Here is a 56,193-nt window from a genome sequence, read left to right as displayed (position 1 = left end):
GGTAGAGGTCCGCCACGGCCACGCCGATGCGCGCCGTCGCGGCATGCAGCTGCGCTTCCGCCGCGGCAATGTCAGGGCGCCGGCGCGCCACGTCGGAAGGCAGGCCCAGCGCAAGGTCGGGCAGCGGCGGCCCCTGAAGTGCTTCGAACGTGTCGGCTGCGCCGTCGGAGGGCTGAGCGAGGTCGGCATTCAGCGTGCCGGGCGACGCACCGGTCAGCAGCGTGATCTGGTTCATGGCCTGGGCCTCCTGCTGCAGCAGCATCGGAATGCGTGCGCGCAGCTCGGCCAATTGCGTGCGCTGGCGCGTCGGGTCCAGGTCGGTGACCAGGCCGCCGTCGGCCCGCGCTTGCACCAGCTCGAGCGATTCGGCCGCGGCCGCAATGTCGGCGCGCGCCAGCCGCAGTTCGCGCTGCGCACCGCGCAGTTCGAAGTAGCTGCGCGCCACCTCGGCCTGAACGCTCTGCTGCGCCTGCCGCAACAGGGCGGCCGATGCGCCGGCGTCCGCATCGGCGGCCTCGATGCTGCGCCGAACGCGGCCCCACAGGTCGATTTCCCACGACGCATCGAAGCCGGCCTGGTAGAGGTTGTAGGGCTCGCTCAAGGTGCGGATCAACTGGTCGCGGTTGGACACCGACGAACCCAGCGCATCGATCATCCGGGTGGCGGCGCCGGTCTCGCTCTGGCGCTGCCGGTTGACGCTGCCGCTGGCATTGAGCTGCGGTGCCTGCTGCGCCGCCGCCGCGGTGCGCTGGACGCGGCTTTGCGCAAAGCGAAGGGCAGCAGTCTGAAGATCGTGGTTGGCCGCGAGCGCGCGTGCCTGCAGCCGGTCGAGCAGCGGATCGTTGAAGGCCCTCCAATCGCCGGATGCAACGGCCGTTGACGCCGCTGTCCTCTCGGTGCCGAGCAGCGCCGGCGAGCCGCCGTGCCATGCAGACCAGTCGGCCGGCGCCTGCACCTCCGCGGGCCGGTGGTCGGGCCCCACGGCGCAACCGGCAAGAAGAAGCGCGAGCGCGGAACAGCAGAAGAGGGTGCGTGATGCAGACATGCGGTGCTCCCGGGTTCAGACCAGGCGGTGGCGAAACAGCCAGGCCGCCAGCGGCAGCGTGACGATGGCAATGATCGATAGCGGAATGAGGTTGTGCCACACGGTGCCCAGGCCCACGCCCTCGAGGTACACGCGCTGCACCAGGTCGATCGCAAAGCGCAGCGGATTGGCCATGGTGATCACCTGCAGCGCGTGCGGCATGTTGCGCACTGGCGTGGTCAGGCCCGACAACAGCATCATCGGCATCAGCAGCACGAAGGTGTAGAGCATGGCCTGCTGCATGTTGGCCGACACCGCCGAGATCGAGAGGCCGATGCCCACGCTCGCCACGGTGAAGAAAACCAGCCCGGTGTAGAGCGTGGCCAGCGAGCCCGCCATCGGAATGCGAAACCAGAACAGCGCCACCAGCAGGATCAGCGTCGACTGCGCAAGGCCGACCGATATTGGCGGCAGCGCCTTGCCGATCATGATTTCGAGCGGCGACATCGGCGTGACCAACAGCTGGTCGAAGGTGCCTTGCTCGCGCTCCCTTGCCACGGAGAGTGCGGTGAGCAGCAGCGTCTGCAGCATGCTGAGCGCGGCGATCAGACCGGGCAGCAGGTTCCAGCGTGTCTGGAGGTTCGGGTTGAACCACGCGCGGGACTCGATGGTGAGTGGGCTTGGCGGCGCGCCCGCGCGCGTGCGCAGTTCGGCGTTGTAGCGCTCGACCACCGCGCTCACGTAGCCGGCCGCGGAGCCCGCCGTATTGGAGTTGCGCGCATCCAGGATCAGCTGGATGGCCGCGGGTTGACCCGCACTGAGCTGCTGCTCGAAGTTGGGTGCGATCTGGATCACCAGGAGCGCCTTCTCGGTATCGATCACCTCGCGGATGTCGGCCTGCGTGCGCAGCGTGGCCACGCGGTGGAAGACGCCGGTGCTGTCGAGATGCGCAATCAGCTCGGTCGATGCGCCCGTGCGGCTCTGGTCGAGCAACGCGTAAGGCACGTTCGAGAGATCGTAGGTAGCGGCGTAGCCGAAGATCAGGCTTTGCATGATCGCCGGAACGAACAGGATCACGCGGCTCGCCGGGTCCTTGAAGATGGCGAGCAGCTCTTTCCTGCAGAGGTTGGCGATGCGCAGCAGAAAGTCGGTCATGAGTGCCGTCCTTCAGTCGAGGCTCTTGCGCGTGACGGCGCGTGCGAGCAGCAGCAGGCCCACGGCATAGGCGAGCAGGACCGCGCAGTTGCGCCAGATCAGCGGCCAGACGTCGCCCGCGAGGAACAGCGTCTTGATCAGGTCCATGAAGTAGGTGGCGGGCAGCACATGGCCGATCACGCGCACGGCAACGGGCACGTTGCGCAGGTCGAACAAAAAGCCCGACAGCATCATCGACGGCATGAACGTGGCGATGAGCGCCACCTGGCTCGCAAGAAACTGGTTCCGCGTGACCGACGAAATCACGAGGCCGAGGCTCACTGCGACGATGAGGTAGAGCATGGAGCTGAGCACCACCGCGAACAGCGAGCCGACCATTGGCACCGCGAACAGGAAGCGCGCGGCCAGGAGGCACAGCGTCAAACCCAGCATGCCGACCGCGAAATACGGAATGATCTTGGCCAGCAGAATTTCCACCGGCCGCACCGGTGTGACGAACAGCGCCTCGAGCGTGCCGCGCTCCCATTCGCGGGCCATCACCAGTGCAGTGAGAAAGGCGCCGACCAGGGTCATGATCAGCACGATGAGCCCGGGCACCAGGTACCAGGTGCTGGTGTTCGCGGCGTTGAACCACATGCGCTGCTCCACCGTCACGCGGCCCGTGGCGGGCGCGTCGGCTCCGGTGGCGCCGCCGCCGCGGTCCGCCTGGCGCAGGGCCGTTTGCGCGAGTGCGCCGCTCACGTAGGCCTGGATGATGGTCGCGCGCCCCGCGTCGGCCCCATGCACGATGAGCTGCACGCGCGCATTGCCCGCGGCCAGTGCGCGCGAAAAGTCGGATGGCACGCGGACGATGCCGTCGATCTTGCGTTCGCGCATCAGCGCCTCGGCGTCGTGCATGGAGCCCAGCAGCACGGGCGCGATGGTGGGCGAAAGCTGCAGGCCGGCAATGGCTTCGTGCGCCGTGGGCGACGGGTCTTCGAGCACCACGCCGACCGGTGCGTTCTTCACGTCGAGCGACATGCCGTAGCCGAAGATCAGGATCAGCACCATCGGCAGCAGGATGCCGATGGCCAGGTTGCTGCGGTCGCGCAGCAGCTGGCGAAATTCCTTGCGCGTGAGGGAGATGAGGCGGGTCCAAAAGCCACTCATGCCGCCACCTTCTCGTTCTTCTTTTCGCGCTCTTCCCGCCGCGCCTTCTCGACAATGCCGATAAAGGCCTGCTCCATGTCGATGCGCGTTTCATGATCCTCGCCATCGAGCGCCTGGGTGCGCACCTCCCGCGGCGTGCCGATGGCCAGCACCTTGCCGGCGTCCTGGATCACGATGCGGTCGCAGTACTCGGCTTCTTCCATGAAGTGGGTCGTGATGACGATGGTGGTGCCGCCTTCGGCCAGGGCCGTGATGCGGCGCCAGAACTCGCGGCGCGCCAACGGGTCGGCGCCGCTGGTGGGCTCGTCGAGAAACAGGATCTCGGGCTCGTGCAGCAGGCCGGTGGCCATGGCCAGGCGCTGGCGGTAGCCGCCGGGCAGTTGCCCGCTGGGCGCATCGAGTTCGCGTTCGAGATCGAATTGCCGCAGCACCGTGTCCATGCGTTCGCGCAGCTTCTCGCCGCGCAGGCCGTAGGCGCCGCCGAAGAACGAGAGGTTCTCGCGCACCGTGAGGTTGCCGTAGAGCGCGAACTTCTGCGACACATAGCCGATGCGCTGCCGGGCCTGTGCGCGCGCATGGCGCAGGTCGACGCCGGCCACGCGCAGCTGACCGCCGCTCGCGGGCAAGAGGCCGCAGAGCATGCGGAAGGTGGTGGTCTTGCCCGCGCCGTTGGGTCCGAGCAGGCCGAAGATCTCGCCGCGCCGCACCGAGAAGCTGGTGCTCGCCACGGCCACGAAATCGCCGAATCGGCGCACCAGGTCTTTCACCTCGATGACCACTTCGCCGGGCTCACCTTCGGCTGGCGCAAGGCCCTCGGCAGCGGGTGGCGCGACGTTCGCCGCAGCGGGGTGCGCACGCAGCAGCATCATGAAGCCGTCTTCGAGCCGCGGCGGCACGGGCTCGGCACGCGCGCCGTCCAGCAGCTTCTCGAGCGCCGCGTCGTCCGCGCCCTGGCGGCGGATGAAGTGCACCTCGCCGCCTTGCGGCACGGCGTCGACGATGTCCTGCCGCGCATCGAGCAGGCGGGCCTGCATCAGGCGCGGCGGCTCGCCCTCGGGCGGCGCGGCGACGAAGCACATGCCTTGCGCATGGCCGCGAATCTCGGCGGGCGTGCCCTCTGCGATCAGCTGGCCCTCGCGCAGCACGAACACGTGGCTGCAGCGCTCGGCTTCGTCGAGATACGCGGTGCTCACGATGACCGAAAGCTTTTCGTCATCGACCAGCTGCTGCACGATCTGCCAGAGCTCGCGCCGCGAGAGGGGATCGACGCCGACAGTGGGCTCGTCGAGCAGCAGCAGCTCGGGCGAACGCACCAGCGTGCAGGCCAGGCCGAGCTTCTGCTTCATGCCGCCCGAGAGCTTGCCCGCGGGGCGGCCGGTGAATTGGCCGAGGTCGGTCATTTCCATCAGCCGCGCATAGCGTTCGCGGCGTTGGCTGGCGGACACGCCGTGCAGGTCGGCGTAGAGGTCGAGGTTCTCCTGCACGCTCAGGTCGTCGTAGAGGCCGAAGCGCTGCGGCATGTAGCTGATGAGGTCCTGCACCGCCTGCGGGTTGGTCGATACATCGATGCCCAGCACGCGCAGTTCTCCTTCGTCGGCGCGCATCAGGCCAGCCATGAGCCGCAGCAGCGTGGTCTTGCCCGCGCCATCGGGCCCGACCAGCGCAGTGAGCGTGCCGGCCGGCACATCGAGTGACACGTTGTCGAGTGCGCGCACCGTCTGCTTCGAGGCCTTGACCACGAAGCGCTTGTGCAGGGAGCGTCCGCTGACGGCGGGCTCAGTGCGCAGCATTCAACATCCCTCCGAGCATGCGGTCTTGCTCCTGAGGGAGCAATGCGCAACGACGGTCGATGAGATCCGTCATCACGGCTTGCCGTTCGGAGACAGCTGCAGCCGCACGGTGGCCGGCATGCCGAGCCGCAACCGGTCTTCCTTGTCGTCGACCATCACGCGGATTTCGTAGACCAGGCTGCTGCGCAGTTCCTCGGTCTGCACCGTCTTGGGCGTGAACTCGGCCACCGACGAGATGTAGCCCACCTTGCCCGCGATCGGCTGGCCGGGGTGGCTATCGGTGGTCACGCGGGCCTCCTGGCCGGGCCGCACGCGGCCGAGGTCGGGCTCGGCCACGTAGGCGCGCACCCACTTGGGATCGGTGATGGCCAGCGTGAAAGCCGGGCGCTGCGGGGAGGCCATGTCGCCGGGCTCGAGCAGGCGGGCGCGCACCACGGCATCGATGGGCGACTTGAGTTCGGCCTCCTGCAGCTGGTGGTTCATGAGCGCGAGATCGGCGCGGGCGGATTCGAGCTGGGCCTGCGCCTGCGCGATGTCTTCCTTGCGTGGACCGGCAACGGCGAGCTGCTGAGCCTTGCGCGCGTTTTGCAGTTGCGCCATCGCCACCTTGCGGCGGGCCTGGGCGCTGTCGAGGTCTTGCTGACTCACGGCGCGGCCGGCAGTGGTCTGACCAATGGCCTGCAGGCGCGCGAGCTGCTGCTGTGCAAGGTCGGCATCGGCCTGCGCTGCGGCCACTTGAGCGCCGGCCTGCGCCAGTTCTTCGGGTCGGCTGCCGGTCTTCAGGCGCAGCAGGGCTTGCTCCTGCACGCCGATGCGCGCCTGCGACTGGGCCACGCGCAGCACGAGCGAGCGGGTGTCGAGCCTGCCCAGCAACTGCCCCGCGCGCACGTGGTCGCCTTCCCGCACTGCGAGTTCGGCCACGCGGTCATTGGCGTTGAACGCCAGAGAGACCTGGCGCACGTCGACGTTGCCGTACAGCACGAGTTGGTTGGACGGCGTGGCCGAACGATGCAAGTACCACCAGCCGCCCGCTGTGGCGGCCAACACCACGACGGCAGCGGCAATGAGGGGTTTCTTGTTCATGGGGCGGGCTCCTGCCGATTTTCGAATCAGGTCGGATATTATCAAATTGAAATTTGAATTTGAAGTATTTTTTCATTTCGATTAACCTTGGGCCATGGCTTCCCGCTCTCCCAGCATCCGATCTTCCGACGCTCGCATGCCCGTCCCACGCCCGGCTGCGGCACGCATTCCGCGCACCTCTCGCACCGACGGCAGCGCCACGCGCCTGCACATCCTCGAAACCGCGGGCCAGCTGTTTGCGGAACGTGGCTTTGCCGAGAGCACCAGCAAGGAGATCTGCACGCGCGCCGGCACCAACATGGCCGCCGTCAACTACCACTTCGGCAGCAGGGACGGCCTTTACGAGGCCGTGCTGATCGAGGCGCACCGACAGCTCGTGAGCATCGACGAGCTGGTCAGCCTGGCCAGCGTGCCGACCGATCCACGGCTCAAGCTGCGGACCTTTCTCACGCACCTGATCGAGATGGGGAGCCAGCCCAAGGCGCCCTGGGGTTTTCGCGTGGTGCTGCGCGAGGCGCTTTCGCCTTCGCCGGCTCTGCCGGTGCTGATCCGGCAGGCGGTGCTACCCAAGGCCAAGCTGATCCGCGGCCTGATCGGCGGCATCATGGGTTTGCCCGACGATCATCCCTCGGTGCAGCGCGCCATGCTGTTCGTGGTGCTGCCCTGCATCGTGATGACGGTGGCGCCCAGAAACCTGCGCAACGAGGTGCTGCCGGCTCTCAAGGACGCCGAAGGCTTGGCGGACGACATGATGCGCTACGTGTTCGCAGGGCTCGATGCGCTGGCGAAGGACGCCAAGGCGCAGGCGCCTGCTACAACTGGAAAGCGACGGTGAGCAGCAGCCCCTCGGCCACGTCGCGCACGAGGCCCGGCCGCCGCGCGCGGTAGGGTTCTCCGGCGGAAGCCGTGGTGTCGATCCACTCGGCCAGCCAGTCGATCTCGCGCGGGCCGTAGAACACCACGGCTGCCTCGTGATTGAGCAGCAGGCTGCGCAGGTCCAGGTTGATGGAGCCGCACATGGCCAGCTCGTTGTCGACCACCACGGCCTTGGCATGCGCCATGAAGGGCAGCATGCGAAAACTTACGCCCGCACGGGCCAGGTCGCGCATGGCGCGTGCGCGCACGAAATCGGCCAGGCGGTGGTTCGATCGCGCGGGCATCGCGATGGTCACCTGCACGCCACGCCGCGCAGCCAACCGAAGTGCATCGCGCAGGCCGTCGCCGGGCACGAAGTAGGGCGTGATCGCGAGCACGCGGTGCTCGGCCCGAAAGCAGGCGTCGATGAGCAGCGCATGGGCCGTGTCCTCGGTCTGGTCAGGGCCGCTCGGCAGGAACTGCGCCATGGCGCCGCCCGCGTTTTCATCGACGTCGTCTGCGGTGATTGCGCGCGCCTTGCGCCCGCGCACCGAACTCCAGTCGTGGTCGAACTGGCGGGCCGCGGCGGCGGCGACGCTGCCGCGCAGGTCGAATGAAAGATCGCGCCAGCCTTCGGGATGCTTATCGTTGCCGGTGAAGTATTCGCCGGCGAGGTTGCGACCGCCCGACCACAGCCAGCCGTCGTCGGCGATGGTGAACTTGCGGTGGTTGCGCAGGTTGCGCGGCCCGATGCGGCGCAGGCTGAAAAACGGGCGGAACACCGTGACCTCGCCGCCCGCAGCGCGCAGCACTTCGAAGTGGCGGCGCGGCAGCGTCAGCGCGCCGAAGCCGTCGAGCAGCACGCGCACCTTGATGCCTTCGCGGGCACGCTGCGCCAGCCGCTCGATGACGGCGCGGCCCAGCGCGTCGTCGCCGATGATGAAGGTGCACACGTCGATGCGCTCGCGTGCGCCGTCGATCACCTGCCACAGCGCCTCGCGCGCGGCTTCACCGTCGGCATGCATGCGGATCGCGCAGCATCCCGGCGGCGCGAGGCCGAAGCTCTCGATCAGGTCCGCCGCCCAATGCCCCGGCGGCACCGAGCGCGGCGGCCGCGGCGAGCCCGCCGGACGCAGCTTGCGCTGGCCGAACAAGAGATAGATCGGCAGGATGAAGTAGGGCATGAGCACCAGCCCCATGACCCAGGCAATGGCCGTGGTGGGTGCCCGCTGTTCGCGGCGCGCGCGCGTGGTCAGCACATAGACCAGCAGCGCGAAGGTGACGACGAGGAAATGCTGTGACGGTGAAGGAAGCCAGTCGAAACTCGAGTTCGGCATGCGGCAATGATGCCTGAGGACCCGGGGTGCGGCCAGCGATCAGCGCGGCATCAGGAACGAGGCCACGTCGCGCCCTTCGGAAGCCAGGAAATGCATCATCGGATCGACCACCGTTCGCACCGCGGGCCGCTCGCCCATGCGGCTGCGCCAGGCCAGGAGCCGCGGCGTAGCCTGCGTCATGCGCGCACCCTTACGGTCGGCAAAGATGCAGGCCATGTAGAAGGCGATGTCGGCGAAGGAGTACGGGCCGGCGAGGTATTCGCGCGTGGCCAGCAGGTCTTCCATCTCGTCGTAGTAGCGGGCGCAGGCGGCGCAGGCGGCCATCGCGGGCGCGCTTTGCATGTCGTGCTGCAGGCCGAAGAGCCTGATCACATTGGGAAAAAGGACCTCGTCCGACTTCTGCTCCAGCTGCCGCGCGCGCGCCCGTTCGGCAATGCCTTGGGGCCACAGCGCGGGGGTGGGGTAGCGGTCTTCGAGGTATTCGAAGATCTGCGTCGAGTCGAAGAGCTCGACGTCGCCGTCGATCAGCACCGGCACCTGCTGCTTGACGGGGTTGATGCGCAGCACATCCGGGTGCTTGGGCTCGTAGGCGTCGCCTTTGGTGAACGGCACCATGATCAGCTCGAAGTCGATGCCTTTTTCGAGCGCGGCGATCTGCACCTTCGCGCCGAACATGCTGAGGGGGCCTGAGTAGATTTTTGTGGTCGTCGTCGTCATGCCCCGACTACATCAGAAATGACGGTTCAGGTCGAGCCCCAGACCTCTTGTGCGGTCTCCACGACGAGGCGCAGCTTGTTGCGCTGCGCTTCCACCGCAATGTTGTTGCCGTGCACCGTGCTCGAGAAGCCGCACTGCGGCGAGAGCGCGAGTTGTTCGAGCGGGGCGTACTTCGCGGCGTCCTCGATGCGGCGCTTGAGTTCGTCCTTGTCTTCCATCTCGCCGAACTTGGTGGTCACGAGGCCCAGCACCACGGTCTTGCCCTTGGGCAGGTAGCGCAGTGGCTTGAAGTCGCCCGAGCGGGCGTCGTCGTATTCCATGAAGTAGGCGTCCAGGTCCATCTCCTTCAGGAGCGCCTCGGCCACCGGCTCGTAGTTGCCGGCCGCGGCGTGCGTGCTCTTGAAGTTGCCGCGGCACAGGTGCATGGCCAGCAGCATTCCCGGCGGCTTTTGCGCCACCACCTTGTTGATGAACGCGGCATAGCGGTGCGGCAGTTCGTTCGGGTCGTCGCCGCGCTTGCGGGCGGCTTCGCGCATGTGCTCGTCGCACAGGTAGGCCAGGTTGGTGTCGTCCATCTGAACGTAGGTGCAGCCCGCTGCGGCCAGCGAGCGCAGCTCGTCGCCATAGGCCTTGGCCACGTCGTCGTAGAACACCGGATCGAGCTCGGGATACGCGTCCTTGCTGATGCCGGCGCGGCCGCCACGGAAGTGCAGCATGGTGGGCGAAGGAATCGTCACCTTCGGTGTCCGGCCGGCCGAGACTTGGCTCTTCAGGTATTGGAAGTCAGCCAGCTGGATGTCCTTCACGTGGCGCACTTTGTCGATCACGCGCATGGCCGGCGGCGCGAGTTCCTCGGTGCCGTCGGGCCTGCGGATGGTGACCGGGATGTCGGTCTTCACGCCGCCGAGCTGGTCGAGAAAGTCGATGTGGAAATACGTGCGGCGGAACTCGCCGTCGGTGATGCTCTTCAGGCCGATGTCTTCCTGGAAGCGGACGATCTCGGTGATGGCCTTGTCTTCGACCTTGCGGAGCTGCTCGGGCGTGATCTCGCCCTTGGCCTTCTGCTCGCGCGCTTCGAGCAGGTATTTAGGGCGCAGGAAGCTGCCAACGTGGTCGTAACGGGCGGGCAGGGCGGCGTGCTGTGACATGTTGATCTCCGTCGTGGCTGAAAACGAATCGAACATCGTATCGCCTCGGAAACACGTCTATATGTATACATTGAAGTCAGTATTTACCCTGATTTTAAGGAATTTCACTGGATATTTCTGAGTTTATGTATACATTGAGTATTCATGAAAACGCCCACGACCGCCTTTCCATTGAACGCCTGGTATGCCGCCGCCTATGACGTCGAAGTGCGTCATGCGCTGCTGCCGCGCACGATCTGCAACGAAAAACTGGTGCTGTACCGCCGTACCGACGGGCAGGTTGCCGCGCTCGAAGACGCCTGCTGGCACCGGCTGATGCCGCTCTCGCTGGGCAAACTCGAAGGCGACGAACTGGTGTGCGGCTACCACGGTCTGGTCTACAACAGCCAGGGCCGCTGCACCCACATGCCGAGCCAGGAAACGCTGAACCCTTCGGCTTGCGTGCGCAGCTTCCCGGTGGTCGAGAAGCACCGCTTCGTCTGGATCTGGCCCGGCGATCCGGCCAAGGCCGACCCGGCACTGGTGCCCGACATGCACTGGAACGACGACCCGGCATGGGCCGGCGACGGCAAGATGATTCGCGTGAACTGCGACTACCGCCTGGTGGTCGACAACCTCATGGACCTGACGCACGAGACCTTCGTGCACGGTTCTTCCATCGGCAATCGCGAAGTGGCCGAGGCGCCATTCGTTGCCACGCACGGCGACCGCTCGGCCACCGTCACGCGGTGGATGGAGAACATCGATCCACCGCCGTTCTGGGGCGGCCAGATCCGCCATGCGCGCGGCTACGCCGGCAAGGTCGATCGCTGGCAGATCATCCGCTTCGAAGGGCCGTGCACCGTGAACATCGACGTCGGCGTGGCCGAGGCGGGCAGCGGCGCGGTGCCGAAGGGCGGCGACCCCGGCGACCGCAGCAAGGGCGTGAACGGCTACGTGCTCAACACCATCACGCCCGAGACCGACAAAACCTGCCTCTATTTCTGGGCCTTTGCGCGCAACTACTGCCTGGGCGAACAGCGCCTCACGCACGAGCTGCGTGAAGGCGTGGCGGGCATCTTCCGCGAGGACGAGCTCGTGCTCGAGGCGCAGCAAAAGGCCATGGACGAGCGGCCCGACCATCAGTTCTACAACCTCAACATCGACGCGGGCTCGATGTGGGCGCGTCGGCTGATCGACCGAATGGTCGAGAAGGAAACGCCCGCGCGCGCTTCGATCCCGATCCGTCCCGTCGAGAAGAGCGCCGCATGAAGGTCGCGGCCGTATCACCCGTCGAATCCGGCGATGGCGGCAGCTCGCAGGCGGTGAAGGCACAGCTGCGATTGCGCGAAATGATCCTGGCCGGCGAACTGCCGGGCGGCGCACGCATTGCCGAGGTGGCCATCTCCGAGCAGCTCGGCGTTTCACGCACGCCAGTGCGCAGCGCGCTCATGCGGCTGGAACAAGAAGGCCTGCTCGAGGCGCTGCCCAACGGTGGCTACGCAGTGCGTACTTTTTCCGAACGCGACGTGGCCGATGCCATCGAGCTGCGCGGCACGCTCGAAGGCCTGGTGGCGCGGCTTGCGGCCGAGCGCGGCGCGGCGCCGGTGGTGCTGCGCGAAGCGCGCGCCTGTCTGGCACGCATCGATGAACTGCTGCGCGAACCCGCGCTCGACGATGCGGCGTTTTCGCGCTACGTCACGCACAACGAGAAGTTCCATTCGCTTCTGTGCGAAATGGCGGCAAGCCCGGTCATCGCGCAGCAGCTCGAGCGCGTGATCAACCTGCCGTTCGCGTCGCCGTCCGGCTTCGTCATCGTGCAGGCCAACTCGCCTGCCGCGCGCGACATGCTCGTGATTGCCCAAGACCAGCACCTGCAGGTGCTCGACGCCATCGAGGCCGGCGAAGGCTCGCGTGCCGAGGCGCTGATGCGCGAGCACAGCCGCATTGCGCGGCGCAACCTGCGCGAGGCGCTGCACGGCACGCCTACCGCCGAGCAGCGCCCCTTGCCCGGCGTGCAGCTGATCCGCCGCCGCGGCTGAGCGGCCGATTTCCTTTTTCCGCTGGTTTTCTCCCGATGAAAAACGACCTTCAATGGATGCAGGCGCAAATCGTTGCGCTGCGCGACGTGACGCCCACCGTGCGTGAATTCGAACTGCGGCCCGAGATGGGCTTTGCCGCCACCTACGAGCCCGGATCGCATCTGCAGGTGCAGGTGATGGCCGCCCATGGCAAGCTGCAGACACGCTCGTACTCGCTGGTGGGCGAGGGCGACGGCCAGTGCTGGCGCATTGCCGTCAAGCGGCTCGACGACGGCCGCGGCGGCTCGCTCGCCATGTGGCGCCTGGCCGTCGGCGACCGGCTGCAGGTGAGTGCGCCGCAGAACCACTTTGCACTCGACCTCTCGGCGCCTGGTTACCTGCTGGTGGCCGGCGGCATTGGCATTACGCCGCTCGTGATGATGGCGCAGCGCCTGGGCGATCACGCGCGGCGCAGCGGCGTGCCGGTGAAGATGCTCTACGGCGCGCGCCATGCGGGCGAATTGGCCTACCTCGACCGGCTCCGCGAAGCACTGGGCGGTGATGTCGTCGCGCATGAGGGCGCGGCGCCCATCGATTTCGCGGCGGCCATCTCGGCCCTGCCCGCGGGCGGCCAGCTCTACACCTGCGGCCCAGTGCCGATGCTCGAAGCCGTCAAGCGCGCCTGGCAGGCGGCGGGCCGGGCCCCGGCGGACTTGCGCTTCGAAACCTTCGGCAGCAGCGGCCGGCTTCCGACGCAGGCTTTCACCGTGCGCATTCCCCGGCACGACCTGGCGATCACCGTGCCGGCAGATTGCACCTTGCTCGAGGCGCTCGACGCCGCCGGCGTGGAAACGCTCTGGGACTGCAAGCGCGGCGAGTGCGGTTTGTGCGCCATGGACGTGCTTGCGGTCGAGGGTGAAATCGACCACCGCGACGTGTTCCTGAGCGAGCACGAGAAGCAAGCGGCCACCCGCATCTGCGCCTGCGTATCGCGTGCCGTGGGCACCCTCACGCTGGACTCCGCGTACCGGCCCGACAGTTGAAAACGTGCTGCGCGATCATCGCGCAGTTCATTTGTTCACCGCGCAACAAAGGTCCGACCCGGGGGCGGAGTAGGTGATTGCCTGCTCCGCCGGATGTTGCAAAGTGTTGAAAAATAGCCCGATATCCGCTTTCGTCGTTCAAGGAAAACTTCATGCAAAGACGCCAACTCATCCAGACCGCAGGCCTCACGGCGCTTGCGCTCTCCATGTCGCTTGCCAGTGCGCAGGACAGCAACAAGTTCAAGATCGGCCTCATCTTGCCCATGACCGGCCAGCAGGCGTCCACCGGCCGGCAGATCGAAGCGGCGGCGCGGTTGTACATGGCGCAGAACGGCGACACCGTGGCGGGCAAGAAGATCGAGCTCATCATCAAGGACGACGTGGCCACGCCCGACGTGACCAAGCGCTTGGCGCAGGAACTCATCGTCAACGACAAAGTGAACGTGATCGCGGGCTTCGGCGTCACGCCGGCCGCGCTGGCCGCTGCCCCGCTGGCCACCCAATCGAAGACGCCGCAGGTGGTGATGGCCGCCGCCACGTCGAGCATCACCGAGGCCTCGCCCTACATCGTGCGCTCGAGCTTCACGCTGCCGCAGGTGTCGGTGGCCATGGGGGACTGGGCGCCGAAGAACGGCGTGAAAACGGTGGTCACGCTGGTGGCCGACTACGGCCCAGGTAACGACGCCGAGAAGTTTTTCAGCGAGCGCTTCCAGCTCAACGGCGGCAAGGTGATCGAGAAGCTGCGCGTGCCGCTGCGCAACCCCGACTTCGCACCGTTCCTGCAGAAGGTGCGCGACGCCAAGCCCGACGCGCTGTTCGTCTTCGTGCCCTCGGGTGCCGGCGCCGCGGTGATGAAGCAGTTTCTCGAGCGCGGCATGGACAAGGCGGGTATCCGCATGATCGCCACCGGCGACGTGACCGATGACGACCAGCTCAACGACATGGGCGATGGCGCGCTGGGCGTGGTCACCTCGCACCACTACTCGGCCGCGCATCCGTCGCCCGCGAACAAGAAGTTCGTCGAGGCCTTCCAGAAGGCCAACCCGAAGATGCGCCCCAACTTCATGGCCGTGGGCGGCTATGACGGCATGCGCGTGATCTACGAAGCGCTCAAGGCCACCAAGGGTCAGGGCGGCGGCGACGCGCTGCTGGCGGCCATGAAGGGTCAGATATTCGAGAGCCCGCGCGGCCCGGTGTACATCGATGCGCAGACGCGCGACATCGTGCAGGACGTGTATCTGCGTAAGGTCGAGAAGAAAGACGGCCAGTTGTACAACGTCGAGTTCGACGTGATCAAGGGTGTGAAGGATCCGGGCAAGGCAAAGTGAATTTCGGGGGCCGGGTGGCATGAGATTCGTCGCTGTTCAGGGCGCGCTCCCGCCGACGGGGTACCTTGCTCCGCGAATGTCCCTCGGCCTGCGGCCTCCTCCTTTATTTCGCTGCGCAAGGCACCCCATCGACGGAAGCGTTGCACGGAGCGGTGGTTGATCGGCCACGCACCAGCGGCTTGCCCTGGTGCACAGGGCATCGGGTGCTCCCCGCAGCGAAATAAAGGAGGAGCCGAAGGCGGGGGACATTCGCGGAGGGGAGTACCCGGTGGCCTTTGCACGCGCCCTGAAACAGCAGCGCCCCGAACAAGAACCGAAAAACAAGCGAGCCAAAGCAAACGCCGTAGCGGAACAATGACATGTTGACCATTCTTTTCGACGGCATCGCCTACGGCATGCTGCTCTTTGTGCTTGCCGTGGGGCTGGCCGTGACGCTCGGGCTGATGAACTTCATCAACCTCGCGCACGGTGCCTTTGCCATGGCGGGCGGGTATCTGACCGTATTTGCGATGCAGAAACTGGGCATGCCGTTTTTGGCTTGCCTGCCGCTCGCTTTCATCGTGGTGGCGCTGGCCGGGGCGCTGCTCGAACGCACGCTCTACCGGCCGATGTATGGCAAGCCGCATCTCGATCAGGTGCTGTTCTCCATCGGACTCGCCTTTATGGCCGTGGCTGCCGTCGACTACTTTGTCGGTTCTTCGCAGCAGAACATCCAGTTGCCCGAATGGCTGCGTGGCCGCACCGAGATCGGTGATGGCGTGCTCTTGCTCGGCATGGGGCACTACCGACTCTTCATCATTGCCGTGTGTGCAGTACTCACCGTGGTGCTCCAACTCATTTTGTCGAAGACGCGCTTCGGCAGCCGGCTGCGCGCCGCGGTCGATGACCCGCGTGTGGCGGCGGGGCTGGGCATCAACGTCAACATCGTTTTTTTGCTGACTTTCGCGGTGGGCTCCGGGCTTGCGGGCCTGGGTGGTGCATTGGGCGCCGAGATTCTCGGACTCGATCCCATTTTTCCGCTCAAGTACATGATCTATTTCTTGATCGTGGTGTCGGTCGGCGGCACCTCGTCGATCACCGGGCCGCTCGCGGCCGCGCTGCTGCTCGGCATTGCCGACGTGGCGGGCAAGTACTTCATTCCCAAGATGGGTGCATTCACCGTCTACCTGCTCATGATCCTGATACTGATGTGGCGGCCCCAAGGCCTGTTCACGCGCAAGGGAGGCCGCTGAATGAGCGCACCTTCATCGTACGAGTCGGCCTTGTTGCGCAAGGCGCGCTGGCGCCCGCTCGAGTTCGTGGTGTGGGCCGCGGCCTTCGCATTGCCTTTCGTCATGCCTTCGCATTCGCTGCTGGTCAACGAGATCGCCATCGTCGCGCTGTTCGCAATGTCGCTCGACTTGATTCTTGGCTACACAGGCATCGTGTCGCTCGGCCATGCCGCGTTCTTCGGCTTTGGCGCCTACACCGCGGCGCTGTTTGCCAAGCTCGTGATGCCAGACCCGACCGTGGGGCTGGTGCTCGCCACCGTGCTGTCGGCGCTGCTGGGCCTCGTGGCCAGTGTCACGATCCTGCGCGGCAGCGACCTGACGCGGCTGATGGTCACACTCGGCACCGCGCTGCTGTTGCTCGAACTCGCCAACAAGCTCGACTGGCTCACCGGCGGCGCCGACGGACTGCAGGGCGTGGTGATGGGACCCGTGCTCGGCCTGTTCGAGTTCGATCTCTTCGGCCGCACGGCCGCCTGGTATTCGCTCAGCGTCATGCTCGTGCTGTTCCTCGTGATGCGCCGGCTCGTTCATTCGCCCTTCGGCGCCACGCTGAAGGCCATTCGCGACAACCGGCTTCGCGCCATGGCGATCGGCATTCCGGTGGTGTCGCGGGTCGTCGTCATCTACACCGTGGCCGCGGGCATTGCCGGTGCCGCGGGTGCGCTGCTGGCGCAGACCACCGGCTTCGCCTCGCTCGACGTGCTGGCCTTCGACCGCTCAGCCGATGTGCTGCTGATGCTGGTGATCGGCGGCGTGGGTTGGCTCTATGGCGGTGTGGCAGGCGCCATCGTTTTCAAGCTGCTGCAGAACTGGCTCTCGGCCGTGACGCCGCAATACTGGATGTTCTGGATCGGCCTCTTGCTGGTGCTGCTGGTGCTCGTGGGGCGCGACCGCGTGCTCAAGCCGTGGACGTGGCTGGGCAAGAAGAAGGGGGGCGCGGTATGACTGAAACCGTGCTTTCCACGCAGGGACTGGTGATGCGCTTCGGCGGTATCACGGCCACCAACAACGTCACCATGGAACTCAAGCGCGGCGCGCGCCATGCGCTGATCGGCCCCAACGGCGCCGGCAAGACCACGCTCATCAACCTCTTGACCGGCGTGCTCACGCCGACCGAAGGCCGCATTTCGCTGCTGGGCAAAGACATCACCACGCTGGCGCCGCACAAGCGCGTGGCGCGCGGGCTGGTGCGCACCTTCCAGATCAACCAGCTGTTCGACTCGATGACGCCGCTCGAGACGCTGGCGCTCGTCGTGTCGCAGCATCAAGGCATCGCATCGCAATGGTGGCGCCCGCTGGGGGCCACCAAGGCCGTGACGGAGCGCGCGGCGCAACTGCTGGAGCAGTTTCATCTGGGCGACGTGGCGCAGCAGCAGACCAAGTTCATGGCGTACGGCAAGCGCCGCTTGCTGGAGATTGCAATCGCACTGGCCTGCGAGCCGCGCGTGCTGCTGCTCGACGAGCCCGTGGCGGGCGTTCCCGCAGGGGAGCGCGAGGAATTGCTGCAGACCGTGGCCGCATTGCCGGCCGATGTGTCGGTGCTGCTGATCGAGCACGACATGGATCTGGTGTTCAGCTTTGCCGACCGCATGACGGTGCTGGTCAACGGCACGCTGCTGACCGAGGGCGATCCTGAGACGATCGCCAACGATCCGAAGGTGAAAGAGGTCTACCTCGGCCACGGGGAGCATGCCCATGTCTGAACTGCTTCGCATCGAGAACCTGAGCGCGGGCTACGGCGAGGCCGTGGTGCTGCACGACGTGGCGTTCGCGCTCGGCGAGGGCCAGACGATGGCGCTCCTGGGCCGCAACGGCACGGGCAAGACCACGCTGATCAACACGCTGGCGGGGGCCACACGGCAGCACGGCGGCAGCATCTCGCTCAGTGGGCAGGCCCTGCACAAGCTGGCGCCGCACCAGCGCGCCGCGGCCGGCATCGGCTGGGTGCCACAGGAGCGCAACATCTTCAAGTCGCTCACGGTGCATGAGAACCTCACCGCGGTGGAGCGGCCGGGCAAGTGGAATCCGCAGCGCGTCTACGAGATGTTCCCCCGCCTGGCCGAGCGCAAGACGAATCTCGGCACGCAGCTCTCGGGCGGCGAGCAGCAGATGCTCGCGGTGGCCCGTGCGCTGGTGCTGAACCCGAAGCTGCTGCTGCTCGACGAGCCGCTCGAAGGGCTGGCGCCGATCATCGTGGAGGAGCTGCTCCGCGCCATCCGCCGCATCACGCAGGACGAGGGGCTGGCCGCGATCATCGTGGAGCAGCACCCGCAGGCGATCCTCGCGATCTCTGACCACGCGGTGGTGCTCGATCACGGCACCATCGTCCACACCGACAGCGCAGCGGCATTGCGCAGCCAGCCGCAGGTGCTCGAACGGTTGCTGGGCGTGGCCCGGTAGCAATTCCGACGACGAAGAAGAAGGAGACGGACACATGGCGATCCCGAAAACACTGTTTCGCGGGGGCGCCATGTTGGCCTCCGCCGTGCTGCTTGCAGCCTGCAGCACCACCGGGTCGCAGAGCCTCCCGCTCGGCGCCAATCCTGCAGCGGCCTGCGCGGCGCTCGCGGCCCCGGTTGCATCCGCGGCCATCGGCCTGCCGAGCGGCGCGGCGACCATCGATTCCGCAACGCTGGTGCCTGCGTCCGCACTGGCTGTCGCAGAACGCGGCCCCAGCCCCGCATCGCGCATCACACCGCCCACGCCTGCGCACTGCAAGGTGTTGGGCCGCATCGCGCCGCTCGATCCCAGCGCGCCGCCGATCCTGTTTCAGGTCAACCTGCCGCTCGCGTGGAACGGCCGCAGCGTGCAGTACGGCGGCGGCGGGTTCAACGGCGTGCTGATCACCGGCCTCTCGCTGGTACCGGCCGGCCGCTTCGACCGGCCCACGCCGTTGGCACAGGGCTACGTAACCTACGGCACCGACTCCGGCCACCAGAACGTGGCCGGCCAGCCGCCGCAGGCCTTTGCGCTCAACGACGAAGCGCTGGTGAACTTTGCGCACGCCTCGTACAAGAAGGTGCGCGACGTGGCGGTGGCGCTGATGCAGCGCGCCTACGGCCAAGCGCCGCAAAAGCTGTACTTCGTGGGAAGTTCCGAAGGCGGCCGCGAGGCGCTCACTATGGCGCAGCGCTATCCGCAGGACTTCGACGGCATCTTCAGCCGCGTACCGGTCATCAACTGGACGGGGCTGCAGCACGCCGGCACGCGCAACGGCATTGCCACCTTCGGCGAAGGGTGGCTCCGGCCGGCGCAGGTGCAGCTGGTGCATAACGCAGTGCTGGCGTCGTGTGATGCCGCGGACGGCGCGGCGGACCGCATCGTGTCGAACCCCGTGGCCTGCCTGCAGCGCTTCGATCCTGCGAGCCTGCGCTGCGCCGCCGGCACCAGCGGCGACAACTGCCTCAACGATGCGCAGGTGCAGGCGGTGCGCACACTGCGTTCGCCGTGGCGCTCACCCGTGCCACTGGCCAACGGTGTGGCGGTGTATCCGGGCTGGGGCATTGGCGGCGAGGGCACGCCGGCTTTTGCGTCGATGGGCGGGTGGAACGCGTGGTGGACGGGCACCTCGGCGCCGACTGTGCCGCCGCAACCGAGCAATGGCATTGCATGGTTCTACGGCAGCGGCGCGCTGCAGTATTTCTATGCGCGCAATCCGACCCTCGACGTGCGCAACTACCGCGCGGAAGACTTTGCCGCGCGCATCGCCACCGTGTCGCAGCTGATGGATTCGACCGACCCCGACCTCAGCGCCTTTGCTGCGCGCGGCGGCAAGCTGCTGATGCTCGAACACATGGCCGACTACGCGCAGAGCCCGTTCGCCGGCGTCCTCTATTACGAATCTGTGGTGGCGCGAATGGGGCGCGACAACACGGACCGCTTCATGCGCCTGTACACCGCGCCGGGCGTTGACCACGTGGGCAGCGGAGCCCCGGCAAACGTCGACATGCTCGCAGCGCTGGCCGATTGGGTCGAGCGCGGCCGCGCTCCGGCCGGCCTGCAGCTGGCCGAGCAGGAAGTGCAGCCGCCGTTCAGGATCGTTCGCGCCCGCCCGCTGTGCGAGTGGCCGCTGTGGCCGCGCTTCACGGGCGGGGACGTGTCGCAGGCCGCGAGCTTCCAGTGCATCAGGTAGCGGGGCGCGACTGAACGCCTAGATCGCGCAGCTGTCCGGACCGCAAGACGCCGAGCCGGCGGCGGCATCCGCTGCCACGGGCACGGGCGGCACGAGCTTTGTCAGCTGGGCCTTCCATTCCTCGGGCCGGCCGAGCCAGGGACCGATGTCGATGCGGCTCGCGGTGCCGTCGGCCTGCGCCAGCACGAAGGTCGGAAAGCCCTGGCCGCCCGCGCGCTGCAGCCACTGGCGGCTTTCGGCCATGTGCTTCGACGTCGCTTCGCCCGACAGGCGCGCGAAGGCCGAGGCAAACGCATCCGGATCGAAGCCGAGCTCTTTGGCTATTGCAGCGAGAACCTGCGCATCGGCGATGCGCCGGCCTTCGACGTAATGCGCGCGCTGGAGCCGATGAATCATGTCCAGCCCGCCGCCGGCGCGCAAGGCTTCGGCTGCGAGGATGGCGGTGGTCGGCGGTTCGGAGTCCATCACTGCGCCAATGTCGCGCAGCAGGCCCTCGAAGTAGGCTTCCCCGAAAGGCTGGCCCGTGAGCTCGGCGATGCGGCGGTCGTGCGGCAACACGTAGTCGCGCCACTGCGGAGTGATGGGGCGCCGATTGGCACCGGTCATCATGCCGCCGCCGTGAAACGCCACCTCCAGGCCCGGCACGTTGCGCGCCGCGTCGACCAGCGGTGCCACTGCGTAGCACCAGCCGCACATCGGATCGAAGATGTAGTGCAGCGTGGCGCCGGACGGTGAAGTGGTGTTGTCGTTCATTGCGTGATTTCCTTTGCCCGAATGTTAGGTTTCAGGAACGGAAACAAAAACCCCGCTTTCGCCAATGAACAGTTTCTGATTCCGTTCGAGTCAGGGTACCTAGCGATCCGTTGCGCACTGCTCCAGATGCGCCACCAGCAGTTGCGCCGCCAGCGACAACGACGCTTCGTCGCGAAAGCAGATCGCGAAACGCCGGCGCGCCCAGGCATCGGTGAGCGGCATCAGCCGGAGGCGGTAGGTGTCGGCAAAGGGCTGCGCCACTTCCGCCGGCACCACACTGATGGCGAGGCCGGCGCGCACCACGCGCAGGGCGGCGTCGAAGTTGGTCACCAGCACTCGATAGACCAGCGGCTTGCCCGCCACGGCCGCCTCGCGGGCCAGCATCAGCTGTACGGCGCTCAGCGCGGGCATGCCGACGAACTCGTGATCGAGCACGTCCTCGAACCGCACCTTGCCGCGCCGCGCCGCCGGGTGCGAGGGGTGCGCCACGATGGCCAGGTGGTCGCTGCGGTAGCTGCGCCGCTGCAGGCCGTCGAGGTCGGCGGCGTCCCAGCACAGGCCGATCGACGCACTGCCCTCGCGGATGCCGCGCACGATCTCCGGGCTCACGCGCTCTTCCATGTCGATCCGGATGTCGCGGTGTGCTGGGTTCTGCAGAAAGTTGGCGACGTCTTCGGCCAGGGATTCGGCCAGCACCGAGGCCGAGGCAAGGATTCGCACATGCCCCCGCGTGCCGCCAGCGTAGGCCGCCATGTCGCGCTCGATGCGCTGCGCGCTGCCGAGCATGGCGCGCGCATGTTCCAGCAGCGTTTCGCCGGCCGCGGTCGGCACCACGCCGCGCCGTTTGCGCAGCAGCAACGGCGTGCCCACCGTGTCCTCCAGCTGCGCCAGGCGCTTGCTGATGGCCGAGCCGACGATGCTGGCCTGCTCGCCCGCGCGCGCGATGCTGCGCGTTTCGCAGACGGAGACGAAGAGGCGTAGGGTGGTCAGGTCGAGGTCGCGCATGGAGGTTCCAGTCGAGCGATGTGATATTCCATTTTGGAACGAATTGGCTTCCAAAATCTATTTTCTGAATCGAATAGGAACTTCTAACATCAGCGCCAGACCTTCAAAGGAGACACCTTGAACGAAGCCACGGCCGCGCGCGCAGCGCACGCCTTTCTGCCGCCCCGCGCGGTCGTCCGCGAATCGGGGTTGCGCGACGGCCTGCAGAGCATTGCGAGAACGTTGCCCACTGCTCAAAAAATCGAATGGATTCGCGATGCGCATGCCGCCGGGCAGCGCGAGATCGAAGTCGGCTCCTTCGTGCCCGCGCGCCTGCTGCCGCAGCTGGCCGACACGGCCGAGCTGCTGGCGTACGCCAAGACGCTGCCGGGGCTTTTTGCCTCGGTGCTGGTGCCCAATCTCAGGGGCGCCGAACTCGCCATTGCGGGCGAGGCCGATCTGATGATGGTCCCGCTGTCGGCCAGTCATGCGCACAGCCTTGCCAATCTGCGCAAGACGCCAGACGAAGTGGTGGCCGAGGTTGCTCGCATTCGTGCAGCGCGCGACGCCGCGGGCTCGAAGACCTTGATCGATGGTGGCGTCGGCACGGCCTTCGGCTGCACGATCCAGGGCCATGTGGCGCCCGACGAGGTGCTGCGCCTGATGCAGGCGCTGCTCGACGCCGGCGCCGACCGCGTGAGCCTGGCCGACACCGTCGGCTATGCCGATCCCGCGATGGTGCGCAGCCTGTTCGAGCGCGCAAGGCGCATCGCGGGCGACCGCCTGTGGTGCGGCCATTTCCACGACACGCGCGGCCTCGGGCTCGCCAACGTGTACGCGGCGCTCGAAGTCGGCATCCCGGGTTTCGATGCCTGCCTGGCCGGCATCGGCGGCTGTCCGCATGCGCCCGGCGCCAGCGGCAATGTGGACACCGAAGACCTTGTGTTCATGCTCGAGAGCATGGGCGTTGGCACGGGCATCGATCTGCCGAAGCTGCTCGACCTCCGCCGGCGCGTGGCCGGTTGGTTGGAGGGCGAGACACTGCAGGGCACCGTGTGGCGCGCGGGTTTTCCCAAGACCTTCGTGGCAACGGCGGGAGCAGCTGCATGAACGTCAACACCGAAGAAAAACGCCTGCCGCTCACTGGCATCCGCGTCGTTGAATTCACGCACATGGTCATGGGCCCGACCTGCGGCATGGTGCTGGCCGACCTGGGCGCGGAGGTGATCAAGGTCGAGCCCATCGACGGCGACCGCACGCGGCACCTGCTGGGCGCGGGCGCGGGCTTCTTCCCGATGTTCAACCGCAACAAGAAGAGCATCGCGCTCGACCTGCGCCACCCGCAAGGGCTCGAAGCGGCGCTGCGCCTGTGCGCCACGGCCGACGTGGTGGCCCAGAATTTCAGGCCGGGCACCATGGACAAATATGGGCTCGGCCATGCCGCGCTCAGCAAGCTCAATCCGCGCCTGGTGTATGTGAATCACACGGGATTTTTGCCCGGCCCCTACGAGCACCGCACGGCGCTCGACGAGGTGGTGCAGATGATGGGCGGCCTGGCCTACATGACCGGCCGTCCCGGCGATCCGCTGCGCGCGGGCACCAGCGTGAACGACATCATGGGCGGCATGTTCGGCGCCATCGGCGCCATGGCCGCGCTGATGCAGCGCGCGCAGACCGGCAAGGGCCAGGAAGTGCAGTCCTCGCTGTTCGAGAACAACGTGTTCCTGGTCGGCCAGCACATGCTGCAGTACGCCATCACGGGCCAAGCCGCGGCGCCGATGCCCGAGCGCATCTCGGCCTGGGCGCTGTACGACGTGTTCACGGTGAAGGACGGCGAGCAGATTTTCCTGGCCGCGGTGAGCGATGCGCAATGGGCGGTGTTCTGCGATGCGCTCGGCTTCGACGACCTGAAGGCCGACCCCTCATTGCGCACCAACAACGACAGGGTCCGTGTGCGGCCAACGCTGCTGGCGGACCTGCGCAAGCGACTGGCCGATCGGTCGGCGGCCGAGCTGTCGGCCATCTTCGAAGCACGGGGCTTGCCATTCGCCCCCATCGTCCGGCCCGAAGACCTTTACGAAGACCCGCACCTGAAAGCCACCGGCGGCCTTGCCGACATCCGCTTGCCCGATGGCGAGCGCGCCGGACAGACAGCGCAGACGACGTTGTTCCCGATCACGCTGGGCGGCGAGCGCCTGGGCGTGCGCCTGGATCCGCCGACGCTTGGCGAGCACACGCGCGAACTGCTGGCCGAGCTCGGCTATGCGGAATCGCAGATGGCGGCCATGCGGGCCGAGTCGGCGGTTGCCTGAGTGTTTTCAGAACCATAAAGAGAGACAAAGCCATGCACAAGATTCTTCCCCCCATGACCCGCCGTGCCGTACTGGGCTTCGGCGCCTCCACCGCCGCGCTGGCCGCATGCCCCGTGCTCGCGCAGGGCTCCGACAAACCCATCCGCTTCATCCTGCCGATCAGCGCCGGCTCGGGTGTGGACGCCATCGTGCGCGCGGCTTCCGTGGCGCTCGGCAAGGCCTTCGGGCAGCCGGTGGTGATCGAGAACCTGCCCGGTGCGGGCGGCATCACCGGCACGTCGGCGCTGGTCAAGGCTGCGCCCGACGGGCTCACGCTGGGCGTGGTGTCGAATAACCACGTCATCAATCCGGCGGTGTACAAGAAGATGCCGTTCGACGCCATCACCGACGTGACGCCGATCAGCGTGGTGGGTGCGACGCCGCTGGTGCTGGTGGTCAATCCGAAGCTGCCGGCCAAGAACGTGAAGGAGCTGGTGGCGCTGCTGCGCGCCAAGCCCGAAGGCTACAACTACGCCTCGTCGGGCAACGGCACCATCATTCACCTGGCCGGCGAAATGTTCATGGACGAGGCCGGCGTGAAGGCGCGGCACATTCCCTACAAGGGCACGGGCCCGATGGTCACCGACATGATCGCGGGCCAGGTGGAAATGGGCGTGGTGGCATTGCCCGCGGTGCAGCCGCACCTCAAGAGCGGCGCGCTGCGCGCCATCGGCCTGTGCGGCCCCACGCGCTCGCCGGCCGCGCCCGACATTCCGACCATCGCGGAGCAGGGCCTCCCCAGCTACGTGGTCGAAGGCTGGTTCGCGGTCATCGGCCCGCCGAAGATGCAGGCGGCCGACATCCAGCGCGTGCATGATGCCGTGGCCTCGGCGTTCACGAGCGCCGAGGTGCGCGATGCCATGGACAAGCAGGGCAACGTCATCAAGCCCACATCGCCCGAGCAGGCTGCGAGCTATTTCCGCAGTGAAGCGGCGCGCTATGCGGCGCTGGTGAAGAAGGCCAACGTCGTGCTCGAGTAAGGCTCTGAGCCTTGTTCCGTTACGCCGGTCCCACCGCGCGATAGAGCGCGCGCACGAAATCTGATTGCGTGATCATCCCGGCGAGGCGCCTCTCGCCGTCGATGATCGGAATGTGGTGATGCCCGCCTTCCGAGAAAAGCGGCACCAGGTCGACCACCGGCCGGTCGGCGCTGGCTACGCGCACCTGGCGCGTCATGATCTGTCCGACCACTTCGGGCTTGTTCGAGACGACGGTGCGCGTGGCGCGGATCAGGTCGCGCAGCTTGCCGGCGATGCCTTCGTGGTGCTCCAGGTCGAGCAGGCGGAAGAAATCAGCCTGCGTCACGATGCCGACCACGCGGCGCGTGCGGTCGGTGACCGGCAGCGCCTTGATGCGGCGCTGGGTCATCAGCGTCCAGGCCTCCTGCAGCGGCGTGCCGAATTCCACCGACACCGGGTCGCGCGACATGATGTCGGCGCAGTGCAGCGTGCCGAGCCGCCGCTTGTACGACTCCAGTTCGGTCTGCTGGATCAGCGACTCGAGGTCGTCGCGGCTGATGTCCAGCACCTGGTTGTAGCGCGCCAGCACGGCATCGATGTCGGCCTGGCTGAAGCGGGCATCGGCCGAAGGCGGCCGCACCACCTGCACATGGGGATAACGCCTGCCCGTGAAGGTGTTGTAGGCCACGCCCGCCAGCACCAGCAGGAGCGAATTGGCGAGGGTAGGGAACAGCGCCGCCGAGAAGTGGTCGGTGTGCGTGAGCACGGCAAGCAGTGCCGCGGCGCCCCCGGGCGGATGCAGGCTGCGCGTGGCGAACATCAGTCCGATGGCGGCGCCAACGGCCACCGCGGCGGCCCAGGCCGGATCGGGTATCCAGCGGACGCAGGCAATGCCCACCACGGTCGACAGGGTGTTGCCGACGATGACCGACCAGGGCTGCGCCAGCGGACTCGCGGGCACGGCAAACACCAGCACCGCACTCGCGCCCATCGGTGCGATCAGCCAGATGCTGACGTCCACCGCTTCGGCCATCCAGCGGCACAGCAGCGCGGTGATCAAAAGCCCGATGGCCGCGCCGGCCACGGCACGCATGCGCTCGCGCGCGTCGACGGTGTTGCGGCCCGGCAGCCAGGCACGCGCGTGCGTCAACAAGGCAGAAAGCTGCGGCATGGCGTCAGGCCTCCGCGGCGACGCGGCGGCCGATTTCGGGCCACTGCCCATGCAGCCAGACCCAGGCGACCAGGCCAATGCCCAGCATCAGCGTGGACGTGAGCGCCAGTGCCAGCGTCGAATGCATGACCAGCGGTGCCACCACGCCGGCCACCACGCCGTTGGCGGTGGAGCCGATCACGGCCTGCAGCGACGAGGCCATGCCGCGCCGCTCGGGATGGAGGTCGAGCACCAGCAGCGTGACGACCGGCACCATCAGCGCCCAGCCGAACGCGAACACCGCCAGCGGCCAAAGCGCCCAGGCGACATGGGCGGTGAAGAGCGAGTTGGCAGCCACGTTAACGAGCGAGGTCACCAGCATGATCAAGAAGCCGTCGCGGATCTGCCGCTTGGGGGCCACCTTGCCCGCCATGCGGCCGCTGGCCCATGCGCCCAACATGATGCCGCCGATGGTCAGCAGGAAGAACCAGAAGAACTGCGTCGGTGCCAGGGCGAGGTGGTCGCCGAGAAAGGCCGGTGCCGCCAGCACGTAGAGGAACATGCCGTTGAACGGAACGCCGCTCGCGAATGCAAGCAGCAGAAAGCGCGGGTCGGAGCACAGGTCCCAGTAGCCGCGCATCAGGTGCCGCACCTGGAACGGCTGGCGCTGGCTCTGGTGCAGCGTTTCGGGCAGCAGCTTGTAGTTGGCCACGAACAGGATCACGCCGACCGCGACCAGGAACCAGAAGATCGCGTGCCACCCGGCATGGACGAAAAGAAAGCCGCCGACGATCGGCGCAATGGCCGGCGCCACGCCGAAGTAGATGGTCACCTGGCTCATCACGCGCTGCGCATCGGCGGGCGGGAACATGTCGCGGATCACGGCGCGCGAGACCACGATGCCCGCGCCGGTCGAGAGGCCCTGCAGCCCGCGGAACAGCACCAGCTGCGCAATGTTCTGCGACAGCGCGCAGCCCAGCGAGGCCAGCGTGAACACCGCCAGCCCCCACAGCACCACGGGCCGGCGTCCGAAGCTGTCCGACAGGGCGCCATGGAACAGGTTCATGAACGCAAAGCCGAACAGGTAGGCCGAAAGTGTCTGCTGCATTTCGGCCGGCGTGGCGCCGATGGAGCGCGCAATGCCCGAGAAGGCCGGAATGTAGGTGTCGATGGAAAAGGGGCCGAGCATGCCGAGTACGGCGAGCAGCACGGCAAGCGCCCAGCGCGGGGCTTGCCAGAGCTTGGCTGCATCGGGATTCATGGGAGTTGCTCCATTTTTCTTGTCGGTAGGGGCCAAAAAGAAAGCGCCCTTGCGGGCGCCTCCTCATCAGAGAGAAATACCGGAGACCGGCTCAGAGCGTATCAATAAAGCTGCGCAGTTTGTCGGAACGCGAAGGATGCTTGAGCTTGCGCAGTGCCTTTGCTTCGATCTGGCGGATGCGCTCGCGGGTTACGTCGAACTGCTTGCCGACTTCTTCCAGCGTGTGGTCCGTGCTCATCTCGATGCCGAAGCGCATGCGCAGCACCTTGGCTTCGCGCGGCGTGAGGCTGTCGAGGATGTCCTTGACCACGTCGCGCAGGCCCGCTTGCATGGCAGCTTCGATGGGCGCCGTGTTGCTGCTGTCCTCGATGAAGTCGCCCAGGTGCGAATCGTCGTCGTCGCCGATGGGGGTTTCCATCGAGATCGGCTCCTTCGCGATCTTCATGATCTTGCGGATCTTGTCTTCCGGGATCTCCATCTTGGCGGCCAGGATGCCGGCGTCGGGCTCGAAGCCGAACTCCTGCAGATGCTGGCGCGAGATGCGGTTCATCTTGTTGATGGTCTCGATCATGTGCACCGGGATGCGGATGGTGCGCGCCTGGTCGGCAATGGAGCGCGTGATCGCCTGGCGGATCCACCAGGTGGCGTAGGTCGAGAACTTGTAGCCGCGGCGGTATTCGAACTTGTCGACCGCCTTCATCAGGCCGATGTTGCCTTCCTGGATCAGGTCCAGGAACTGCAGGCCGCGGTTGGTGTACTTCTTGGCGATGGAGATCACAAGGCGCAGGTTGGCCTCGATCATTTCCTTCTTGGCATCGCGCGAGGACGATTCGCCCTCGTTCATGCGCTTGTTGATTTCCTTCAGCTGCGTGAGCGGCACCACCACGCGCGACTGGATGTCGGTGAGCTTCTGCTGCAGTTCCTGCACCGGCGGAATGTTGCGCGCAAGCACGGCGCTCCAGGGCTTGCCGGCGGCGGCCTGCTTTTCGACCCACTTCAGGTTCAGCAGGTTCGATGCGATGCGGTTGCCGCTCTTGTCGTAGCCCGAGAAGTCGCGAATGAACTCGTCCTGCGGGAAGCCGCACTTGTCCACGATGATGCGGCGCAGCTCGCGTTCCTTCTTGCGCACGTCGTCGACCTGCGTGCGAACCAGGTCGCACAGCTTCTCGATGGTCTTGGCCGTGAAGCGGATGGTCATGAGCTCGTCCGACAGGGCCTGCTGGGCCTTCTGGTAGGCCGGCGTGCCGTAGCCTTCCTTGTCGTAGATCTTGTGGACCTTCTCGAACATCCCCGCGATGCGGTCGAAACGCTCGAGCGCGTCGCGCTTGAGTTCCTCGAGCTTCTTGGTGAGGGCCTTGGAGCCGCCCTTGCCGTCGTCGTCGTCTTCCTCGTCGAACTCGTCGAAGTCTTCCTCGGCCACGTAGTCGTCGGCCTCGTTGGGGTTCGAGAAGCCGTCCACCACGGTGGAGATGACGACCTTGCCTTCACGGATGTCGGCGGCCAGGCGCAGGATTTCGGCGATGGTGGCGGGGGAGGCCGAGATGGCTTCCATCATGGCCATCAGGCCGCCTTCGATGCGCTTGGCGATTTCGATTTCGCCTTCGCGCGTCAGGAGCTCGACCGTGCCCATTTCACGCATGTACATGCGCACGGGGTCGGTGGTGCGGCCGAACTCGCTGTCCACCGTGGAGAGCGCGGCTTCGGCTTCTTCCTCGGCTTCTTCGACCGTGGTGGCGGTGGGCGCGGTGTTGTTCAGCAGCAGGGTTTCGGCGTCGGGCGTCTGCTCGTACACCGCCACACCCATGTCGTTGAGCATGGTGACCACGACTTCCATGGTCTCGGCGTCGACCAGCTTGTCGGGCAAGTGGTCGGAGATTTCGCCGTGCGTGAGGTAGCCGCGGGTCTTGCCCAGCGTGATCAGGGTCTTCAGGCGCGAGCGGCGCTTGGCCAGGTCTTCCTCGGAGAGCACGGTCTCGTCGAGGCCGAACTCCTTCATTAAGGCGCGTTCCTTCGCCTTGCTGATCTTCATGCGCAGCGGCTTGACCTTTTCCTCGGTGGTCGTCGCGGTTGCCGGTTCGTCGCCGACCAGATCTTCCTCGATGTCCGACAGGTCGATGTCGCTCTCGGGGGCGTCATTGCCAGCCTTGGGCTTGCGGCCGCGCTTGGCACCGGTGGCGGGCGCAGCGGCGCCGGCAGCCTTGGGCGGACGGCCTACTTTCTTGGCGGCAGGGGCGGCGGCAGCCGTCTTGGCGGCAGCTTTTTTCGGATCGTCGATGACAGTCGATTTCGTGGGCACGGTTTTCACTTTCGTTGCGGCTGCCGATTTGGACGCGGCGGCACCCGACTTAGTTGCCGGCATAGCGCCAGCTTTCAACGGTTTTTCTGAGACAGACTTTGGGGCGGCGCCTTTGGCGAGTGAAGGAGCAGGCTTCTTTGAACTGGGCATACGACCTCGTTACAGCAAGATGGACCAAGCGAAATCACAGGCGCACCGCCACATAGGCAGCGCCACCACAGCCCGCGCACAGGCGCGGGCCATACTCAAAGCCCGCGCACAGGCACGGACAAAACAATTGGGAAAGAGGAAGAAAATTCCTCGTCAGGCAAGATGTCGGGCGAACATTTGGTGTGCAGTCCTTGCGGTAAGTGACCCTTTCCGTCGGATTTTTTCCGTTGGAGTGCGTTGCGCTAGGGGTCGGCCCGGAGGTGCTGCTGTCGCTCTTGCCTAATTTCGCCAGTTGCGAAGCCTTACATTATAGCCTACTGCGCAAATTTCAAGCACTTTCATGACCCTGAGGGCTTGAGGCGGGCGCGCAATTCCAGTCTTCGAGCTTCCAAGGCCTTGTAGCGTTCCAGGGCCTTGGGGTCCGAGCCCACGGCGGCAATGGCCTCGCTTTGCTGGGCCTTGAGGAGGTCATCGAGCATGAAGTCGAGCACGCTCGAAAGCTCCTTGGCGGCGTCGGTCAGATGCTGCGCTTCCTCGCCTTCGGCGGGCGGCGCGCTCTCCGAGACGGCCATGAGGCGCTCCGCCAGAGGTTCGAAATCCAGCCCGCGCATGCCTTCGCGCAGCGCCGCCCAGGGCTGCACGCCATGCTCGTGCAACTGGCTGTCGAGCCAGGTGAAAAGCGCGCCGTGCGCACCGGGCAGGTCGCATAGCATGACGTGAAGCTCGTGCGACAGGGCGTCCCACTGCGCCATGTTCGACAGCAGGAGCCGCACCGCCACGTCGGGCCGGCTCGGCGGCTTGCCGCGACCGCGCAGCGGCTCGATGGGCGCTTCGAACTTGCCGCCCCACCGCTTGCCTTTGGTGAATTTGCCGCGCGGTTTGCTATCGTTTTCGTAGCGCGGCGGTTCGTATTCCGATGGCGGCGGCATGTCGGAGTAGTCGAACGGGTCGCCCGGCTCATTGCCATGGCGCGGCGAAGGTGCTGCCGCGGCCTTGCGCGGACCGGGCGTGGCGGCCCAGAGCTCCGACAAGGCGGCCGCGTCGAGCTGCACCAGCGTGGCTATCTCGCTCAGCATCTGCCGCTTGAGCGCGCCGTCGGGCATCGCGCTCCAGAGCGGCCGGGCGTTGCTGCTCATGTGGGCGCGGCCTTCGGCGCTGGTCAGGTCGCAGCCTTCACGCGCGGCTTCGATCATGAAGCGCGAGAGCGGCGTGGCTTCCTGCACGAACCGGGCGAAGGCGTCGGCGCCGAATTCGCGAATGAAGCTGTCGGGGTCGTGCTCGGCCGGCAGGAACAAAAACTTGATGCTGCGCACGTCGGTGGCATAGGGCAGGGCACCGTCGAGCGCCTTGCGCGCGGCACGGCGGCCGGCCGCATCGCCGTCGAAGCTGAACACCACCGACTCTGTAAAGCGGAAAAGCTTTTGCACGTGTTCCGTGGTGCAGGCCGTGCCCAGGGTGGCCACCGCGTTCGGAAACCCGAGCTGGGCCAGCGCGACCACGTCCATGTATCCCTCGGTCACCAGCGCATAGCCGCGCTCGCGAAAGGCGGCGCGCGCCTCGTACAGGCCGTAAAGCTCCCGGCCCTTGCTGAACACCGGTGTTTCGGGCGAATTCAGATACTTGGGTTTTTCGTCGCCGAGCACGCGGCCGCCGAAGCCGATGCATTCGCCCTTCACGTTGCGGATGGGGAACATCACGCGGTCGCGGAAGCGGTCGTAGCGCTTGGCGTCTTCGGCGCCGTCTTCGGTGTTGACGATCACCAGCCCGCTTTCGGCGAGCAAGGGGTCGTCGTAGTCCGGAAAAACGCTGGCCAACGTGCGCCAACCGGCGGGCGCATAGCCGATGCCGAACTGTTTGGCCACTTCGCCGGAGACGCCCCGGCCTTTCAGGTATTCGATGGCGCCCGGCGCCTGTCTAAGGGCCTTGCGGTAGGCCTCGCCGGCTTTTTCGAGCACGTCCGTCAGCGTGGCCTGCTTCTGGCGCTGGTTCGCGGCGCGCGCGCGTTCGGCGGGGGAGGCATCGTCTTCTGGCACCACCAGGCCGTATTGGCCGGCCAGATCGTGCACCGCCTCGACAAAACCCATGCCGGCGTGCTCCATGAGAAAGCCGATGGCGTTGCCGTGTACCCCGCAGCCGAAGCAGTGATAGAACTGCTTGGTCGGGCTGACGGAGAAAGAGGGCGATTTTTCGCCGTGGAAGGGGCACAGCCCCATGAAATTGGCGCCGGCCTTCTTGAGCTGCACGTAGCGCCCGACGATCTCCACCACGTCGGCGCGCGCGATGAGTTCCTGGATGAAAGAGGCGGGGATGGTCATGTAGGCGAAGAGCGGCAAATCATACGCAAGCGGCCGAACGCCCGCGTGCGGGCGCCATACTCGAATGATCCGGAGTCCACGGATGACGACGCCCAAACCATTGCACCACGCCGCACCGCTGTTGCTGCGCCATCCCTTGAATTTTGTCTGGGATGCACTCAAGGCCTTCCGCGCCAACCAGGGCCTGCTGCTCGCGGGCGCGGTGGCCTACTACGCGCTGCTGTCCATCGTGCCGCTTTTGATCGTGAGCGTCATTGCGATGTCTCACCTGATCGAGCAGGCCGAACTGCTGCGCACCATCGGAAGGTATCTGGAATGGCTGCTGCCGGGCCAGTCGAAGGCGATTGTCACGGAGCTGTCGAACTTTCTCGACCATCGCGACGTGATGGGCCCCGTGCTGCTGGTGACGATGATTTTCTTCAGCTCGCTGGCTTTCAGCGTGCTCGAAAGCGCCATGGCGGTGATCTTTCACCACCGCAAGGCCGACCACCGGCGGCATTTCCTGGTTTCCGCCGTCATGCCGTACCTGTACATCCTGTTCCTGTGCGTGGGCCTGGTGCTGATGACGCTGGTGTCGGGCGCGCTGCAGCTGGTCGGGCAGGAAAGCGTCGACCTGTTCGGGCGCGACTGGTCGCTCTCGGGTGTATCGGGGATGCTGCTCTACCTGCTGGGGCTGGGCGGCGAGATATTCATGCTGACCTCGCTCTACCTCGTGATGCCGGCCGGCCGAATGTCGCTGCGCCACGCGCTGCTCGGCGGGGTAACCGCCGCGCTGCTGTGGGAGGGCACGCGGCATGTGCTGATCTGGTACTTCTCGACGCTCTCGCAGGTCAACGTGGTCTACGGCTCGCTCACCACGGCCATCGTGGTGCTGCTGAGCCTGGAGATTGCCGCCACGCTCGTGCTGCTGGGCGCCCAGGTCATCGCCCAGTACGAGCGCCTGGACCGCACCGGCAGCACGGCGGTCCCGCCGATTACCGGGGCGGAAGTCGAATCGCTCCGTCGAGACGAATCACCTCCCCGTTGAGCATGTCGTTCTCGATGATGTGCTTCGCGAGCTTGGCGTAGTCATCGGGCGTGCCCAGGCGGGAAGGGAAGGGCACGCTGGCGGCGAGCGCGTCCTGCACTTCCTGCGGCATGCCGAACAGCATGGGCGTGCCGAAGATGCCGGGCGCGATGGTCATGTTGCGGATGCCGTTGCGCGCCAGGTCGCGCGCGATGGGCAGCGTCATCCCGACCACGCCGCCCTTGGAGGCGCTGTAGGCCGCCTGGCCCATCTGTCCGTCGTAGGCCGCCACCGAGGCGGTCGAGATCAGCACGCCGCGCTCGCCCGTGGCTTCGGGCTCGTTCTTGCTCATGGCCTCGGCCGCGAGGCGGATCATGTTGAAGCTGCCGATCAGGTTGACCGTGACGGTCTTGCTGAACACCGCCAGCGCGTGCGCGCCGTTCTTGCCGACGGTTTTCTCGGCCGGGGCGATGCCCGCGCAATTGACAAGGCCCACCAGCTTGCCGAGCTTCTGCGCCGCGGCAACGGCCGCTTGGCCGTCGGCCTCCTGGCTCACGTCGCACTTGACGAACACGCCGCCGATGTCGCGGGCGACCGTTTCGCCCTTTTCAGCCTGCATGTCGGCCACGACCACCTTGCCGCCGTTCGCCGCCAGCATGCGCGCCGTGCCTTCGCCCAGGCCCGAAGCGCCACCGGTCACGATAAAAACCTTGCCGTCGATCTGCATTGAGAGTCTCCTGAAATGAGACCTGCATTATCGAAGACCCGCGCCGGCTAAAAAAAAGGCCTCATCCGAGGATGAGGCCTGAATTGGATCCGTGAGGACCCAAGGAGACAACTGGTATAGCGGGCGGCTTAGCGCTTGCGCGTGGTGGTCGCGGTCTTGGCGGCGGCGACGGCTTGCGACGACACGGCGTTGAAGTTGGCTTCAGCGACGTCGGAAGCTTGCTTGACAGCCTTCTGGACCGATTCGAAAGCGTTGTTGGCGGCAGCCACGGCGCTCTTCAGCACGGCGACGGCGGTTTCCGAGCCGGCGGGTGCGTTCTTGGAAGCGCTGTCGACCAGGCCGACGAAGGTTTGCTGGGCTTCAGCAGCCTTGGTTTCGAAAGCCTTGGTGAATTCGGCGCCGGTGCCTTGGGCGATGTCATACAGATGACGGCTGTAAGCGGCGGTCTTTTCGGCCAGGGGCTGGAACAGGCTGGCTTGCAGCGTCAGCAGTTCTTGCGCGTCCTTGACGTTCAGGGCGGCTTGGGCGGTGCCAGCGGCCTCGACCAGCGCAGCCTTGGAAGCCGTCACGTTCAGTTCGACGAGCTTCTCCACGCCTTCGAAAGCCTTGGTGGTCAGGCCGAACAGGGTTTCGAGGTTTGCTTTTTGGGCGGCGAGGATTTGGTCAGCGGTCAGGGCCATTTGAAAAACTCCAGAAAGGATGGGTGGTCGGTTCACGATTGCGCTGCCCCTCGTCGTCTATGTTGCGGTGCAGCATGGCCTCAAGTATAGGCAGCACAGATTTCCGATCAAGGGGGTTTTGCTGCTTTGCAGCAATTTAGAACACACTTTCTAAATTCGCACGGCGCCCCAGAATGCGGGCCATGCTTGCCTTCTATTCCGGCCAGTTCGTGCTGCCCCTGCCTCCAGGCCACCGCTTCCCCATGTCCCGATATGCCTTGCTGCGCGACCGCCTGCTGGAGCACCTGCCGGCGGTGGAGATGGAACAGGCGCCCCGCGCCACCGATGGCGAGCTGGCGCTGGTCCACACGCCGCAGTGGATCGACGCCATCAACGAAGGCAGCGTGAGCCCGCAGGCCATGCGGGAGATCGGCTTTCCCTGGAGCGAGGCGATGGTCGAACGCTCGCGCCGCTCCACCGGGGCGACCATCGCGGCCTGCCGTGCGGCCTTTGCCGGCGGGGTGGCGGCCAACATGGCGGGCGGCACGCACCATGCCTATGCCGACAAGGGCGGGGGATTCTGCGTTTTCAACGATGCGGCCGTGGCGGCGCGGCTGATGCAAGCGGAGCATGGCCGCAGTGGCCGGCAGCTTCGGGTCGCAGTGATCGACCTGGACGTGCATCAGGGCAACGGCACGGCCAGCATCTTCCGAAATGACCCGAGCGTCTTCACGCTCTCGCTGCATGGGCAGAAGAACTTCCCTTTTCGCAAGGAGGCGAGCGACCTGGACGTGGAGCTGCCCGACGGCTGCGGCGATGCCGAATACCTCACCGCGCTCGAACATGCGCTCGACGAGCTCGACCGGCGCTTCTCGCCCGGACTGGTGATCTACCTGGCGGGCGCCGACCCCTTCGAGCGCGACCGCCTCGGCCGGCTCAAGCTGACGTTCGACGGCCTGGAGGCGCGCGACCGGCGCGTGTTCGACTGGGCCTTGCAGCGCCGCATTCCGCTGGCCTTTGCGATGGCCGGCGGCTACGCGACCGACATTGCCGAGACGGTGCAGGTGCAGCTCGGCACCTTCAGGGTCGCCTTCGACTACTGGCGCCGCTGGCAAAATGCCGCGCGATGAGCTCCGCCAACAAACCCACGCCGCACGCCCGAAGCAGCTACCGCGCGTTTCGAAGCATTCCCACGCGCTGGGCCGACAACGACATGTACGGCCACGTCAACAACGTCGTCTACTACAGCTGGTTCGACACGGCGGTGAACGCGCTGCTGATCGAGCGCGGCGCGCTCGATATCCACCAGGGGCCGACGATAGGCTTCGTGGTCGAAACCCAGTGCAACTATTTCGCTCCTATCGCCTTTCCACAGACTGTGGAAGCGGGGATCCGGGTGGCCCAGGCGGGCCGTTCGAGCGTGCGCTACGAGATTGCCCTCTTTGCGGAGGGCGTTGAAACGGCGGCCGCGCAGGGCCATTTCGTGCACGTGTACGTCGACCGGGCCACGCAGCGGCCGGTGGCGTTGCCCGAGGCGCTGCAACGGGTGGTCGACTCGCTGAAGGCCTGATCCAAAAGCAAGCGGCGCCCTCGGGCGCCGCTTGCTTTTTTCCCGGCAGCCGCTCGGGCCGCCGGGCTCTTCTTACATGGACTTCTTCGTCGCCTTGATGTCGGCCTTGGCCTGCGTCTCGTCAGCCTTGGCCTGCTTCACGCAGGCGGCCTTGGCATCGCCGGCTTGGTCGTCGCACTTTTCCTTGGCGACTTCATAGGTTGCCTTCACCTTTTCTTCGGCCACCTTGCGGGCATGCGCGTCGCTCGGCTTGTACTGCTGTTCGAGCTCGGCCTTAGCAACGTTTTCCTTGCCCTTGGCTTCCTTCTCGCAGACGTCCTTCGCGTTGTCCTTCAGCGCGTCGCACTGGGCCTTGGCGGCTTTGTAGTCGGCTTCGATCTTTTCCTTGCCGGCCTTGTACTCGTCCTTGGTCATCGCTCCGGCCTGGGTGGCCATGAAACAGGTAGAGGCAAGCGCGAGCATGAGCAGATGTTTTTTCATCGGTAATTTCCTTACGGTTGAATGAATCTGGAGGAGGTCAGTAGCGCAGGGCCGCCCTTCGGCCGCCCGGCACGCTTCAATACTTTTCGTACCAGAGGGTTTCCGGCGTGCGGCCGTCTCGCGTTTCCCAGTCCTTGACCTGTTTTTCGGCCTCGTCGCGGCTGATGCCGTGGCGTTCCTGAATGCGGCCGAGCAGCTGGTCGCGCTTGCCCGCAATCACGTCGAAGTCATCGTCGGTCAACTTGCCCCATTGCTCCTTGACCTTGCCCTTGAGCTGTTTCCAGTTGCCTTCGATGGTGTCCTTGTTCATGCGAATCTCCTTGTAAGGTTGATTCGGCGAGCCCATGGCCGCCGTGAACACACTGTCGCGGGGCCTATTCACCCTGACGGTAGGACGCCCAGTGCTGGCTCCGTAGGCACAAGCCGACGCTGCCCGTGATAATCGGACGCACGCCGAAAAAGCCCGGGACAACGCGCGCCGCAACAGCACCATGATCATTCACAGCCTGCTCGACACTGACCTCTACAAGTTCACCATGATGCAGGTCGTACTGCATCACTTCCCGGGGGCCCAGGTCGAGTACCGGTTCAAGTGCCGCAACCCGGGCATCGACTTGGCGCAGTTCGCGGGTCAGATCCGCGAGGAAGTGCGAAGCCTCTGCTCGCTGCAGTTCCGGGACGCCGAGCTCACCTACTTGCGCTCGATGCGCTTCATCAAGAGCGATTTCGTCGACTTCCTGGGCCTGTTCCGGCTCAACGAGAAATACATCAGCATCACGCCCCAGCCCTCGGGCGAGCTCGAGATCCGCATCAAGGGACCGTGGCTGCACACCATCCTGTTCGAGATCCCGGTGCTCGCGATCGTGAACGAGGTCTACTTTCGCAATACACAGAAGAAGCCCGATTTCGCAGAGGGCCGCCGGCGCCTTGAAACCAAGATCGGGGAACTGCAGGATGCCGGTCTGGCCGATCTCAAGATTGCCGACTACGGCACGCGCCGCCGCTTCTCCAAGGACTGGCACGAAGAGGTTCTGCGTACGCTGAACGACAGGCTCGGCGCCGTCACCTCGCCGCCGGTGCTGGCCCAGCCTGGCGCGCGGCTGCCCCAGCTCGCGGGCACCAGCAACGTGCTCTATGCCATGAAGCTCGGCCTTATTCCGCTCGGCACCATGGCGCACGAATATCTGCAGGCCTGCCAGGGGCTCGGCCCGCGGTTGCGCGACAGCCAGATCTTCGGCTTCGAGAGCTGGGCCCGCGAATACCGCGGCGACCTGGGCATTGCGTTGTCCGACGTCTATGGCATGAGCGCCTTCCTGCGCGACTTCGATCTCTACTTCTGCAAGCTGTTCGACGGCGCGCGGCATGACAGCGGAGATCCGTTCCAGTGGGGCGAGCGCATGCTGGCCCACTACATTGCCAACCGGGTCGATCCGCGCACCAAGACGCTGATCTTCAGCGACAGCCTCACGGTGCCGCGCACCGTCGAGCTCTACCAGCAGTTCCGCGGCCGCTGCCAGCTGGCGTTCGGCATCGGCACCAACCTCACCAACGACCTCGGCTACGAGCCGCTGCAGATTGTCATCAAGATGATCACCTGCAACGGCCAGCCGGTGGCCAAGCTGTCGGACACCCCCTCCAAGAACATGTGCGAGGACGAAAAATACCTGGCGTATCTGCGCCAGGTGTTCGAGATCGAGCAGCCGCCGGCCTGATGCCCGTCTGGTACGGTTCGGGCCCAATGAAAAAAGCAGTTCGCCTCGCGGCAGCCGCAGTGCTGCCGATGATGTTTCCGGCGCTTGCCATGGCCGCCGACCTCGACGGCAGCAAGCTGTCGGCGATCTGGGGCGTTCCGTTCGCAGGCCTCTTGCTTTCGATCGCGCTCATGCCGTTGCTCGCGCCGTCGGTCTGGCATCACCACTACGGCAAGATTTCGGCCGCCTGGGCGCTGGCGTTCCTGCTTCCCTTTGCGGCGATCCATGGGGCGCCGCTGGCTGGTTCCCAGCTGGTGCATGCGATGGTCGAGGAATACATCCCCTTCATCATCCTGCTCACCGCGCTGTTCACGGTGGCCGGGGGCATCCACATCCGAGGCAACCTGCACGGGGCGCCCGGGCTCAACACGGCCATCCTGGCCATTGGCGCGGTGCTCGCGAGCCTGATGGGAACCACGGGTGCCTCGATGCTGCTGATACGGCCGCTGATCCGCGCCAACGACAACCGTGTGAGCAAGGCGCACGTGGTGGTGTTCTTCATCTTCATCGTGTCGAATGCGGGCGGCTCGCTCACGCCACTGGGCGATCCGCCGCTGTTCCTCGGCTTCCTGAAGGGCGTCGACTTTTTCTGGACGGCGCAAAACATCCTGCCTGAAACGCTGTTTCTCGTCGGCCTGCTGCTCGCGCTGTTCTACGTCATCGACCGGCATCACTACCGCAAGGAGGGCGTGCTGCCGATCGACCCCACGCCGGACACCCGCCGCGTCGGCTTCGACGGCGCGGCCAATTTCTGGCTTCTGGGCGGCGTGGTCTTCCTGGTGCTTCTCTCCGGCATCTGGAAAACGCCCGTGGGCTTCGACGTGTTCGGCACGCACGTCGGCCTGCCGGGGCTGGTGCGCGACGTCGGCCTCATCGCCATCACGCTGCTCTCGTTCAAGACCACTTCGGCCAAGGTGCATGCCGACAACCAGTTCGAGTGGGGTCCGATGGCCGAGGTGGCCAAGCTGTTCGCGGGCATCTTCCTGACCATCATCCCGGTGATCGCCATGCTCAAGGCCGGCGCGAACGGGCCGTTTGCGGCGGTGATTGCGGCGGTGACAAAGCCCGACGGCCAGCCTGATCCGGCCATGTATTTCTGGGCTTCAGGCATCCTGAGCTCGTTTCTCGACAACGCGCCCACCTACCTGGTGTTCTTCAACACCGCGGGCGGCGATGCGGCCACGCTCATGACCACCTACGCCACCACGCTGGCCGCCATCTCGGCCGGCTCGGTATTCATGGGCGCCAACAGCTACATCGGCAACGCGCCCAACCTCATGGTCAAGGCCATCGCCGAGAGCCGAGGCGTGCGCATGCCGAGCTTCTTCGGCTACATGGGCTGGTCCGTGGCCGTCCTCATTCCGTTGTTCGTTCTTTCCACCTTCATCTTCTTCCGTTGAGTGCAAACATCATGAGCAAGCCCAAGATCCTGGTCGCACGCGCGATCTTTCCCGAAACCATCGAGCGTCTCTCGCAGCACTTCGAAGTCGAGTCGAACCAGTCCGACGAGAGCTGGAGCAAGGAGCAATTGATTGCCAAACTCAAGGGCAAGCAGGGCGCCTTCACCACCGGCAGCGAACGCATCGACGCCTCGGTGCTCGACGCCTGTCCCGACCTGAAGATCTGCGCCAACATGGCCGTGGGCTACAACAACTTCGACGTCGATGCGATGGCCGCGCACGGCGTGCTCGGCACCAACGCGCCCGACGTGCTCACCGAGACCACGGCCGACTTCGGCTTTGCACTGCTGATGGCCACGGCCCGGCGCATCACCGAAAGCGAACACTTCCTGCGCGCGGGCAAGTGGCAAAAGTGGAGCTTCGACATGTTCGCGGGCTCCGACATCCACGGCTCGACGCTCGGCATCATCGGCATGGGCCGCATCGGGCAGGGCATTGCCAAGCGCGGCGCGCACGGCTTCGGCATGAAGGTGGTCTATCACAACCGTTCGCGCCTCGACGCCGCGCTCGAGGCCGAATGCAAGGCCAGCTACGTCGGTAAGGAAGAGCTCCTCAAGACCGCTGACCATGTGGTGCTGGTGGTGCCGTATTCGCCGGCGTCGCACCACACCATTGGCGCGGCCGAGCTCGCGCTGATGAAGCCGACCGCCACGCTCGTGAACATCGCGCGCGGCGGTATCGTCGACGACGCGGCGCTGGCCGTGGCCCTGCGCGAGAAGCGCATTGCGGCGGCCGGACTCGACGTGTTCGAGGGAGAGCCCAAGGTCCACCCCGACCTGCTGACCGTGCCCAACGTGGTGCTCACGCCGCACATTGCCAGCGCCACCGTGCCCACGCGCCGCGCGATGGCCGATCTTGCGGCGGACAATCTCATCGCCTGGTTCAGCGGCAAGGGACCGCTGACGCCCGTCACGCCCGTTCCGCCACCCGGCAAATAACGAATCTTCAAGCAGCGACGCGGCGATCCGACCTTGGAACTTCCCGACTTGTTTCTTCTCTTGCTGGCCGCGCTCGCCGTCGTCCAGCTCGCCTTGTTGATCTGGCTGCTCGCGCGCCGGCAGCCCAAGCCTGACCACGGCGAGGTGCTGTCGGTGCTGGCCGCCATGGGCGCTGCCAACGAACGCACCGAGCGCGAACTGCGCCATGAAATTGGCGAAAGCTCGCGCGGCGCGCGGCAGGAAACCGGGCAGGCCTTTGCCACTTTCCAGCAGGCGCTGGTGCAGCAGGGCGCGGAGGCCACGCGCACGCAGAATGCCCAGCTCGACGCTTTCTCGCTGCAGCTCGCCTCCCTGCAGAAGACCCTCGCCGACACGCTCAACACCCAGCTGCAGGGCCTGAGCGAGTCGAACGCGCGCCGTCTGGCCGAGGTGCGCACGACCATGGAAACGCAGCTCGCGCAGCTGCAGCAGAGCAACACCGCCAAGCTCGACGAGATGCGCAAGACCGTCGACGAGAAGCTGCAGAGCACGCTCGAAGCCCGCTTGGGCGAGAGCTTCAAGCAGGTGGCCGACCGGCTCGAACAGGTGCACAAGGGATTGGGCGAAATGCAGACCCTGGCCGTGGGAGTCGGCAGCCTGCAGCGCGTGCTGACCAACGTGAAGACGCGCGGCGTGTTCGGCGAAGTTCAGCTCGAGGCGCTGCTCGAACAGGTGCTCACGCCCGACCAATACGCCAAGCAGGTCGAGACCAAGCCGCGCAGCGGCCAGCGCGTCGACTTTGCCATCCGGTTCCCGGGCCGGGGCGGCGACGGCGCCCCCGTGTGGCTGCCCATCGACGCCAAGTTCCCGCGCGACGACTATGAACGCCTGATCGATGCGCACGAACGCGCCGACGCCGTCGCGGCCGAGCTTGCGGCCAAGGCGCTCGAAGCGCGCATACGCAGCGAGGCCAGGTCGATTGCCGAGAATTATTTGGCCGCGCCGCACACCACGGATTTCGCCATCCTGTTCCTGCCGGTCGAAAGCCTCTACGCCGAAGTGCTGCGCCGGCCGGGCCTGATGGACGCCATCCAGCGCCAGCACCGCGTCACGCTGGCCGGGCCGACCACCTTGCTGGCCATGCTCAACAGCCTGCACATGGGATTTCGTACGCTGGCGCTGGAGCACCAGGCGTCCGAGGTCTGGAAGGTGCTGGGCGCGGTCAAGACCGAGTTCGAGCGCTACGGCGAATGGGTTTCGCGCATCAAGGAGCAGGTGGCCAAGGCCTCCGACACGCTGGACAAGGCCGACACGCGCGCCAAGCAGATGCGACTTGCATTGCGCAAGGTCGAGGCGCTGCCCGAGGCGCAGTCGCAGGCGCTGTTGCCTTCCACGGCCGACACCGCGGACAGCGAGGGCGACGACACCCCGTGAAAGGCTCCGAACTGCTGCGCGTTATTGGCGCCCAGGTGTGCTTGCACGCCACCATGGCCGGCATGCGGCTCGCAACACCGCTGCTGGCGCTGCAACAGGGATACAGCGCGGCGGCCGTGGGCGTATTGATTGCACTGTTCGCGCTCACGCAAGTGTTCCTGGCCCTGCCGGCCGGGCGCTTTACCGACCGGTATGGCTTCAAGCGGCCACTGTGGCTTTCGGTCATTGCGGCTTCGCTCGGTGCGGGCCTCGCGCTCGTCTTCCCGACCTTCCCGGTCATGTGCATTGCGGCGCTGCTCACGGGCGGCGCTACCGGCGCGACCGTGATCGCGCTGCAGCGCCACGTGGGTCGCTCCGCCACCAATGCCAACCAGCTCAAGCGGGTGTTCAGCTGGCTGGCTATTGCGCCCGCCGCCGCCAATTTCGTCGGTCCGTTCCTGGCCGGCCTCTTGATCGACCATGCCGGTCGTGCGCCGGCGGACATGCTGGCCTTCCGGGTCTGCTTCGCGGTCATGGCGGTATTGCCGATCGTCTGCTGGCTGCTTGCACGCGGTGCGCACGAGCCGCCGCGCATTGCGCCCGTCGCAGGGGCTGCGCCCACGCGGGCCTGGGACCTGCTGCGCGAGCCGATGTTCCGGCGCCTGCTGTTCGTGAACTGGCTGCAGTCATCGAGCTGGGACGTGCATGCCTTCGTGCTGCCGGTGCTGGGGCACGACCGTGGCATCAGCGCCTCGGTCATCGGCTCCATCCTTGGCGCTTTCGCCGTCGCCGCAGCGGCCATCCGGGTGGTGCTGCCCCTGATCGCGTCGCGCGCCTCGGAGCGCAGCGTGATCCTGAGCTCCACCATCGTCACGGCCGCGGTGTTTGCGGTCTATCCGCTGCTCGACTCGGCCTGGACCATGGGGTTGTGCTCGGTGATCCTGGGCTTTGCGCTCGGCGCGGTCCAGCCAATGGTGATGAGCATGCTGCACCAGATCACGCCGCACGCTCGCCACGGCGAGGCACTGGGCCTGCGGCTCATGACCATCAATGCCTCCAGCGTGGCGATGCCGATGTTGTTCGGATCGATTGGTGCGCTGATCGGGATCGCCGGCGTTTTCTGGGTGGTGGGCGGTGTCATCGCGCTGGGCGCGCGGGCCACCTGGGGCTTGAAGGCGCCCTTATAGCTTGTAGAAGCGCTTGATCGCGTCCCAGGCGTCATCCGCCGCGTCGACATACTCGAACAGATTCACGTCGGTCGGCGAGATCACGCCTTCTTCGATCAAGAAATCGAAGTCGATCAGCTTCTTCCAGTAGGCCGAGCCGAACAGCACGATCGGCACCGGCTTGGACTTCTTGGTCTGCACCAGCGTGATCACTTCGAACAGCTCATCGAGCGTGCCGAAGCCGCCCGGAAACGCCACCAGCGCCTTCGCACGCATCATGAAGTGCATCTTGCGGATGGCGAAGTAATGGAACTTGAAGCTCAGCGCCGGCGTGACGTAGGGGTTGGCTTCTTCCTCCATGGGGAGCGCGATGGCCAGGCCGACCGAGATTCCGCCGCCTTCGTGCGCGCCGCGGTTGGCTGCCTGCATGATGCCAGGGCCGCCGCCGGTGCAGACGAAAAGCTTGTCCTGGGGCTCCTTGTCGCTGCTGTACTGCGCAACCAGCTTGCCGAAGGCGCGCGCCTTCTCGTAATAGTGCGAGCTGCGCGCGAGGCGCCGCCAGCGCTCGGCTGCCACGGCGTCTCCGGCGGCATCGGCCTGTGCGACCAGCGCGGCTGCCTCTTCCTCGCTGCGGAAGCGCGCACTGCCGAAGACCACCACGGTGTTCTCGATGCCGTGGGCGCGTTGCTCCAGGTCGGGCTTCATCAGCTCCAGCTGCATGCGGATGCCGCGGGTTTCACGGCGCAGCAGGAATTCCGGATCGGCAAAGGCGAGGCGCGAAGGATCGAGATCGAGCGGGAGGCCTTTTTCCGAGTGCGCCTTGAGAGTGGCCCAGGCGTCGGCCAGGCGCTTGTCGTGAAGGTCGTGCGTGTTGTTCATGAAGAAATCAGACAGGAAGATTCGCTGCATTGTGCAGCGTTGCGGCCGCCATGCCCCGCGGATCAGGCTCAGCAAGTGCCATGCCGGCCCGCGCCGCGAACGAAGCGCTCGGCGCCCGCCGCGCCTTCGGCCGCCTGCCGGGATTGGCCGGGGGGCACCACGCGGCTGACCAGGCCCGTCGCGCTCGCCCCCGCGGCATCGTCGGGGCGGCCGGTCAGGATGAGGTCGAGCGCGCGGCCCGTGCCACGATGTGCGGCAGCCGCACCGTACCGCCGTCGTAAGCCCATGAACGAAAAAAGGCTCCTTGCGGAGCCTTTTTGCCTGGGTGCCGGCCAGCCGGCCGGAAGCGCTCAGACGCGCTTGCGGTATTCGCCGGTGCGGGTGTCGATTTCGATCTTGTCGCCTTGCGCAACGAAGAGCGGCACCGGCACTTCGAAGCCGGTGGCGATCTTGGCGGGCTTCATGACCTTGCCCGAAGTGTCGCCCTTGACGGCCGGCTCGGTCCAGGTGATTTCGCGTTCGACGCTGGTCGGCAGTTCGACCGAGATGGCCTTGCCGTCGTAGAACACCACTTCGACAGCCATGCCGTCTTCGAGGTAGTTGAGGGCGTCGCCCATGTTCTCGGCTTCGACTTCGTACTGGTTGTACTCGGTGTCCATGCAGACGTACATCGGGTCGGCGAAGTAGGAGTAGGTGCACTCCTTCTTGTCGAGCACGATCTGGTCGATCTTGTCGTCGGCCTTGAAGACCACTTCGGTGTTGAAGTTGGCGATCAGGCTCTTGAGCTTCATGCGCACGGTGGCGGAGTTGCGGCCGCCGCGGCTGTATTCGGTCTTGAGGACGACCATCGGGTCCTTGCCGTGCATGATGACGTTGCCGGCGCGGATTTCTTGAGCGATTTTCATATCAGGTTCTCTGGATGTTGGCCGCTCGGTGCACGGGGCCGTCGGCGACGTTTGCAATGTTGCTCTGCAGCGTCTTGCCGGCGTTATTGGCCCCGCGGTACATGTCCCGCGGCAGGTTTGGCGGACAGCATCTCGGATCTGTGTAAATCCGGGCCGAAATCCGCAAAGCCCACTATTTTAGCTTTTTCCGGCGACCAGATGCCGCAGTTGCGTGACCAAGTCCTCCTGGCGGCCCAGCTTTTCGCGTGCGGCCTGCACGGTTTCGCGCCAAGGGCCTTCGGTTTCCAGTGAGGGGAGGGTGCTGTCCGCGAAGCCGTTCCAGGCGTGGTGAAACTGCCGGAGGGATGGCGGGGCGCCGAGCCAGTCCAGCCAGGCGCCGAGCTTGACATGGTGCGCGTCGTCATCCTGGGGGTAGATTTGCCAGACCAGCGGGGCGCCGGCCCAGAGGGCGCGCACGAGCGAATCTTCGCCGCGCACGAAATTCAGGTCGCAGGCCCACAGGAGATGGTCGAAATCCGGCTGCGTCAGGTAGGGAAGGTACGAAATCGACAGCGCACCGAAGCCTTGCGGCGAGCGGCCGGGGGGATGCTTAGGGCTGGAGAAAAAGGCCGTGACCGCATGCGCCGCACGGCCGGACGTCACCAAGAGGCGCGTGGGTTCGGTGCCAGCAGCCAGCTGTTCGAGCAGTGGGGCCAGCGCGGGAGGCTCGTAGCAGAAGAGCGAGACGAGTCGCTCGCCCTCCCGCCAAGGAACCTCATGCGCCGCCAGCCATTGCGCGCGATCGAAATGCGCTCGCCGCTCCAGCAGGCCGGGCTCCCGCAGCAGCCCTCCCGTGCCGGGCGTGAAGCCTGGATAGAAAAAGCGTTTCGTCAGCCCCGCGCCCGGTCCCTTGAACACCGGCGAGGGCAGGCCGTGCAGCCGCTCGACATAAGGTTCCGCCGACAGGTATTCGAGATTGATCCAGGCTCGGGCGGGCGCTCCGGCAGTGGGCGGCTCGGCAAAGCGCGCGATCAGCTCGGGTGCCGGGTCGCATCCGAAGGCTTCGATCAGCACGTCGGGCGGCGGGGCCGCCGCGGCCTTGTGCACAGCGGCAGGGTCGAGCCAGTCGATCACGCTCACGCCGTCGCAGCCCGCGGGCGCCATCCAGTTCAGCGCCGTGGCGTCGTCGATCCACAGGCGCACGCGCTCGCCGAGGGCCGCCAGCTGGCTGGCCAGCCGCCAGCACACGCCCAGGTCGCCGTGGTTGTCGATGACTCTGCAGAAGATGTCCCATTGCATGGGTGCGAGTGTGCCTTCCTTCGGTTGCCCCAGGCAGGCCGGCTCCTGCGCCACGCGCCACAATAGCCGCCATGTCAGACGTGCATTCCGATCAATTGCTCAGCGAAGTCGCGGCCCTGCCGCAGCTGCCGGGTGTCTACCGCTATTTCGACGCGGCCGGCGCGGTGCTTTACGTGGGCAAGGCGCGCAATCTCAAGAAGCGGGTTGCCAACTATTTCCAGAAGAGCCATGGCGGCACGCGCATCGGCCACATGATCTCGAAGATCGTGCGCATGGAGACCACGGTGGTGCGCTCCGAGGCCGAGGCGCTGCTGCTCGAGAACAACCTCATCAAGACGCTCAAGCCGCGCTACAACATCCTGTTCCGCGACGACAAGAGCTACCCCTACCTGAAGATCGCCTCGCACGAGTTTCCGCGGCTGGCCTACTACCGAGGCGCGGTCGACAAGAAGCACCGCTACTTCGGGCCGTACCCCAGCGCCTGGGCAGTGAAGGAGTCGATTCAGCTGCTGCAGAAGGTCTTCAAGCTGCGCACCTGCGAAGACACGGTGTATGCCAATCGCACCCGGCCCTGCCTGCTGTACCAGATCAAGCGCTGCACGGGGCCTTGCGTTGGGTACATCACGCCCGAGGCCTATGCGCAGGACGTGGCCAGCGCCGAAGCCTTCCTGATGGGCGACACCCAGCTGGTGCTGTCGAAGCTGGAATCGCGGATGACCGGGCACGCCGAGAAGCTCGAATTCGAACAGGCGGCCGAGCTGCGCAACCAGATGTCGGCGATCTCGCGCGTGCTGCACCAGCAGTCGATCGAGATTGCGTCGGACAAGGACGTGGACATCCTCGCCGTCAAGGTGCAGGGCGGCAAGGCCTGCGTCAACCTGGCGATGGTGCGCGGCGGCCGGCACCTGGGCGACCGGCCCTATTTTCCCGTGCATGTGGAAGACGCCGCGCAAATCCACCATGGCGAACTCGATGCGGAGGAGGGCGTGGTGCCGGCGCCGGCCGATTCGATCGAGGTGCAGGTGCTCGAAGCGTTTATCGCCCAGCATTACATCGACGTGCCGGTCCCCGCCACGCTGGTGCTGAGCCATCTCGTGGGCCGCGAGTTGATCGAGGCGATTTCGCAGCAGGCCGGCGTGCGCGTGACGGCCGTGTTTCAGCCGCGCGAGCAGCGCCGGCACTGGCTCGAAATGGCCGAAACCAATGCCGGCCTGCAATTGGCGCGGCTGTTGGCCGAGGAGGGTTCGCAGCAGGCGCGCACACGCGCGCTGGCCGATGCGCTGGAGCTTGCACCCGACGACCTGGACAACTTTCGCGTCGAATGTTTCGACATTTCGCACACCGCGGGCGAGGCCACCCAGGCTTCCTGCGTGGTGTTCGAGCGCCACACGATGCAGAACCGCGAATACCGCCGCTACAACATCGAAGGCATCACGCCCGGCGACGACTACGCCGCCATGCGCCAGGTGCTGCACCGCCGCTACGGCAAGCTGGCCGAGGCGATGGCAGCCGAGACCGATGCGCCGCCCATGGGCGACGCCGGCGGCGTGGGCAGCGATGCGCCACCCAAGACCAGGGCGGCGCGCATGCCCGACCTGGTGCTGGTGGACGGCGGCAAGGGCCAGGTGTCGATGGCGCGCGAGGTGTTCAGCGAACTGGGCCTGGCGCTGTCGCTCATCGTGGGCGTCGAAAAGGGTGAGGGCCGCAAGGTCGGGCTTGAGGAACTGGTGTTCGCCGACGGCCGTGAGAAGGTCTACCTGGGCAAGGATTCCGCGGCGCTGATGCTGGTGGCGCAGATTCGCGACGAGGCGCACCGCTTTGCCATCACCGGCATGCGCGCCAAGCGCGCGAAGGTGCGCGTGGGCGGCAGCCAGCTCGAAGACATTCCGGGCATCGGGCCGAAACGCCGCGCGCGCCTGCTGCAGCGTTTTGGCGGAATTCGCGGCGTGGCGGCGGCCAGCGTCGAGGACATCGCATCGGTCGAAGGCATTGCCACGGACCTGGCCGAGGAAATCTACAAGGCCCTGCATTGAAGGCCAGTACCGAGAGATGAGCAAGACGGCGATGTCATCCCGCCGTGACACAATCAAGCGATGTTCTGGACCTTACCGACCATCATGACCTGGACGCGCATTGTCGCGATCCCTTTGATCGTCGGCGTGTTCTACCTGCCGATGGCCGAGCCGATGCGCAACCTGATCGCCACGGTCATGTTCATCGTCTTCGCCGCCACCGACTGGCTCGACGGCTACCTGGCGCGCAAGCTGAACCAGACCTCGGCCTTCGGCGCCTTCCTCGATCCGGTGGCCGATAAATTCCTCGTGTGCGCCGCGCTGCTGGTGCTGGTGCATCTGCAGCGCGCCGATGTGTTCGTGGCGCTGATCATCATCGGCCGCGAGATCGCCATCTCGGCGCTGCGCGAATGGATGGCGCGAATCGGCGCCGGCAAGAGCGTGGCGGTCCACATGATCGGCAAGGTCAAGACGACCGTGCAGATGGTCGCGATTCCCTTCCTGCTCTATGACGGGCGCCTGTTCAAGGTCATCGACACGGGCCTCTGGGGTCAGTGGCTGATCTGGATCTCGGCGGTGCTCACCGTGTGGTCGATGGTCTATTACCTGCAGAAGGCCATTCCCGAGATCCGGGCCCACAGCAAATGACGATGGCGGCCACGGCACGCAGCTCGGGGTGGCTGCGGGCCATGCCGGCGGTCTTCGTGCTGATCTGGAGCACGGGTTTCATCGTCGCGCGGTACGGCATGCCGTATGCGCCGCCCCTCAAATTCCTGGCTGTGCGCTATGCGCTCTGTCTCGTGTGCTTTGGCATCTGGGTCGCGCTCGCGCGGGTCGCCTGGCCGAAGGAGCGCGCGCAGTGGGGCCATCTTGCGGTCACGGGCGTGCTGATGCAGGCAGGCTACTTGGGCGGCGTGTGGGCCGCCGTGCACGCGGGCATGGGCGCTGGGCTGGTGGCGCTGCTGGTCGGCATCCAACCGGTGCTGACCGCCGTCTGGCTGTCGTTCAATGGCGGGCGCATTTCGCGGCGCCAATGGGCCGGGCTGGTTCTGGGATTTACCGGCTTGGTGCTCGTGGTGGCGCGCAAGTTCGGGCAAGGTTCCGAAGTCAGCGCGTTGACGATGGGGCTTGCCGTCATGGCGCTTCTTTCGATCACGGCGGGCACGCTGTATCAAAAGCGCTTCGTCGCGCCCTGCGACGTTCGAAGCGCCAGTGCGGTGCAAATGGCGGCGGCGTTGCTGGTGACCTTGCCCTTTGCACTGATGGAAACCCAAGCCATCGAATGGAACGCGCACTCGATGGGCGCCATGGCTTGGTCCGCGCTGGCGCTGTCGCTCGGTGGCAGTTCGCTGCTCTACATGCTGATCCAGCGTGGCACGGCCACCGCCGTCACGAGCCTGTTGTACCTTGTGCCGCCGTGCACGGCCGTCATGGCATGGCTCCTGTTTGGCGAACCGATCACCGTGGTGACGCTGCTCGGCATCGGACTTACCGCAGCCGGCGTGAGCCTGGTGGTGCGCAGCGAGCGCTGACACCACGCACTTTTTTTCAGCGCGGCGAGCCGGCCTTGCCAGGTTTCCACGGCTCGCCGCGAAACTGCTCCGCCAAATGATCGAGCAGCAGCCGCACGCGGCGCGGCGTCTTGGGCCGCCAGGGGGCAATCCAGTGGATGTCGGCATCGGGCATGGCGTAGTGGGGCAGCACGCGCACCAGTTCGCCGGAAGCCAGTTGCGGCGCAATGTCCCACAGGCTGCGCAGCATGATGCCGTGGCCGGCCAGGCACCAGTCGCGCACCATTTCACCCGAATTGCTTGCCAGCGGTCCCTGCACGCGAACGCGGGCCGTGCTCCCGTCGCGCGCGTGGCGAAGCGTCCAGAGCGCGAATTGGCGCTGGTTGACCTCGCCGTTTTCGCGCGCCACCAGGCAGTCGTGCGCCCCCAGCGCGTCGGCTGTGGCGGGCGTGCCGCGCCGTTCTATATATGCAGGCGAAGCGGCCAGGACGCGCTGGTTGCGCGCAATGCGTCGCGTGACCCAGTCGGCCTCGCGGCGCTGCTGCACGGCCCAGAGCCACAGCGCGCCGTCGTAGCCTTCGGCGCCAAGATCGGGGAGCCGTTCGGTCAGGAGCAATTCGATCTGCAGCCCGGGATGGCGCGCCTGGAACGTGGCCAGGGCAGGGCCGAGCCAGCGCCGACCGAAGCCGAAGGTTGCCGCCAGCCGGATGGTGCCGACCAGTTCGTTCTGCCGCTCGCCCAGTTCGCTTTCGAGGGCTGCAAAGCCTTCGAGCAGCGCCTTGGCGTGCAGGCAGACGGCTTCGCCCTCGGCCGTCACGCTGAGCCGGCGCGTGGTGCGTTCGAACAACCGCTGGCCCAGCCTGGCCTCCAGCGCGCCAAGCCGCTTGGTGATGACGGAGGGCACGACACCGAGCGTGGCGGATGCGCCCGCAAGGCTTCCCTGGTCGCGTATGGTCAGCACCAGCTCCAGATCGCCGCGGTCCATGGACAGTGGATTCATGCCAGATCGGAAAGTATGAATTGGCTGATTGTTGCTTGATGGCCAAACGGGCGCAACGCACAATTGCCCGCGTGACAGCTTCATTCTTCGACTTTCCGCAATTCGACATCGAGCGCAACGGCGTGCGCGTGCACGGTCGCATCGGCGGGCGCGGCGCCCCTTTGCTGCTCTTGCATGGACATCCCCAGACGCACCTCATCTGGCATCGCATCGCGCCGGTACTGGCCGAGCATTTCACGGTGGTGGCGCTCGACCTTCGTGGCTATGGCGACTCGGGCCGACCCGCGGACGATGACGACCACGTCGCCTACAGCAAGCGAGAGATGGCGCTCGATGCGCTCGCCGCCATGCGCCACCACGGCTTCGAGCGCTTCGGCGTGCTGGCCCACGACCGCGGTGCGCGGGTTGCGCACCGGCTGGCCGCGGACCACCCGGCGGCCGTCGACCGCATGATGCTGCTGGACATTGCGCCCACGCTCTCGATGTACGAGAACACGACCGAGGCGTTTGCCCGCGCCTACTGGCACTGGTTCTTTTTGATCCAGCCGCTGCCGCTGCCGGAGGCGCTGATCGCCTCCGACCCCGCGCGTTACGTCCGCAGCGTGATGGGTGGACGCCACGCGGGCCTTGCGCCCTTCGCGCCCGAAGTGCTGGCCGAGTACGAGCGCTGCGCAGCCATTCCGGGCACGGCCGAATCTATCTGCGCCGACTACCGCGCCTCCGCCACCATCGACTTGGCGCACGACCGCGCCGAGATTGCCGCCGGCCAGCGGCTCGCGCAACCGCTTCGCGTGTTGTGGGGCGAGCACGGCGCGGTGGGCAAATGCTTCGACGTGCTGGCGCACTGGCGCGAGCGCTCGCTTCAGGTTTCGGGTCGCGCGTTGCCGTGCGGCCATTACGTTCCGGAAGAAGCCCCTGGCGACGTGCTCGCCGAGGCCCTCCAGTTTTTCACTCCGCTCCAGCAAGAAGGAACCCGATCATGACCACCCACAGAATCGCAGTCATCGCAGGCGACGGCATCGGCAAGGAAACCATGCCCGAAGGGCTGCGCGTGATGGATGCAGCCGCGCGCAAGTTCGGCATCGACCTGAAGTTCGATCACTTCGATTTTTCGAGCTGGGACTACTGCGAGAAGCACGGCAAGATGCTGCCCGACAACTGGAAGGACCAGATCGGCGGGCACGACGCGATTTATTTTGGCGCGGTCGGCTGGCCCGAGAAAATTGCCGACCACGTGTCGCTCTGGGGCTCGCTGCTCCTGTTCCGCCGCGAATTCGACCAGTACATCAACCTGCGCCCCGCCCGGCTGATGCCCGGCATCACGGCTCCCGTGGTGCGGCGCGACGGCTCGCCACGCCAGCCCGGCGAGATCGACATGTACATCGTGCGGGAGAACACCGAAGGCGAATACTCGAGCATCGGCGGGCGCATGTACGAAGGCACGCCGCGCGAGATCGTGGTGCAGGAGACGGTGATGTCGCGCGTGGGCGTCGACCGCGTGCTCAAGTTCGCTTTCGAGCTTGCGCAATCCCGCCCGAAGAAGCACCTAACCAGCGCCACCAAGTCGAACGGCATCTCGATCACCATGCCCTATTGGGACGAGCGCGTGGCCGAGATGGCAAAAAACTATCCGGGCGTGAAAATGGACAAGTTCCACATCGACATCCTCACCGCACACTTCGTGCAGCGGCCCGACTTCTTCGACGTGGTGGTGGCGAGCAACCTGTTCGGCGACATCCTGTCCGACCTGGGCCCGGCGTGCACCGGCACCATCGGCATTGCGCCCAGCGCCAATCTCAACCCGGAGCGCACCACCCCTTCGCTGTTTGAACCGGTCCACGGCTCGGCGCCGGACATCGCGGGCAAGGGCATCGCGAACCCCATCGGACAGATCTGGTGTGGCGCCATGATGCTCGAGTTTCTGGGCCACAAGAAGGCTCACGACGCGATCCTGTCCACCATCGAAAAGGTGCTCGCGCCCCAAAGCGGAGCGCCGCGCACGCCCGACATCGGCGGCACCGCGAGCACCAGTGACCTCGGCAAGGCCATTGCCGAAGCCCTTTGAAAATCGGCTTCATGAAACGCCCCTAAAATCGCGCGCTCCGCTGTTCTGCATGGCCTCGTGTCGTATTGACACCCTGCAGACCAGTGGTTGTAATCCTCGCTGGCAGCGCGCTGCCGAGGCGTCAGTCCTGCCAGGCTTTGCGCGTCGCGTCGTTTCGCGGCCAGCTCGCATCTGACGAAAGCCGACAAACTTTATTTCCGACAAGGGGCCCTTGTGAACAAGACCGAACTGATTGAGCACATCGCAAAAAACGCCGATATTTCCAAGGCAGCCGCTACCCGCGCGCTTGAATCCACCATCGGCGCCATTCGCACCACGCTCAAAAAAGGCGGTTCTGTGTCCCTCGTCGGTTTCGGCACTTTCGCAGTCGGTAAACGCGCTGCTCGCACCGGCCGCAATCCACGCACCGGCGACGCGATTAAAATCAAGGCCGCCAAGATTCCGAAGTTCCGTCCCGGCAAGGCGTTGAAAGACGCGCTGAACTAAGACGTAGACTCGGAGAGTATTCCCGGTGGGGTGCTTAGCTCAGCTGGTAGAGCGGCGCCCTTACAAGGCGTAGGTCGGGGGTTCGAGCCCCTCAGCACCCACCACCCACCCGATGCAAAGGCGAACACTGGTTCGCCTTTTTTATTGCCGCCCCGACATCCGTCGCAAAAGAGTGTCCAAGCATGTTTGATTTCTTCCGCAAGTACAACAAGATCGTCCTGATTTTCTTGTTCTTGCTGATCATTCCCTCGTTCGTCCTTTTTGGCGTGGAGCGCTACCAAGGCTCCGGCGACGAGAAGGTTGCGCGTGTCGACGGCAACAACATCACCCGACCCGAGTGGGATGCGCAGCATCGAATCGAGATCGACCGCATCCGGCAGCAGTCGCCGAATGTCGACCCTGCGCTGCTCGAGTCCGATGTGATTCGCTACGGCACGCTGGAGCGCATGGTGCGTGATCGCGTGCTGGCCGCGGCGGCGGCCAAGTCGAACGTGACGGTTTCCGAAGAGCGGCTGTCGCGAATCTTCGCGCAGGACTCAGGTCTTGCCGCGTTCCGCACGCCCGACGGCAAGTTCGACCGCGAGACCTTCCAGCGCGTGACGGGCCGCACCCCCGAGCAGTACGAGGCATCGATGCGCGCCGACCTGGCCACCCAGCAGGTGCTGCTGGGTATCTCGGGTACCGCGTTCACGCCACCCGCGCTGGCCGCGGCCACGATCAACGCCTTCTATGACCGCCGCGAGATTCAGATCGCCCGCTTCACGCCTGAAAGCTTCGCGCCGAAGGTGACGGTCAGCGATGCGGATGTGGAGGCCTACTACAAGGCCCACACGGCGCAGTTTCAGTCGCCCGAGCAGGCCAGCATCGAATACCTGCTGCTCGACCTCGAGGCGGCCAAGAAGAACATCTCGGTCAACGAGGCCGATCTCAAGACCTACTACGAACAGAACACGGCGCGCTTCGGCACCAAGGAAGAGCGCCGCGCGAGCCACATCCTGATCACCGCGCCCGCAAGCGCATCGGCGGCCGACCGCGCCAAGGCGAAGGCCAAGGCGGAGCAGCTGCTGGCTGAGGTGAAGAAGGCGCCTGCCACTTTCGCCGACGTTGCCCGCAAGAATTCGCAAGACCCGGGGTCGGCGGAGAAGGGCGGCGACCTCGATTTCGTGACGCGCGGTGCGATGGTCAAGCCATTCGAAGACGCGATGTTCGCGCTCAAGAAGGGCGATATCAGCGACGTGATCGAAACCGAGTTCGGCTATCACATCATCCGCCTTGCCGACATCAAGCCGGCCGTGGTGCCGCCGTTCGAACAGGTGCGCGCCACCATCGAGAACGAAGTCCGCGCGCAGCAGGCCACGCAGGAATTTGCCAAGGCCGCGGAGTCTTTCACCGATGCCGTCTACCAGCAGCCGGACAGTCTCAAGCCCGCAGCCGAAAAGCTGAAGCTCACGATCCAGACCGCGAGCAATGTTGCGCGCACGCCCGCACCGGGCGCGACCGGCGTGCTGGCAAACCGCAATTTCCTGAACGCCCTGTTCGCGGCCGACTCGCTGGAGCGCAAGCAGAACACCGAGGCAATCGAGGTCGGTTCCAACCAGCTCGCGTCGGGCCGCGTGACGCAATACACGCCTGCGCGTCCTTTGCCGCTCGCAGAAGTCAAGGACAAGATCCGTGCGCAACTGGTGACCGAGCGCGCCGCGGTCATGGCCAAGGCCGAGGGAGAAGCCAAGCTTGCCGCCTGGACCGCGAAGGCCGACGGTGCAACGTTCGGCGCGCCCATCACGGTATCGCGCCGAGAGTCGCAGAACCAGCCGATTTCGATCATCGACGCCGCGCTGCGCGCTGACGCGGCCAAGCTGCCCGCACTGGTGGGCGTGGACCTGGGCACCCAGGGCTATGCGGTGGTACGGGTCACCAAGATCGTTCCGCGCACGCCGTCGGCGCCAGAGCAGGCGCAGCAGGAGAACGCGCAGGTCGGCCAATCGGTCACTGCGGCGGAAGAGCTCGCTTACTACAACCTGCTCAAAGAACGTTTCAAGGCCGAGATCCTGGTGCCGAAGCCGGCGGATACGCTGCCCGTAGCGGGCCGGTGATGCACGCGGTGTCGCGTTCGGGCCGCTGACCCGGCGCGCCGTCGCTCGGGGGACAAGCGCGTCATGCGCTTGTTGCCAGAATCGCCTGCATGGGAATCCTCTATCTCGTGCGCCATGGCCAGGCCAGCTTCGGCGCCGCCGACTACGACAACCTGAGCGAGCTCGGGCACAAACAGTCTGTGCGCCTTGGCGAGTACTGGCGCGAACGCGGCATGCATTTCGATGCCGTGATCACCGGTACGCTGAAGCGCCATCACCAGACGTGGGAGGGCATTGCCCAGGGGCTTGGCCTCACGCGCGACGACGTGCTTCCGTGGCCTGGGCTCAACGAGTACGACAGCGAAGCGCTGATTGCCACCATTCACGAAGGCAAGCTCGAGAAGCCCGATACGCCCGAGATGTACCGGCACCACTTTCGCCTCTTGCGCGATGGCCTGGGCGCCTGGATGCAGGGCAAGACGCAGCCTGCCGGTATGCCGAGCTACGTCGATTTTCTGGCCGGCGTGACGACGGCGCTCGACCACGTGCGCGACCGCCACCATGGTGCCAAGGTGCTTGTGGTAT

General features: G+C 66.0%; 51 protein-coding genes, 1 tRNA gene and 1 pseudogene (2 of these 53 cut by a window edge). 30 read left to right on the top strand and 23 right to left on the bottom strand.

Annotated elements, in window-relative coordinates:
• From ASC78_RS19815 to ASC78_RS19795, 5 genes are all read right to left on the bottom strand, one after another.
• Positions 1–1,045: the 5' portion of an efflux transporter outer membrane subunit gene (locus ASC78_RS19815; protein WP_055805007.1), read on the bottom strand. 488 nt of this gene lie to the left of the window's left edge; the window shows 1,045 of its 1,533 coding nt (coding positions 1–1,045); it begins with the start codon at positions 1,043–1,045; the stop codon falls past the left edge of the window.
• 15 nt (positions 1,046–1,060) lie between these two features.
• Positions 1,061–2,179 (bottom strand): ABC transporter permease, encoded by a 1,119-nt coding sequence (locus tag ASC78_RS19810; RefSeq protein ID WP_055805004.1) that lies wholly within the window; start codon positions 2,177–2,179, stop codon positions 1,061–1,063.
• 12 nt (positions 2,180–2,191) lie between these two features.
• Positions 2,192–3,328: an ABC transporter permease gene (locus tag ASC78_RS19805; RefSeq protein ID WP_055805001.1), complete on the bottom strand. Its 1,137-nt coding sequence runs from the start codon at positions 3,326–3,328 to the stop codon at positions 2,192–2,194.
• The gene (locus ASC78_RS19800; protein ID WP_055804999.1) at positions 3,325–5,118 is read right to left on the bottom strand and encodes an ATP-binding cassette domain-containing protein; all 1,794 of its coding nucleotides are present in this window, start codon (positions 5,116–5,118) and stop codon (positions 3,325–3,327) included. The genes ASC78_RS19805 and ASC78_RS19800 overlap by 4 nt, the downstream gene beginning before the upstream one ends.
• A gap of 72 nt (positions 5,119–5,190) precedes the next feature.
• Positions 5,191–6,201 carry an HlyD family efflux transporter periplasmic adaptor subunit gene (locus tag ASC78_RS19795; protein ID WP_055804995.1) on the bottom strand — a complete coding sequence of 337 codons (1,011 nt, stop codon included), beginning with the start codon at positions 6,199–6,201 and terminating at the stop codon, positions 5,191–5,193.
• 136 nt (positions 6,202–6,337) lie between these two features.
• Between ASC78_RS19795 and ASC78_RS19790 the strand changes: the two genes are divergently transcribed.
• Positions 6,338–7,036 carry a TetR/AcrR family transcriptional regulator gene (locus tag ASC78_RS19790; protein ID WP_055804992.1) on the top strand — a complete coding sequence of 233 codons (699 nt, stop codon included), beginning with the start codon at positions 6,338–6,340 and terminating at the stop codon, positions 7,034–7,036.
• Here ASC78_RS19790 and ASC78_RS19785 read toward each other — a convergent pair.
• Genes ASC78_RS19785 through ASC78_RS19775 form a run of 3 tightly spaced genes read right to left on the bottom strand, consistent with a single transcriptional unit; the run spans position 7,014 to position 10,258 of the window.
• A complete protein-coding gene (locus ASC78_RS19785) occupies positions 7,014–8,393 on the bottom strand; it encodes a phospholipase D-like domain-containing protein (protein ID WP_055804990.1) in 1,380 nt (459 codons plus the stop codon). The two genes, ASC78_RS19790 and ASC78_RS19785, sit on opposite strands and share 23 nt — an antisense overlap.
• Positions 8,394–8,432: 39 nt before the next feature.
• Entirely contained in the window at positions 8,433–9,110 is a 678-nt protein-coding gene (locus tag ASC78_RS19780) for a glutathione S-transferase family protein (RefSeq protein ID WP_055804987.1), read from the bottom strand.
• A gap of 26 nt (positions 9,111–9,136) precedes the next feature.
• Positions 9,137–10,258, bottom strand: coding sequence for a 5-methyltetrahydropteroyltriglutamate--homocysteine S-methyltransferase (locus ASC78_RS19775; protein ID WP_055805106.1), 1,122 nt, complete (start codon positions 10,256–10,258; stop codon positions 9,137–9,139).
• 144 nt (positions 10,259–10,402) lie between these two features.
• Between ASC78_RS19775 and ASC78_RS19770 the strand changes: the two genes are divergently transcribed.
• From ASC78_RS19770 to ASC78_RS19730, 9 genes are all read left to right on the top strand, one after another.
• Positions 10,403–11,509 carry an aromatic ring-hydroxylating dioxygenase subunit alpha gene (locus tag ASC78_RS19770; protein ID WP_055804984.1) on the top strand — a complete coding sequence of 369 codons (1,107 nt, stop codon included), beginning with the start codon at positions 10,403–10,405 and terminating at the stop codon, positions 11,507–11,509.
• Entirely contained in the window at positions 11,506–12,279 is a 774-nt protein-coding gene (locus ASC78_RS19765) for a GntR family transcriptional regulator (RefSeq protein WP_055804981.1), read from the top strand. The genes ASC78_RS19770 and ASC78_RS19765 overlap by 4 nt, the downstream gene beginning before the upstream one ends.
• A 35-nt stretch (positions 12,280–12,314) precedes the next feature.
• Positions 12,315–13,301, top strand: a complete 987-nt coding sequence (locus ASC78_RS19760) for a PDR/VanB family oxidoreductase (RefSeq protein ID WP_055804978.1) — start codon at positions 12,315–12,317, stop codon at positions 13,299–13,301.
• 152 nt (positions 13,302–13,453) lie between these two features.
• A complete protein-coding gene (locus ASC78_RS19755) occupies positions 13,454–14,629 on the top strand; it encodes an ABC transporter substrate-binding protein (RefSeq protein WP_055804975.1) in 1,176 nt (391 codons plus the stop codon).
• A gap of 359 nt (positions 14,630–14,988) precedes the next feature.
• The gene (locus ASC78_RS19750) at positions 14,989–15,861 is read left to right on the top strand and encodes a branched-chain amino acid ABC transporter permease (protein WP_055804973.1); all 873 of its coding nucleotides are present in this window, start codon (positions 14,989–14,991) and stop codon (positions 15,859–15,861) included.
• Positions 15,862–16,845 (top strand): branched-chain amino acid ABC transporter permease, encoded by a 984-nt coding sequence (locus ASC78_RS19745; protein ID WP_055804970.1) that lies wholly within the window; start codon positions 15,862–15,864, stop codon positions 16,843–16,845. It abuts the gene before it with no gap.
• The gene (locus tag ASC78_RS19740) at positions 16,842–17,603 is read left to right on the top strand and encodes an ABC transporter ATP-binding protein (protein WP_055804967.1); all 762 of its coding nucleotides are present in this window, start codon (positions 16,842–16,844) and stop codon (positions 17,601–17,603) included. Before ASC78_RS19745 ends, ASC78_RS19740 begins: the two co-directional genes overlap by 4 nt.
• Entirely contained in the window at positions 17,596–18,300 is a 705-nt protein-coding gene (locus ASC78_RS19735) for an ABC transporter ATP-binding protein (protein WP_055804964.1), read from the top strand. Before ASC78_RS19740 ends, ASC78_RS19735 begins: the two co-directional genes overlap by 8 nt.
• A gap of 34 nt (positions 18,301–18,334) precedes the next feature.
• Positions 18,335–20,032, top strand: a complete 1,698-nt coding sequence (locus tag ASC78_RS19730; protein ID WP_157634493.1) for a tannase/feruloyl esterase family alpha/beta hydrolase — start codon at positions 18,335–18,337, stop codon at positions 20,030–20,032.
• Positions 20,033–20,050: 18 nt separating this feature from the next.
• Here ASC78_RS19730 and ASC78_RS19725 read toward each other — a convergent pair whose 3' ends face one another.
• The gene (locus tag ASC78_RS19725; protein ID WP_055804961.1) at positions 20,051–20,785 is read right to left on the bottom strand and encodes a DsbA family protein; all 735 of its coding nucleotides are present in this window, start codon (positions 20,783–20,785) and stop codon (positions 20,051–20,053) included.
• A gap of 99 nt (positions 20,786–20,884) precedes the next feature.
• Positions 20,885–21,790 (bottom strand): LysR family transcriptional regulator, encoded by a 906-nt coding sequence (locus ASC78_RS19720; RefSeq protein ID WP_055804958.1) that lies wholly within the window; start codon positions 21,788–21,790, stop codon positions 20,885–20,887.
• 117 nt (positions 21,791–21,907) lie between these two features.
• On the opposite strand from ASC78_RS19720, the gene ASC78_RS19715 reads away from it, so the two are divergent.
• Genes ASC78_RS19715 through ASC78_RS19705 form a run of 3 tightly spaced genes read left to right on the top strand, consistent with a single transcriptional unit; the run spans position 21,908 to position 25,100 of the window.
• Entirely contained in the window at positions 21,908–22,879 is a 972-nt protein-coding gene (locus ASC78_RS19715) for a hydroxymethylglutaryl-CoA lyase (protein WP_055804955.1), read from the top strand.
• Positions 22,876–24,081 carry a CaiB/BaiF CoA transferase family protein gene (locus tag ASC78_RS19710; protein WP_055804953.1) on the top strand — a complete coding sequence of 402 codons (1,206 nt, stop codon included), beginning with the start codon at positions 22,876–22,878 and terminating at the stop codon, positions 24,079–24,081. Before ASC78_RS19715 ends, ASC78_RS19710 begins: the two co-directional genes overlap by 4 nt.
• A 53-nt stretch (positions 24,082–24,134) precedes the next feature.
• Complete coding sequence (locus ASC78_RS19705; RefSeq protein ID WP_235505145.1) at positions 24,135–25,100, top strand: Bug family tripartite tricarboxylate transporter substrate binding protein; 966 nt, start codon at positions 24,135–24,137, stop codon at positions 25,098–25,100.
• A gap of 19 nt (positions 25,101–25,119) precedes the next feature.
• Here the strand turns inward: ASC78_RS19705 and ASC78_RS19700 are convergent, their stop codons facing one another.
• The 4 genes from ASC78_RS19700 to dnaG all read right to left on the bottom strand — a co-directional run bounded on the left by ASC78_RS19700 (position 25,120) and on the right by dnaG (position 32,251).
• The gene (locus tag ASC78_RS19700) at positions 25,120–26,250 is read right to left on the bottom strand and encodes an HPP family protein (RefSeq protein WP_055804947.1); all 1,131 of its coding nucleotides are present in this window, start codon (positions 26,248–26,250) and stop codon (positions 25,120–25,122) included.
• A 4-nt stretch (positions 26,251–26,254) separates the two neighbouring features.
• Positions 26,255–27,490 carry a multidrug effflux MFS transporter gene (locus tag ASC78_RS19695; RefSeq protein WP_055804944.1) on the bottom strand — a complete coding sequence of 412 codons (1,236 nt, stop codon included), beginning with the start codon at positions 27,488–27,490 and terminating at the stop codon, positions 26,255–26,257.
• Positions 27,491–27,581: 91 nt separating this feature from the next.
• Positions 27,582–29,936, bottom strand: coding sequence for an RNA polymerase sigma factor RpoD (rpoD, locus tag ASC78_RS19690; RefSeq protein WP_055804941.1), 2,355 nt, complete (start codon positions 29,934–29,936; stop codon positions 27,582–27,584).
• Between the two features lie 338 nt (positions 29,937–30,274).
• The gene (gene dnaG / locus ASC78_RS19685; RefSeq protein ID WP_055805101.1) at positions 30,275–32,251 is read right to left on the bottom strand and encodes a DNA primase; all 1,977 of its coding nucleotides are present in this window, start codon (positions 32,249–32,251) and stop codon (positions 30,275–30,277) included.
• 82 nt (positions 32,252–32,333) lie between these two features.
• Between dnaG and ASC78_RS19680 the strand changes: the two genes are divergently transcribed.
• A complete protein-coding gene (locus ASC78_RS19680; protein WP_055804937.1) occupies positions 32,334–33,278 on the top strand; it encodes a YihY/virulence factor BrkB family protein in 945 nt (314 codons plus the stop codon).
• On the opposite strand, the gene ASC78_RS19675 is transcribed toward ASC78_RS19680, so the two are convergent.
• Together ASC78_RS19675 and ASC78_RS19670 are read right to left on the bottom strand one after the other, a co-directional pair.
• Entirely contained in the window at positions 33,226–33,984 is a 759-nt protein-coding gene (locus tag ASC78_RS19675) for a 3-hydroxyacyl-CoA dehydrogenase (protein WP_055804934.1), read from the bottom strand. The genes ASC78_RS19680 and ASC78_RS19675 overlap by 53 nt on opposite strands.
• A 128-nt stretch (positions 33,985–34,112) precedes the next feature.
• Entirely contained in the window at positions 34,113–34,664 is a 552-nt protein-coding gene (locus tag ASC78_RS19670; RefSeq protein WP_028258895.1) for a phasin family protein, read from the bottom strand.
• 173 nt (positions 34,665–34,837) lie between these two features.
• On the opposite strand from ASC78_RS19670, the gene ASC78_RS19665 reads away from it, so the two are divergent.
• Both ASC78_RS19665 and ASC78_RS19660 read left to right on the top strand, forming a co-directional pair.
• Entirely contained in the window at positions 34,838–35,773 is a 936-nt protein-coding gene (locus tag ASC78_RS19665; protein ID WP_055804931.1) for a histone deacetylase family protein, read from the top strand.
• On the top strand, positions 35,770–36,213 hold the full coding sequence (locus ASC78_RS19660) for an acyl-CoA thioesterase (RefSeq protein WP_055804928.1): 444 nt from the start codon (positions 35,770–35,772) through the stop codon (positions 36,211–36,213). Before ASC78_RS19665 ends, ASC78_RS19660 begins: the two co-directional genes overlap by 4 nt.
• Positions 36,214–36,285: 72 nt before the next feature.
• Here ASC78_RS19660 and ASC78_RS19655 read toward each other — a convergent pair whose 3' ends face one another.
• A complete protein-coding gene (locus ASC78_RS19655) occupies positions 36,286–36,693 on the bottom strand; it encodes a hypothetical protein (protein WP_055804925.1) in 408 nt (135 codons plus the stop codon).
• A 76-nt stretch (positions 36,694–36,769) separates the two neighbouring features.
• Positions 36,770–37,003, bottom strand: a complete 234-nt coding sequence (locus tag ASC78_RS19650; protein WP_055805098.1) for a CsbD family protein — start codon at positions 37,001–37,003, stop codon at positions 36,770–36,772.
• A gap of 181 nt (positions 37,004–37,184) precedes the next feature.
• On the opposite strand from ASC78_RS19650, the gene pncB reads away from it, so the two are divergent.
• The 5 genes from pncB to ASC78_RS19625 are packed head-to-tail and all read left to right on the top strand — an operon-like array spanning position 37,185 to position 43,421.
• Positions 37,185–38,405, top strand: coding sequence for a nicotinate phosphoribosyltransferase (gene pncB, locus ASC78_RS19645; protein ID WP_055804922.1), 1,221 nt, complete (start codon positions 37,185–37,187; stop codon positions 38,403–38,405).
• Between the two features lie 26 nt (positions 38,406–38,431).
• Entirely contained in the window at positions 38,432–39,844 is a 1,413-nt protein-coding gene (locus ASC78_RS19640; protein WP_055805096.1) for a sodium:proton antiporter, read from the top strand.
• An 11-nt stretch (positions 39,845–39,855) separates the two neighbouring features.
• On the top strand, positions 39,856–40,842 hold the full coding sequence (locus ASC78_RS19635; protein WP_055804919.1) for a 2-hydroxyacid dehydrogenase: 987 nt from the start codon (positions 39,856–39,858) through the stop codon (positions 40,840–40,842).
• Positions 40,843–40,890: 48 nt separating this feature from the next.
• Positions 40,891–42,255, top strand: coding sequence for a DNA recombination protein RmuC (locus tag ASC78_RS19630; RefSeq protein WP_055805093.1), 1,365 nt, complete (start codon positions 40,891–40,893; stop codon positions 42,253–42,255).
• Positions 42,252–43,421, top strand: coding sequence for an MFS transporter (locus tag ASC78_RS19625; RefSeq protein WP_055804916.1), 1,170 nt, complete (start codon positions 42,252–42,254; stop codon positions 43,419–43,421). Before ASC78_RS19630 ends, ASC78_RS19625 begins: the two co-directional genes overlap by 4 nt.
• Here ASC78_RS19625 and ASC78_RS19620 read toward each other — a convergent pair.
• From ASC78_RS19620 to earP, 4 genes and pseudogenes are all read right to left on the bottom strand, one after another.
• Entirely contained in the window at positions 43,416–44,279 is an 864-nt protein-coding gene (locus ASC78_RS19620; RefSeq protein ID WP_055804913.1) for a TIGR00730 family Rossman fold protein, read from the bottom strand. The genes ASC78_RS19625 and ASC78_RS19620 overlap by 6 nt on opposite strands.
• A gap of 68 nt (positions 44,280–44,347) precedes the next feature.
• Positions 44,348–44,583, bottom strand: a pseudogene (locus ASC78_RS19615) (crotonase/enoyl-CoA hydratase family protein); the annotation flags it as partial.
• A 46-nt stretch (positions 44,584–44,629) separates the two neighbouring features.
• Positions 44,630–45,184 carry an elongation factor P gene (gene efp, locus ASC78_RS19610; protein WP_028258883.1) on the bottom strand — a complete coding sequence of 185 codons (555 nt, stop codon included), beginning with the start codon at positions 45,182–45,184 and terminating at the stop codon, positions 44,630–44,632.
• Positions 45,185–45,361: 177 nt separating this feature from the next.
• Positions 45,362–46,462, bottom strand: coding sequence for an elongation factor P maturation arginine rhamnosyltransferase EarP (earP, locus tag ASC78_RS19605; protein ID WP_082517602.1), 1,101 nt, complete (start codon positions 46,460–46,462; stop codon positions 45,362–45,364).
• A gap of 71 nt (positions 46,463–46,533) precedes the next feature.
• Here earP and uvrC point away from each other — a divergent pair, with 71 nt between their 5' ends.
• From uvrC to ASC78_RS19590, 3 genes are read left to right on the top strand one after another with little or no spacing between them, the layout of a single operon-like run.
• The gene (uvrC, locus tag ASC78_RS19600) at positions 46,534–48,495 is read left to right on the top strand and encodes an excinuclease ABC subunit UvrC (protein WP_055804905.1); all 1,962 of its coding nucleotides are present in this window, start codon (positions 46,534–46,536) and stop codon (positions 48,493–48,495) included.
• A 60-nt stretch (positions 48,496–48,555) separates the two neighbouring features.
• Positions 48,556–49,122, top strand: coding sequence for a CDP-diacylglycerol--glycerol-3-phosphate 3-phosphatidyltransferase (pgsA, locus tag ASC78_RS19595; RefSeq protein ID WP_055804902.1), 567 nt, complete (start codon positions 48,556–48,558; stop codon positions 49,120–49,122).
• A complete protein-coding gene (locus tag ASC78_RS19590) occupies positions 49,119–50,006 on the top strand; it encodes a DMT family transporter (RefSeq protein WP_055804900.1) in 888 nt (295 codons plus the stop codon). The genes pgsA and ASC78_RS19590 overlap by 4 nt, the downstream gene beginning before the upstream one ends.
• 16 nt (positions 50,007–50,022) lie before the next feature.
• On the opposite strand, the gene ASC78_RS19585 is transcribed toward ASC78_RS19590, so the two are convergent.
• Entirely contained in the window at positions 50,023–50,985 is a 963-nt protein-coding gene (locus ASC78_RS19585; protein ID WP_082517599.1) for a LysR substrate-binding domain-containing protein, read from the bottom strand.
• Positions 50,986–51,056: 71 nt separating this feature from the next.
• Between ASC78_RS19585 and ASC78_RS19580 the strand changes: the two genes are divergently transcribed.
• The 6 genes from ASC78_RS19580 to ASC78_RS19555 form a co-directional block, all read left to right on the top strand.
• Positions 51,057–51,968, top strand: a complete 912-nt coding sequence (locus ASC78_RS19580) for an alpha/beta fold hydrolase (protein ID WP_055805091.1) — start codon at positions 51,057–51,059, stop codon at positions 51,966–51,968.
• Positions 51,965–53,050, top strand: a complete 1,086-nt coding sequence (locus ASC78_RS19575; protein WP_055804895.1) for a tartrate dehydrogenase — start codon at positions 51,965–51,967, stop codon at positions 53,048–53,050. Before ASC78_RS19580 ends, ASC78_RS19575 begins: the two co-directional genes overlap by 4 nt.
• Before the next feature lie 213 nt (positions 53,051–53,263).
• Positions 53,264–53,536, top strand: coding sequence for an HU family DNA-binding protein (locus tag ASC78_RS19570; protein WP_007830705.1), 273 nt, complete (start codon positions 53,264–53,266; stop codon positions 53,534–53,536).
• 28 nt (positions 53,537–53,564) lie between these two features.
• Positions 53,565–53,640: transfer RNA gene (locus tag ASC78_RS19565), tRNA-Val, on the top strand.
• Between the two features lie 78 nt (positions 53,641–53,718).
• Positions 53,719–55,629, top strand: a complete 1,911-nt coding sequence (locus ASC78_RS19560) for a SurA N-terminal domain-containing protein (RefSeq protein WP_055804892.1) — start codon at positions 53,719–53,721, stop codon at positions 55,627–55,629.
• Positions 55,630–55,718: 89 nt separating this feature from the next.
• On the top strand, positions 55,719–56,193 hold the 5' portion of the coding sequence (locus ASC78_RS19555; protein ID WP_055804889.1) for a histidine phosphatase family protein. The gene runs 200 nt beyond the window's last position; 475 of the gene's 675 nt are visible here — the first part of the coding sequence; its start codon is at positions 55,719–55,721; its stop codon lies off the right edge, out of view.

It is taken from the genome of Variovorax sp. Root318D1, assembly GCF_001424835.1.
Lineage (GTDB): Bacteria > Pseudomonadota > Gammaproteobacteria > Burkholderiales > Burkholderiaceae_C > Variovorax.
The sequence above is the reverse complement of the archived record's forward strand: the minus strand, read 5'-3'. Positions and strand labels throughout refer to the sequence as shown.

Excerpts from the sequence above, each read along its gene's own strand:
- ASC78_RS19810 (WP_055805004.1), bottom strand. The coding sequence starts at position 2,179 with ATGACCGACTTTCTGCTGCGCATCGCCAACCTCTGCAGGAAAGAGCTG.
- ASC78_RS19805 (WP_055805001.1), bottom strand. The coding sequence starts at position 3,328 with ATGAGTGGCTTTTGGACCCGCCTCATCTCCCTCACGCGCAAGGAATTT.
- ASC78_RS19800 (WP_055804999.1), bottom strand. The coding sequence starts at position 5,118 with ATGCTGCGCACTGAGCCCGCCGTCAGCGGACGCTCCCTGCACAAGCGC.
- ASC78_RS19795 (WP_055804995.1), bottom strand. The coding sequence starts at position 6,201 with ATGAACAAGAAACCCCTCATTGCCGCTGCCGTCGTGGTGTTGGCCGCC.
- ASC78_RS19790 (WP_055804992.1), top strand. The coding sequence starts at position 6,338 with ATGCCCGTCCCACGCCCGGCTGCGGCACGCATTCCGCGCACCTCTCGC.
- ASC78_RS19785 (WP_055804990.1), bottom strand. The coding sequence starts at position 8,393 with ATGCCGAACTCGAGTTTCGACTGGCTTCCTTCACCGTCACAGCATTTC.
- ASC78_RS19780 (WP_055804987.1), bottom strand. The coding sequence starts at position 9,110 with ATGACGACGACGACCACAAAAATCTACTCAGGCCCCCTCAGCATGTTC.
- ASC78_RS19775 (WP_055805106.1), bottom strand. The coding sequence starts at position 10,258 with ATGTCACAGCACGCCGCCCTGCCCGCCCGTTACGACCACGTTGGCAGC.
- ASC78_RS19770 (WP_055804984.1), top strand. The coding sequence starts at position 10,403 with ATGAAAACGCCCACGACCGCCTTTCCATTGAACGCCTGGTATGCCGCC.
- ASC78_RS19765 (WP_055804981.1), top strand. The coding sequence starts at position 11,506 with ATGAAGGTCGCGGCCGTATCACCCGTCGAATCCGGCGATGGCGGCAGC.
- ASC78_RS19760 (WP_055804978.1), top strand. The coding sequence starts at position 12,315 with ATGAAAAACGACCTTCAATGGATGCAGGCGCAAATCGTTGCGCTGCGC.
- ASC78_RS19755 (WP_055804975.1), top strand. The coding sequence starts at position 13,454 with ATGCAAAGACGCCAACTCATCCAGACCGCAGGCCTCACGGCGCTTGCG.
- ASC78_RS19750 (WP_055804973.1), top strand. The coding sequence starts at position 14,989 with ATGTTGACCATTCTTTTCGACGGCATCGCCTACGGCATGCTGCTCTTT.
- ASC78_RS19745 (WP_055804970.1), top strand. The coding sequence starts at position 15,862 with ATGAGCGCACCTTCATCGTACGAGTCGGCCTTGTTGCGCAAGGCGCGC.
- ASC78_RS19740 (WP_055804967.1), top strand. The coding sequence starts at position 16,842 with ATGACTGAAACCGTGCTTTCCACGCAGGGACTGGTGATGCGCTTCGGC.
- ASC78_RS19735 (WP_055804964.1), top strand. The coding sequence starts at position 17,596 with ATGTCTGAACTGCTTCGCATCGAGAACCTGAGCGCGGGCTACGGCGAG.
- ASC78_RS19730 (WP_157634493.1), top strand. The coding sequence starts at position 18,335 with ATGGCGATCCCGAAAACACTGTTTCGCGGGGGCGCCATGTTGGCCTCC.
- ASC78_RS19725 (WP_055804961.1), bottom strand. The coding sequence starts at position 20,785 with ATGAACGACAACACCACTTCACCGTCCGGCGCCACGCTGCACTACATC.
- ASC78_RS19720 (WP_055804958.1), bottom strand. The coding sequence starts at position 21,790 with ATGCGCGACCTCGACCTGACCACCCTACGCCTCTTCGTCTCCGTCTGC.
- ASC78_RS19710 (WP_055804953.1), top strand. The coding sequence starts at position 22,876 with ATGAACGTCAACACCGAAGAAAAACGCCTGCCGCTCACTGGCATCCGC.
- ASC78_RS19705 (WP_235505145.1), top strand. The coding sequence starts at position 24,135 with ATGACCCGCCGTGCCGTACTGGGCTTCGGCGCCTCCACCGCCGCGCTG.
- ASC78_RS19700 (WP_055804947.1), bottom strand. The coding sequence starts at position 26,250 with ATGCCGCAGCTTTCTGCCTTGTTGACGCACGCGCGTGCCTGGCTGCCG.
- ASC78_RS19695 (WP_055804944.1), bottom strand. The coding sequence starts at position 27,490 with ATGAATCCCGATGCAGCCAAGCTCTGGCAAGCCCCGCGCTGGGCGCTT.
- rpoD (WP_055804941.1), bottom strand. The coding sequence starts at position 29,936 with ATGCCCAGTTCAAAGAAGCCTGCTCCTTCACTCGCCAAAGGCGCCGCC.
- dnaG (WP_055805101.1), bottom strand. The coding sequence starts at position 32,251 with ATGACCATCCCCGCCTCTTTCATCCAGGAACTCATCGCGCGCGCCGAC.
- ASC78_RS19680 (WP_055804937.1), top strand. The coding sequence starts at position 32,334 with ATGACGACGCCCAAACCATTGCACCACGCCGCACCGCTGTTGCTGCGC.
- ASC78_RS19675 (WP_055804934.1), bottom strand. The coding sequence starts at position 33,984 with ATGCAGATCGACGGCAAGGTTTTTATCGTGACCGGTGGCGCTTCGGGC.
- ASC78_RS19670 (WP_028258895.1), bottom strand. The coding sequence starts at position 34,664 with ATGGCCCTGACCGCTGACCAAATCCTCGCCGCCCAAAAAGCAAACCTC.
- ASC78_RS19665 (WP_055804931.1), top strand. The coding sequence starts at position 34,838 with ATGCGGGCCATGCTTGCCTTCTATTCCGGCCAGTTCGTGCTGCCCCTG.
- ASC78_RS19660 (WP_055804928.1), top strand. The coding sequence starts at position 35,770 with ATGAGCTCCGCCAACAAACCCACGCCGCACGCCCGAAGCAGCTACCGC.
- ASC78_RS19655 (WP_055804925.1), bottom strand. The coding sequence starts at position 36,693 with ATGAAAAAACATCTGCTCATGCTCGCGCTTGCCTCTACCTGTTTCATG.
- ASC78_RS19650 (WP_055805098.1), bottom strand. The coding sequence starts at position 37,003 with ATGAACAAGGACACCATCGAAGGCAACTGGAAACAGCTCAAGGGCAAG.
- pncB (WP_055804922.1), top strand. The coding sequence starts at position 37,185 with ATGATCATTCACAGCCTGCTCGACACTGACCTCTACAAGTTCACCATG.
- ASC78_RS19640 (WP_055805096.1), top strand. The coding sequence starts at position 38,432 with ATGAAAAAAGCAGTTCGCCTCGCGGCAGCCGCAGTGCTGCCGATGATG.
- ASC78_RS19635 (WP_055804919.1), top strand. The coding sequence starts at position 39,856 with ATGAGCAAGCCCAAGATCCTGGTCGCACGCGCGATCTTTCCCGAAACC.
- ASC78_RS19620 (WP_055804913.1), bottom strand. The coding sequence starts at position 44,279 with ATGAACAACACGCACGACCTTCACGACAAGCGCCTGGCCGACGCCTGG.
- efp (WP_028258883.1), bottom strand. The coding sequence starts at position 45,184 with ATGAAAATCGCTCAAGAAATCCGCGCCGGCAACGTCATCATGCACGGC.
- earP (WP_082517602.1), bottom strand. The coding sequence starts at position 46,462 with ATGCAATGGGACATCTTCTGCAGAGTCATCGACAACCACGGCGACCTG.
- uvrC (WP_055804905.1), top strand. The coding sequence starts at position 46,534 with ATGTCAGACGTGCATTCCGATCAATTGCTCAGCGAAGTCGCGGCCCTG.
- pgsA (WP_055804902.1), top strand. The coding sequence starts at position 48,556 with ATGTTCTGGACCTTACCGACCATCATGACCTGGACGCGCATTGTCGCG.
- ASC78_RS19590 (WP_055804900.1), top strand. The coding sequence starts at position 49,119 with ATGACGATGGCGGCCACGGCACGCAGCTCGGGGTGGCTGCGGGCCATG.
- ASC78_RS19585 (WP_082517599.1), bottom strand. The coding sequence starts at position 50,985 with ATGAATCCACTGTCCATGGACCGCGGCGATCTGGAGCTGGTGCTGACC.
- ASC78_RS19575 (WP_055804895.1), top strand. The coding sequence starts at position 51,965 with ATGACCACCCACAGAATCGCAGTCATCGCAGGCGACGGCATCGGCAAG.
- ASC78_RS19560 (WP_055804892.1), top strand. The coding sequence starts at position 53,719 with ATGTTTGATTTCTTCCGCAAGTACAACAAGATCGTCCTGATTTTCTTG.